Source organism: Kribbella sp. CA-247076 (assembly GCF_050942445.1).
Lineage (GTDB): Bacteria > Actinomycetota > Actinomycetes > Propionibacteriales > Kribbellaceae > Kribbella.
On sequence record NZ_CP192051.1, the window covers coordinates 335,045 to 390,168 of the forward strand.

The 55,124-nt window shown below is 70.2% G+C and carries 56 protein-coding genes, 1 tRNA gene and 1 riboswitch (2 of these 58 running past the window's edge); of the genes, 36 read left to right on the top strand and 21 right to left on the bottom strand.

Annotated elements, in window-relative coordinates; translation table 11 throughout:
• Nucleotides 1-528, bottom strand: the 5' portion of a protein-coding gene (locus tag ACQPYZ_RS01660; protein ID WP_433164504.1) for an aldo/keto reductase. 348 nt of this gene lie to the left of the window's left edge; the window shows 528 of its 876 coding nt (coding positions 1-528); its start codon is at nt 526-528; the stop codon falls past the left edge of the window.
• 162 nt (nt 529-690) lie between these two features.
• On the opposite strand from ACQPYZ_RS01660, the gene ACQPYZ_RS01665 reads away from it, so the two are divergent.
• Nucleotides 691-2,226: an alkaline phosphatase D family protein gene (locus ACQPYZ_RS01665; RefSeq protein ID WP_433164506.1), complete on the top strand. Its 1,536-nt coding sequence runs from the start codon at nt 691-693 to the stop codon at nt 2,224-2,226.
• Nucleotides 2,226-3,047, top strand: a complete 822-nt coding sequence (locus ACQPYZ_RS01670) for a polysaccharide lyase family protein (protein ID WP_433164507.1) — start codon at nt 2,226-2,228, stop codon at nt 3,045-3,047. The genes ACQPYZ_RS01665 and ACQPYZ_RS01670 overlap by 1 nt, the downstream gene beginning before the upstream one ends.
• Before the next feature lie 33 nt (nt 3,048-3,080).
• Here ACQPYZ_RS01670 and ACQPYZ_RS01675 read toward each other — a convergent pair whose 3' ends face one another.
• A complete protein-coding gene (locus ACQPYZ_RS01675) occupies nt 3,081-4,661 on the bottom strand; it encodes an alkaline phosphatase D family protein (RefSeq protein WP_433164509.1) in 1,581 nt (526 codons plus the stop codon).
• A gap of 129 nt (nt 4,662-4,790) precedes the next feature.
• Here ACQPYZ_RS01675 and ACQPYZ_RS01680 point away from each other — a divergent pair, with 129 nt between their 5' ends.
• Nucleotides 4,791-5,273 (top strand): N-acetyltransferase family protein, encoded by a 483-nt coding sequence (locus ACQPYZ_RS01680; RefSeq protein WP_433164511.1) that lies wholly within the window; start codon nt 4,791-4,793, stop codon nt 5,271-5,273.
• Here the strand turns inward: ACQPYZ_RS01680 and ACQPYZ_RS01685 are convergent.
• From ACQPYZ_RS01685 to ACQPYZ_RS01715, 7 genes are all read right to left on the bottom strand, one after another.
• The gene (locus tag ACQPYZ_RS01685) at nt 5,268-6,338 is read right to left on the bottom strand and encodes a hypothetical protein (protein ID WP_433164513.1); all 1,071 of its coding nucleotides are present in this window, start codon (nt 6,336-6,338) and stop codon (nt 5,268-5,270) included. The two genes, ACQPYZ_RS01680 and ACQPYZ_RS01685, sit on opposite strands and share 6 nt — an antisense overlap.
• 76 nt (nt 6,339-6,414) lie before the next feature.
• The gene (locus tag ACQPYZ_RS01690) at nt 6,415-7,848 is read right to left on the bottom strand and encodes a diguanylate cyclase domain-containing protein (RefSeq protein ID WP_433164515.1); all 1,434 of its coding nucleotides are present in this window, start codon (nt 7,846-7,848) and stop codon (nt 6,415-6,417) included.
• 71 nt (nt 7,849-7,919) lie between these two features.
• Nucleotides 7,920-8,666, bottom strand: a complete 747-nt coding sequence (locus ACQPYZ_RS01695; protein ID WP_433164517.1) for a sugar phosphate isomerase/epimerase family protein — start codon at nt 8,664-8,666, stop codon at nt 7,920-7,922.
• A gap of 20 nt (nt 8,667-8,686) precedes the next feature.
• On the bottom strand, nt 8,687-9,502 hold the full coding sequence (locus tag ACQPYZ_RS01700; RefSeq protein ID WP_433164519.1) for a sugar phosphate isomerase/epimerase family protein: 816 nt from the start codon (nt 9,500-9,502) through the stop codon (nt 8,687-8,689).
• Nucleotides 9,499-10,653: a dihydrodipicolinate synthase family protein gene (locus tag ACQPYZ_RS01705; protein WP_433164521.1), complete on the bottom strand. Its 1,155-nt coding sequence runs from the start codon at nt 10,651-10,653 to the stop codon at nt 9,499-9,501. The genes ACQPYZ_RS01700 and ACQPYZ_RS01705 overlap by 4 nt, the downstream gene beginning before the upstream one ends.
• Nucleotides 10,650-11,813 (bottom strand): Gfo/Idh/MocA family protein, encoded by a 1,164-nt coding sequence (locus ACQPYZ_RS01710; protein WP_433164523.1) that lies wholly within the window; start codon nt 11,811-11,813, stop codon nt 10,650-10,652. The genes ACQPYZ_RS01705 and ACQPYZ_RS01710 overlap by 4 nt, the downstream gene beginning before the upstream one ends.
• 11 nt (nt 11,814-11,824) lie before the next feature.
• A complete protein-coding gene (locus ACQPYZ_RS01715; protein ID WP_433164524.1) occupies nt 11,825-12,559 on the bottom strand; it encodes a cupin domain-containing protein in 735 nt (244 codons plus the stop codon).
• Nucleotides 12,560-12,846: 287 nt separating this feature from the next.
• Between ACQPYZ_RS01715 and ACQPYZ_RS01720 the strand changes: the two genes are divergently transcribed.
• Nucleotides 12,847-13,674 (top strand): hypothetical protein, encoded by an 828-nt coding sequence (locus ACQPYZ_RS01720; RefSeq protein WP_433164526.1) that lies wholly within the window; start codon nt 12,847-12,849, stop codon nt 13,672-13,674.
• Here ACQPYZ_RS01720 and ACQPYZ_RS01725 read toward each other — a convergent pair.
• The gene (locus tag ACQPYZ_RS01725) at nt 13,661-15,073 is read right to left on the bottom strand and encodes an FGGY family carbohydrate kinase (RefSeq protein ID WP_433164528.1); all 1,413 of its coding nucleotides are present in this window, start codon (nt 15,071-15,073) and stop codon (nt 13,661-13,663) included. The two genes, ACQPYZ_RS01720 and ACQPYZ_RS01725, sit on opposite strands and share 14 nt — an antisense overlap.
• A gap of 150 nt (nt 15,074-15,223) precedes the next feature.
• Here ACQPYZ_RS01725 and ACQPYZ_RS01730 point away from each other — a divergent pair, with 150 nt between their 5' ends.
• From ACQPYZ_RS01730 to ACQPYZ_RS01760, 7 genes are read left to right on the top strand one after another with little or no spacing between them, the layout of a single operon-like run.
• The gene (locus ACQPYZ_RS01730) at nt 15,224-16,096 is read left to right on the top strand and encodes a nucleoside hydrolase (RefSeq protein WP_433164530.1); all 873 of its coding nucleotides are present in this window, start codon (nt 15,224-15,226) and stop codon (nt 16,094-16,096) included.
• Nucleotides 16,093-17,397: an ABC transporter substrate-binding protein gene (locus tag ACQPYZ_RS01735; protein ID WP_433164532.1), complete on the top strand. Its 1,305-nt coding sequence runs from the start codon at nt 16,093-16,095 to the stop codon at nt 17,395-17,397. The genes ACQPYZ_RS01730 and ACQPYZ_RS01735 overlap by 4 nt, the downstream gene beginning before the upstream one ends.
• A 9-nt stretch (nt 17,398-17,406) precedes the next feature.
• A complete protein-coding gene (locus ACQPYZ_RS01740; protein WP_433164534.1) occupies nt 17,407-18,327 on the top strand; it encodes a carbohydrate ABC transporter permease in 921 nt (306 codons plus the stop codon).
• Nucleotides 18,324-19,220: a carbohydrate ABC transporter permease gene (locus tag ACQPYZ_RS01745; RefSeq protein WP_433164536.1), complete on the top strand. Its 897-nt coding sequence runs from the start codon at nt 18,324-18,326 to the stop codon at nt 19,218-19,220. Before ACQPYZ_RS01740 ends, ACQPYZ_RS01745 begins: the two co-directional genes overlap by 4 nt.
• A 9-nt stretch (nt 19,221-19,229) precedes the next feature.
• On the top strand, nt 19,230-20,225 hold the full coding sequence (locus tag ACQPYZ_RS01750; protein ID WP_433164537.1) for a sugar phosphate isomerase/epimerase family protein: 996 nt from the start codon (nt 19,230-19,232) through the stop codon (nt 20,223-20,225).
• Complete coding sequence (locus ACQPYZ_RS01755; RefSeq protein WP_433164538.1) at nt 20,222-21,133, top strand: transketolase; 912 nt, start codon at nt 20,222-20,224, stop codon at nt 21,131-21,133. Before ACQPYZ_RS01750 ends, ACQPYZ_RS01755 begins: the two co-directional genes overlap by 4 nt.
• On the top strand, nt 21,130-22,098 hold the full coding sequence (locus tag ACQPYZ_RS01760) for a transketolase family protein (RefSeq protein WP_433164540.1): 969 nt from the start codon (nt 21,130-21,132) through the stop codon (nt 22,096-22,098). Before ACQPYZ_RS01755 ends, ACQPYZ_RS01760 begins: the two co-directional genes overlap by 4 nt.
• On the opposite strand, the gene ribB is transcribed toward ACQPYZ_RS01760, so the two are convergent.
• Nucleotides 22,082-22,702, bottom strand: a complete 621-nt coding sequence (gene ribB / locus ACQPYZ_RS01765) for a 3,4-dihydroxy-2-butanone-4-phosphate synthase (protein WP_433164541.1) — start codon at nt 22,700-22,702, stop codon at nt 22,082-22,084. The genes ACQPYZ_RS01760 and ribB overlap by 17 nt on opposite strands.
• Before the next feature lie 91 nt (nt 22,703-22,793).
• Nucleotides 22,794-22,927, bottom strand: a riboswitch (FMN riboswitch).
• 52 nt (nt 22,928-22,979) lie between these two features.
• Between ribB and ACQPYZ_RS01770 the strand changes: the two genes are divergently transcribed.
• The 3 genes from ACQPYZ_RS01770 to ACQPYZ_RS01780 are packed head-to-tail and all read left to right on the top strand — an operon-like array spanning nt 22,980 to nt 26,839.
• The gene (locus ACQPYZ_RS01770; protein WP_433164542.1) at nt 22,980-24,461 is read left to right on the top strand and encodes a DUF4038 domain-containing protein; all 1,482 of its coding nucleotides are present in this window, start codon (nt 22,980-22,982) and stop codon (nt 24,459-24,461) included.
• A gap of 31 nt (nt 24,462-24,492) precedes the next feature.
• Nucleotides 24,493-25,464, top strand: a complete 972-nt coding sequence (locus ACQPYZ_RS01775; protein WP_433164544.1) for a sugar-binding transcriptional regulator — start codon at nt 24,493-24,495, stop codon at nt 25,462-25,464.
• Nucleotides 25,465-25,474: 10 nt separating this feature from the next.
• Nucleotides 25,475-26,839 (top strand): threonine/serine ThrE exporter family protein, encoded by a 1,365-nt coding sequence (locus ACQPYZ_RS01780; RefSeq protein ID WP_433164546.1) that lies wholly within the window; start codon nt 25,475-25,477, stop codon nt 26,837-26,839.
• On the opposite strand, the gene ACQPYZ_RS01785 is transcribed toward ACQPYZ_RS01780, so the two are convergent.
• Both ACQPYZ_RS01785 and ACQPYZ_RS01790 read right to left on the bottom strand, forming a co-directional pair.
• Nucleotides 26,836-27,948, bottom strand: coding sequence for a sialidase family protein (locus ACQPYZ_RS01785; RefSeq protein ID WP_433164548.1), 1,113 nt, complete (start codon nt 27,946-27,948; stop codon nt 26,836-26,838). The genes ACQPYZ_RS01780 and ACQPYZ_RS01785 overlap by 4 nt on opposite strands.
• The gene (locus ACQPYZ_RS01790; RefSeq protein WP_433164550.1) at nt 27,945-29,471 is read right to left on the bottom strand and encodes a DUF4185 domain-containing protein; all 1,527 of its coding nucleotides are present in this window, start codon (nt 29,469-29,471) and stop codon (nt 27,945-27,947) included. Before ACQPYZ_RS01790 ends, ACQPYZ_RS01785 begins: the two co-directional genes overlap by 4 nt.
• A 334-nt stretch (nt 29,472-29,805) precedes the next feature.
• On the opposite strand from ACQPYZ_RS01790, the gene ACQPYZ_RS01795 reads away from it, so the two are divergent.
• Genes ACQPYZ_RS01795 through ACQPYZ_RS01805 form a run of 3 tightly spaced genes read left to right on the top strand, consistent with a single transcriptional unit; the run spans nt 29,806 to nt 31,906 of the window.
• Nucleotides 29,806-30,204, top strand: a complete 399-nt coding sequence (locus ACQPYZ_RS01795; protein ID WP_433164552.1) for a cyclic nucleotide-binding domain-containing protein — start codon at nt 29,806-29,808, stop codon at nt 30,202-30,204.
• On the top strand, nt 30,194-31,174 hold the full coding sequence (locus ACQPYZ_RS01800; protein WP_433164553.1) for an adenylate/guanylate cyclase domain-containing protein: 981 nt from the start codon (nt 30,194-30,196) through the stop codon (nt 31,172-31,174). The genes ACQPYZ_RS01795 and ACQPYZ_RS01800 overlap by 11 nt, the downstream gene beginning before the upstream one ends.
• A 15-nt stretch (nt 31,175-31,189) precedes the next feature.
• The gene (locus tag ACQPYZ_RS01805) at nt 31,190-31,906 is read left to right on the top strand and encodes a GNAT family N-acetyltransferase (protein WP_433164555.1); all 717 of its coding nucleotides are present in this window, start codon (nt 31,190-31,192) and stop codon (nt 31,904-31,906) included.
• Nucleotides 31,907-31,964: 58 nt separating this feature from the next.
• On the opposite strand, the gene ACQPYZ_RS01810 is transcribed toward ACQPYZ_RS01805, so the two are convergent.
• Both ACQPYZ_RS01810 and ACQPYZ_RS01815 read right to left on the bottom strand, forming a co-directional pair.
• A complete protein-coding gene (locus tag ACQPYZ_RS01810) occupies nt 31,965-33,188 on the bottom strand; it encodes an HAAS signaling domain-containing protein (protein ID WP_433164557.1) in 1,224 nt (407 codons plus the stop codon).
• A complete protein-coding gene (locus tag ACQPYZ_RS01815; RefSeq protein ID WP_433164559.1) occupies nt 33,185-33,514 on the bottom strand; it encodes a PadR family transcriptional regulator in 330 nt (109 codons plus the stop codon). Before ACQPYZ_RS01815 ends, ACQPYZ_RS01810 begins: the two co-directional genes overlap by 4 nt.
• A gap of 211 nt (nt 33,515-33,725) precedes the next feature.
• Here ACQPYZ_RS01815 and ACQPYZ_RS01820 point away from each other — a divergent pair, with 211 nt between their 5' ends.
• Nucleotides 33,726-34,166, top strand: coding sequence for a VOC family protein (locus ACQPYZ_RS01820; protein ID WP_433164560.1), 441 nt, complete (start codon nt 33,726-33,728; stop codon nt 34,164-34,166).
• 60 nt (nt 34,167-34,226) lie between these two features.
• Nucleotides 34,227-35,144, top strand: a complete 918-nt coding sequence (locus tag ACQPYZ_RS01825) for a helix-turn-helix domain-containing protein (protein ID WP_433164562.1) — start codon at nt 34,227-34,229, stop codon at nt 35,142-35,144.
• A 1-nt stretch (nt 35,145) separates the two neighbouring features.
• On the opposite strand, the gene ACQPYZ_RS01830 is transcribed toward ACQPYZ_RS01825, so the two are convergent.
• Nucleotides 35,146-35,847: a sigma factor-like helix-turn-helix DNA-binding protein gene (locus ACQPYZ_RS01830; RefSeq protein ID WP_433164563.1), complete on the bottom strand. Its 702-nt coding sequence runs from the start codon at nt 35,845-35,847 to the stop codon at nt 35,146-35,148.
• 8 nt (nt 35,848-35,855) lie between these two features.
• Nucleotides 35,856-36,053 carry a sigma factor gene (locus ACQPYZ_RS01835; RefSeq protein WP_433164565.1) on the bottom strand — a complete coding sequence of 66 codons (198 nt, stop codon included), beginning with the start codon at nt 36,051-36,053 and terminating at the stop codon, nt 35,856-35,858.
• A 113-nt stretch (nt 36,054-36,166) separates the two neighbouring features.
• On the opposite strand from ACQPYZ_RS01835, the gene ACQPYZ_RS01840 reads away from it, so the two are divergent.
• Both ACQPYZ_RS01840 and ACQPYZ_RS01845 read left to right on the top strand, forming a co-directional pair.
• Entirely contained in the window at nt 36,167-36,874 is a 708-nt protein-coding gene (locus tag ACQPYZ_RS01840; RefSeq protein WP_433164567.1) for a DUF899 family protein, read from the top strand.
• 28 nt (nt 36,875-36,902) lie between these two features.
• Complete coding sequence (locus tag ACQPYZ_RS01845; RefSeq protein ID WP_433164569.1) at nt 36,903-37,832, top strand: helix-turn-helix domain-containing protein; 930 nt, start codon at nt 36,903-36,905, stop codon at nt 37,830-37,832.
• A 223-nt stretch (nt 37,833-38,055) separates the two neighbouring features.
• Here ACQPYZ_RS01845 and ACQPYZ_RS01850 read toward each other — a convergent pair whose 3' ends face one another.
• Complete coding sequence (locus tag ACQPYZ_RS01850) at nt 38,056-40,044, bottom strand: Xaa-Pro dipeptidyl-peptidase (protein ID WP_433164571.1); 1,989 nt, start codon at nt 40,042-40,044, stop codon at nt 38,056-38,058.
• Between the two features lie 145 nt (nt 40,045-40,189).
• Here ACQPYZ_RS01850 and ACQPYZ_RS01855 point away from each other — a divergent pair, with 145 nt between their 5' ends.
• Complete coding sequence (locus tag ACQPYZ_RS01855; protein WP_433164572.1) at nt 40,190-41,203, top strand: LacI family DNA-binding transcriptional regulator; 1,014 nt, start codon at nt 40,190-40,192, stop codon at nt 41,201-41,203.
• A gap of 3 nt (nt 41,204-41,206) precedes the next feature.
• Nucleotides 41,207-42,133, top strand: coding sequence for a 1,4-dihydroxy-2-naphthoyl-CoA synthase (locus tag ACQPYZ_RS01860; RefSeq protein WP_433164574.1), 927 nt, complete (start codon nt 41,207-41,209; stop codon nt 42,131-42,133).
• 46 nt (nt 42,134-42,179) lie between these two features.
• On the opposite strand, the gene upp is transcribed toward ACQPYZ_RS01860, so the two are convergent.
• Entirely contained in the window at nt 42,180-42,821 is a 642-nt protein-coding gene (gene upp / locus ACQPYZ_RS01865) for a uracil phosphoribosyltransferase (RefSeq protein ID WP_433164576.1), read from the bottom strand.
• 104 nt (nt 42,822-42,925) lie between these two features.
• On the opposite strand from upp, the gene ACQPYZ_RS01870 reads away from it, so the two are divergent.
• The 5 genes from ACQPYZ_RS01870 to ACQPYZ_RS01890 all read left to right on the top strand — a co-directional run bounded on the left by ACQPYZ_RS01870 (nt 42,926) and on the right by ACQPYZ_RS01890 (nt 45,995).
• Nucleotides 42,926-43,087, top strand: a complete 162-nt coding sequence (locus ACQPYZ_RS01870; protein ID WP_165949207.1) for a hypothetical protein — start codon at nt 42,926-42,928, stop codon at nt 43,085-43,087.
• A gap of 163 nt (nt 43,088-43,250) precedes the next feature.
• Nucleotides 43,251-43,724: a tRNA adenosine deaminase-associated protein gene (locus ACQPYZ_RS01875; RefSeq protein WP_433164578.1), complete on the top strand. Its 474-nt coding sequence runs from the start codon at nt 43,251-43,253 to the stop codon at nt 43,722-43,724.
• A 31-nt stretch (nt 43,725-43,755) separates the two neighbouring features.
• Entirely contained in the window at nt 43,756-44,184 is a 429-nt protein-coding gene (locus ACQPYZ_RS01880; protein ID WP_433169601.1) for a nucleoside deaminase, read from the top strand.
• Between the two features lie 13 nt (nt 44,185-44,197).
• Nucleotides 44,198-44,288: transfer RNA gene (locus tag ACQPYZ_RS01885), tRNA-Ser, on the top strand.
• A gap of 195 nt (nt 44,289-44,483) precedes the next feature.
• Nucleotides 44,484-45,995, top strand: a complete 1,512-nt coding sequence (locus ACQPYZ_RS01890) for a potassium/proton antiporter (RefSeq protein WP_433164580.1) — start codon at nt 44,484-44,486, stop codon at nt 45,993-45,995.
• Between the two features lie 3 nt (nt 45,996-45,998).
• Here the strand turns inward: ACQPYZ_RS01890 and ACQPYZ_RS01895 are convergent, their stop codons facing one another.
• Nucleotides 45,999-46,562, bottom strand: a complete 564-nt coding sequence (locus ACQPYZ_RS01895) for a LytR C-terminal domain-containing protein (RefSeq protein WP_433164582.1) — start codon at nt 46,560-46,562, stop codon at nt 45,999-46,001.
• 29 nt (nt 46,563-46,591) lie between these two features.
• Nucleotides 46,592-46,885, bottom strand: coding sequence for a type II toxin-antitoxin system VapB family antitoxin (locus tag ACQPYZ_RS01900; protein ID WP_132149481.1), 294 nt, complete (start codon nt 46,883-46,885; stop codon nt 46,592-46,594).
• Between the two features lie 157 nt (nt 46,886-47,042).
• Between ACQPYZ_RS01900 and ACQPYZ_RS01905 the strand changes: the two genes are divergently transcribed.
• The 8 genes from ACQPYZ_RS01905 to ACQPYZ_RS01940 all read left to right on the top strand — a co-directional run.
• Nucleotides 47,043-47,747, top strand: coding sequence for a L,D-transpeptidase family protein (locus ACQPYZ_RS01905; RefSeq protein WP_433164584.1), 705 nt, complete (start codon nt 47,043-47,045; stop codon nt 47,745-47,747).
• Between the two features lie 98 nt (nt 47,748-47,845).
• Entirely contained in the window at nt 47,846-48,340 is a 495-nt protein-coding gene (locus ACQPYZ_RS01910; protein WP_433164586.1) for a PH domain-containing protein, read from the top strand.
• Entirely contained in the window at nt 48,337-49,815 is a 1,479-nt protein-coding gene (locus ACQPYZ_RS01915; RefSeq protein ID WP_433164590.1) for a PH domain-containing protein, read from the top strand. Before ACQPYZ_RS01910 ends, ACQPYZ_RS01915 begins: the two co-directional genes overlap by 4 nt.
• A 52-nt stretch (nt 49,816-49,867) precedes the next feature.
• The gene (locus ACQPYZ_RS01920; protein WP_433164592.1) at nt 49,868-51,433 is read left to right on the top strand and encodes a helicase HerA-like domain-containing protein; all 1,566 of its coding nucleotides are present in this window, start codon (nt 49,868-49,870) and stop codon (nt 51,431-51,433) included.
• A gap of 406 nt (nt 51,434-51,839) precedes the next feature.
• Nucleotides 51,840-53,321 (top strand): diguanylate cyclase, encoded by a 1,482-nt coding sequence (locus tag ACQPYZ_RS01925; RefSeq protein WP_433164594.1) that lies wholly within the window; start codon nt 51,840-51,842, stop codon nt 53,319-53,321.
• A gap of 65 nt (nt 53,322-53,386) precedes the next feature.
• A complete protein-coding gene (locus ACQPYZ_RS01930) occupies nt 53,387-53,920 on the top strand; it encodes a SigE family RNA polymerase sigma factor (protein WP_433164596.1) in 534 nt (177 codons plus the stop codon).
• The gene (locus ACQPYZ_RS01935; protein ID WP_433164598.1) at nt 53,917-54,873 is read left to right on the top strand and encodes a hypothetical protein; all 957 of its coding nucleotides are present in this window, start codon (nt 53,917-53,919) and stop codon (nt 54,871-54,873) included. The genes ACQPYZ_RS01930 and ACQPYZ_RS01935 overlap by 4 nt, the downstream gene beginning before the upstream one ends.
• A gap of 72 nt (nt 54,874-54,945) precedes the next feature.
• A protein-coding gene (locus ACQPYZ_RS01940; protein ID WP_433164600.1) for a hypothetical protein crosses the window boundary here: on the top strand, nt 54,946-55,124 show its beginning. It continues 799 nt past the right edge of the window; the window shows 179 of its 978 coding nt (coding positions 1-179); the start codon lies at nt 54,946-54,948; its stop codon lies off the right edge, out of view.

Consider the following 55,124-nt stretch of genomic DNA (forward strand, 5'->3'; position numbering starts at 1 on the left):
GATCTCGTTGGCCTGCTGGATCTGCTGGACGTTCGCGTTCGAGATGCCTGCCATCCGGATCTTGCCGGCGTCGAGCAGGTCGCGGATCGCGCCGATCGACTCCTCGTACGGCGTCCGCGGGTCCGGCCGGTGGAACTGGTACAGCCCGATCGCCTCGACCCCGAGCCGCTTGAGCGAGGCGTCGGCCGCCTCCTTCAGGTGCTTCGGCGAGCCGTCGAGCGTCCAGCTGCCGTCACCCGGCCGCAGGTGTCCGCCCTTGGTCGCGACCAGGACGCCGGAGGTGTCACCGCCGTACGACGCCAGCGCCTTGGCGATCAGGGTCTCGTTGTGACCGACGTCGGTCGCGGTCAGGTGGTACGCGTCGGCGGTGTCGATCAGCGTGATGCCGGCCTCGAGGGCGGCGTGCACCGTCGCGATCGACCGGGCCTCGTCGGGCCGGCCCTCGATCGACATCGGCATCGCGCCGAGCCCGATCGCGCTGACCTCGACGTCGCCGATCCGGCGGGTCGTGTTCGTCTCAGTTGCCATGTCGTCAAGCCTTGCGCGGCGCGACTGACGATTCCAACAGGAATCTTCGCAGACACCCAGCACTCCAGTTGCTGAATCCTTGGCGACTTCCCGTCAACTACTGACGCCACGGACGAGACTTACGTAAGAATGTGACGCAATCCGCTCGATTGGAGTCCGCCCGTGCCGCCACCTCCGTCACGTCGTACCTTCCTGCAACTCACCGGCCTGAGTGCCGCGTCGGTCGCGCTCGGCGTCTCCGCGCCTGCGACCGCGGACGCCACGCCCGGGCGGCCGGTCCCGTCCGGAGTGTTCGCGCTCGGGGTCGCGTCCGGCGATCCGCGGCCGGACGGGTTCGTCCTCTGGACCCGGCTGGCGCCGACGCCGCTGGCCGCCGACGGTCACGGCGGGATGCGCGCCCACCACGTGCCGGTGCAGTACGAGGTCGCCGAGGACGAGCGGTTCCGGCGCGTCGTACGACGTGGGCTCGCGATCGCCACGCCGGAGTTGGCGCACGCGGTGCATCCGGAGGTGCGCGGGCTGCGACCGGAGCGCGAGTACTTCTACCGGTTCCGGGTCGGGACCGAGATCAGCCCGGTCGGCCGGACCAGGACGCTGCCGGTCCACGGCTCGCGGTTCAGCTTCGCGACCGCGTCCTGTCAGGCGTGGTACCACGGCTACTTCCCGGCGTACCGGGACATCGCGCGGCGAGCGCCGGATGCCGTCTTCTTCCTCGGCGACTACATCTACGAGTACGGTATCGTTGCTGGCGGCAACCTCTGGCGGCAGGGCGTGACCGTCGGTCCGGAACACGGGGTCGAGATCGAGACCCTGGAGCAGTACCGGCTGCGGTACAGCCTGTTCAAGACCGACCCGGACCTGCAGGCCGCGCATGCGGTCGCGCCCTGGCTGAACTCCTGGGACGACCACGAGGTGCAGAACAACTACGGCGCGGACAACTCGATCTACGGCATCCCGCCGGAGCTGTTCGTCCACCGGCGCGCGGTCGCCTACCGGGCGTTCTACGAGAACCTGCCGATCGGCCTCGGCAGTCTGCCGAAGGGGCCGGACACCCAGGTCTACCGCCGGTACGACGTCGGCACGCTCGCCCGGCTCAACCTGATCGACAACCGGCAGTACCGCGACCCGGTCCCCAAGGACGACGCCGACCAGCAGTCCGCGACGCGCACGATGCTGGGCGCGAAGCAGGAGCAGTGGGTGTACGACGGACTGCGGCGCTCCCGCGCGACCTGGAACGTGCTCGCGGGAGGCGTGGTCCTGACCGCGATCACCGACGACCGGATCGAGCAGTGGGACGGCTACCCGGCGAACCGGCGCCGGCTGCTGACGGCGATGCGGGACGCCGCGGGTCCGTCGATCATGCTGACCGGCGACATCCACCGGCACGTGGCCGCTGAGCTGAAGGCGGACTTCGCCGACCCGAGCTCGCCGACGGTCGGTGTCGAGCTGGTGTGCTCGTCGATCGGCTCCGACGGGGACGGCGCCGACACCGATCAGTACGCGAAGGACTGGCTCCAGCACCCGTACGTGAAGTTCTACAACGCCCGCCGCGGCTACGTGCACACCACGCTGACCCGCTCGGAGCTGACCGCGGAGTTCGTCACCTTCCCGTACGTCGAGACCGACGCGAACGCGGAGCCGCGGGTGGCCGCGTCGTTCCGTTCGCCGGTCGACTCTCCTCGCCTGGAGGCTCTGTGATGAACCGTCCGCCCGCCGTCACCCAGCTGACCGGCAGCGGCCAGCTCGGCAGCATCACCCTCGACTGGAAGCCGGTGTCGTGGGCAACGGTCGTCGACCACTACGCGGTCTACGTCCAGAACGCGGGTTCTTTCGACCTCGTCGGAAAGACCGTCTACCCACACTTCGTCCATCGCGGCCTCGGCTTCACCGGCGTCCGGAGGATGTACCGCATCGTCACCGTGGATGCCGCCGGCAACAGGTCGAGACCGTCGGCAACAGTTGCCGCGACCAACTCGACGTCGGTCACCGTGTCGGGCGTCCCGGTGGCGACTGTCGGCACCTTCGACGGGAAGGGCTCCGATCTCGCACTCTCCCCGAATGGTTACGCGAGCTACCCAACCAGGTTCCCCGCCGACGTCGACTACACCTTCGGTACGTCGACGCCGGCCACGGACTGGTCGTACCTGCTGCCCGGGCCGGCCGACCGGTGGGCCGGGTCGAGGAACCACCGGGCCACCTTCCGTTTCCAGCTGACCGCCGTACCGGAGCAGGACCTCGATCTGGCGTTGTGGCTGATCGACAGCCACGCGAGTCTCGCCGGGTCGGCCGTCATGACCGTCAACGGGAGCGAGGTCGAGCGACTGACGTTCGCGAACGGCGCCACCAAGGGGTCGACGATCGCCGACAGCACGTACCCGGGGTCGCCGCTCAAGCCGTCGTACCTGGAGCGACCGTTGCCGCGGGCACTCTTCCGGGCTGGGGAGAACGTGCTCGAGCTGTTCAAGGACAACGGGTCCTGGATCGCGTACGACGCCTTCGGTGTGTTCGCCCGGAAGTGACGGACCCCGGCGCACCGGGGTCCGTCACCGCGGTCAGGACGCGTGCACGTGCGGGTTGCGGTCCTCGACGACGTACGACGCCCGCGTGCTGATCGGGGCGCCGGGCGTGGTGACGTACGGGACGACCCGGTAGTCGGAACGCCACTGCCGCTGGTCCACGGTCACGCGGACGTAGCCGCGCTGGGAGTTGAAGAACTTCAGGTGCGGGTTGGCGGCCAGGAACTGCTGACCCTGCTCGGACATGTCGGCACCGTCGCCGCCACTCGTGATCGACGTACCGACGAACTCGGTGCCGACGGTGGCCGAGGCCGGGTTCTCGTAGTCGCGCTTCAGTTCGAGGGCGTAGTTCTGATGCCGGTCGCCGGTGATGACGACCAGGTTGCGGACGCCGCTGTCCTGGGCGGCGCCGAGCACCTGGTTGCGCTCGGCAACGTAGCCGTCCCACGGGTCCAGCCAGACCTGCGTCTCCGGACCGGGCAGCCAGTCCGTCTGGCCCATCGGGGCCTGGTTACCGAGGATCTGCCAGCGCGCGTTCGACCGCTTGAACCCGTCCAGCAGCCAGGCGCGCTGCTTGCCGCCGAGCATGGTGTTGTCCGGGTCGAACCGGTCGGTGCAGGTCGACGAGTTGCCGTCGCCACACGGCTGGTCGGAACGGTACTGGCGGGTGTCCAGCATGGTGATGTCGGCCAGCCGTCCGTACGGCAACCGGCGGTGCAGCCGCACCGACGGGCCGGAGGGCATTTGGTCGTGGCGCAGCGGCATGTTCTCGTACATCGCCTGGAACGCCATCGCGCGGCGCGCCCGGAACACCGCCGGGTCCTGGTCCGGCTCGGTGTCCTGCTGGGACAGGTCGCCGGCCCAGTTGTTCTCGACCTCGTGGTCGTCGATCGTCTGGATCCAGGGGAAGTTCCGGTGCGCTGCCTGCAGCGGCGCCTCCGACTTGTACAGCGAGTACTGCAGCCGGTAGCGGGCGAGGTCGAAGGTCTCGCCGTGGAACCGCGGGTCGGTCTCGACGCCGCGCTTGTTGGTCTTCACGCCGGACTCGTACAGGTAGTCGCCGAGATGGACGACCAGGTCCAGGTCCTCGGCAGCCAGGTGCTCGTACGCCGTGTAGTACCCGTCCTGCCAGGCGTTGCAGGACGCGAACGCGAACTTGAGCTCACGCGGCGAGGCGAACGGGTGCGGCGTGGTCCGGGTCCGGCCGGTCGGCGAGACCTCACGGCCGGTGCGGAAGCGGTAGTAGTACACGTGGTCCGGCAGCAGCCCGCGGACCTCGGGGTGGACCGAGTGGCCGAGCTCGGGCGACGCGACCACGCTCGACCGGCGGACGACGTACCGGAAGTTCGGGTCCCGGGCGATCTCGTACTCGACCCGGATCGGCCGGGCGGGCATGCCGCCCTTCCCGTCCACGGCGAACGGGTCGGTGGCGAGCCGGGTCCACAGCACGACGCTGTTCCACTGCGGGTCGCCGGAGCCGACGCCGAGGGTGAACGGGTCGCCGTGGCCGGCCGGGGCAGCGTACGTCGTCGATGCGTCCCAGGCCCCGGTGCCGAGCAGTACGGCGGCGGAGCCGGCACCACTCAGGCCGAGGAAGCGGCGGCGGGAGACGGACATGGAATTCCTCCTGTGACGGGCGGGGGTCAGGTGGGAAGCCCCGACAGTGTTCAGCGGCCGGGTGACGTGAAGTTGCTCGGTAAGTTAACAACAATGTTCGGTAGATCGACCAGCGTGCACGATGGTGCCATGCAGACCGACGAACGAGTACGACGCGCGCGGCCCGACGACGTCCCCGCGATCGTGGAGCTGGTCCACGGACTGGCGGAGTACGAGCGCGCCCCCGACGAGTGCAGGCTCACCGCCGAGCAACTGGAGACCGCCCTGTTCGGCCCGGAGCCGAAGGTGTTCTGCCACGTCGCCGAGCACGAGGGCGTCGTGGCCGGCTGCGCTATCTGGTTCCTCAGCTTCTCCACCTGGCGCGGCGTCCACGGCATCTACCTCGAAGACCTCTTCGTCCGCCCCGAAACCCGCGGCACCGGCCTCGGCAAGGCCCTCCTCACCGCCCTCGCCCAGGAATGCGTCCGCAACGACTACGAACGCCTCGAGTGGTCCGTCCTCAACTGGAACACCCCCGCCATCGACTTCTACAAGTCCCTCGGCGCCCACCCCCAAGAAGAATGGACCACCCACCGCCTCACCGACGACCCCCTCATCCGCCTCGGTTCATAGCTCCGGAAACGCCTGTCGCACCTCCCGGATCACCTCGGCCTGGCGACCGTCCCCGAACGCGCCGAAGGTGAGCACAATCGTGTCGATCGCCGCCCGCAGCGGATCCTGCTCATAGGCGGCGGTCAGCATCGTCGACAGCTTCTCGAGCGGATCGAGATCGTCGTCCCAGCCCCATGGCCTGGCCGCCAGCCCGATGCGGAGTTCACCCGGTGCGAGATCCTCCGCGGGAGCCTGCAACAGGCCCCACAGGTCGGCGCCACGATCCATGCCGTCGAGCGCGGACGCGACCCAGCTGCGCCGGCTCATCCCGGCCTCGACCAGCGCGCGTCGCGCCGACCACCGGGCGACCGCTCGCTGCGTGTCTGGGGAGGCGCTCTCGAGGGCGTCGGCCAGTGGGCGGTCGCGCTGGGCCAGCTCCCGCGCCGTCCACGACACCTCCCGCAGCCGCTCGGTCGGTGCCGCGCCGCCCCAGGCTGCCGCCTCCTCGGCGAGCCGTTGATCTTCGGCCTTTCGCGCCCGCTCGAGCTTCTGTTGCGCGAATTCTGCCGGCGTCGGCTGCTTGCGGGCGAAGTCGTGCCGGTACGCCGCCTGGGCGCTGGTCTGCTTCACGACCCGATCAGGCGCTGGTGGCGCCGGCCAGAACTGCAGCAGGTACCGGTCGACCAGAGGCTCGTCTTCCATCGGCGGTCCTGCTTGGTGGCCGGCGTCCATTCCCCACGCGCTGTAGCGGACGCGGTAGTCCGCGTCGACGAGCTCGAGTGGCCAACGCCCTCCGCCACCCCAGCCGACCAGCGCAACCTCACCGCGCGGCCGGTACGACGCCTCGACGACCTCCTCCGCGTCGTACTCGACCGACGGCATCCGGTCGTGCAGCTCCACTGTGAAACCGACGTCTCCGGTGTGCAGGCCGGTGATCAGGAACAGGTTCCCCGGCACCGCGGCGCCGCACAAACCGTTGCGTTGGCCGGCGAAGCACTCGCGCAGATCGGCGAACTCGTCCGTGCTCTCCACGTAGATCTGCGCGTAGGAGACCCACGCCGGTCCGGTCATCAGAACTTGCTTCACCGAGCGAGCCTCACATCAGGCGGCCGATCCGCTCAAGCCCGACGCGGTGCAACTTCCTGCAGTGTGCCGACCGAGCTCACTGGCGGCGTTGTTTGGATTGGTACATGGCTTGGTCGGCGGTGTGGAGGAGGGTGTCGAGGTCGGGGGTCTCGGGGGTGATGGGGGCGGTGCCGATGCTGGTGGTGACCTGGACGGGGAGGTTGGGGAGGGGTTGGCCGACGGCGGACTCGAGGCGGGTGATCAGGGCGGCCAGGTCGTCGTCGGCGATGTCCTCGGCGAGGATCGCGAACTCGTCGCCGCCGAGGCGGGCGACGGTGTCGCCGTGGCGGACCGCGTTCGCGAGCCGGCCGGCGATCTCCTGGAGGGCGCGGTCGCCGGCCTCGTGACCGTAGCCGTCGTTCACCAGCTTGAAGTGGTTCAGGTCGCAGAACAGCAGGGCGCCGCGCCGGCCGGTGGCCCGGGTGCGTTCGAGGGCGGCGGCGAACCGGTGCTGCAGCAGCCGCCGGTTCGGCAGGCCGGTGAGCGGGTCGTGGGCGGCGTGGTGGCGGAGCTCGCGTTCGGCGTCCTTGCGGGCGGTCACGTCGTCGATCTGGATCAGCAGGATGCGGCCCGGGCCGGCGCCGACGATGGCCGCCGTCCCGCCGAGCCAGATCTCGTTGCCGCTCGGCCGGGAGAAGATCCGCTCGAACCGGTACGAGCCATTGCCGGAGGCAACCTTCTCCAGCTGCTCGCGGGACCGGGACGGGTCCTCGTCGCGGAGGAAGTCGAGCAGCCGGGCGCCGACGAGCTGGTCGGCGCCGTACCCGGTGATCCGGCAGAAGGCGTCGTTCACCCGCAGGATCCGGCCGGCCTCCGGGCCGTCGAAGGCGACCGTGGCCATGCCGTTCCCGGCGCCCTCGAACACCATCCGGAAGGTGGTCTCGCTCGCCTCCAGCCGGGCCTTCTCGGCCAGCAACTGATCCGTCAGCCGGGCCTTGTCGATCGCCAGCCCGGCCTGGGTCGCGAAGATCTCCAGCAGCTCCCGGTGGATCGGCCCGGGCCGCCGCTGGTCCTCCGGCAGGTCCACCGACAGCATCCCGACCAGCTCGCCGTCCGGCGCGTACAGCGGCGCGAACAGCGCGTCCAGCGGGTGCCATGCGGCCGGGTCGTCGGACACCGGTACGTCGGGCACCCAGCCGACCACCTCGCCTTCCGGCAACCGCTCGTGCGGCACGAACCGCAGCCGGCCCCACTCGTCGGCGATCGCGAACTCGGCGTCGAAGATGTCCGCCGAGCTCACCGTCCCGAGCAGCGCCTCCCGGGCCTCCGGCGACCCGGCCACCGCGATCACCTCGAACTTCCCGTCCGGGTGACGCAGGTTCAGCACCGCGATCCCGAACCCGAGCCCGGTGACCACGCCCTCGACGACCGCCTGCAAGGTTTCGCCCAGGCTCCGCCCGGCACCCATCCGGGCGCTCACCTCGTACAGGCGGCGTACGGCCGTCAACCGAACGGTGGGTTCGTCTTGCACGCGTCGAGCTTAGGCCGCTCTCACCGCTCGTGAGCAGTCGTAACCACAGCTGATCCGGTTAAGCGTTTGGTTCAGAACCGGAGTTCGGACAAACCGCGGTAGCTGCGTTCGGCCGACTGCCAGGCGTCGGCCGGCTGGTCGTGCTCGACCAGCCACTGCTCCACCCCGCCGTCGGCGGCGTACGCGAACATCGCGGCGAAGTCGAGCGTGCCCGCGCCGACGTCCTCCCACGACCCGTCCGCGGCCATGTCCTTCACGTGCAGCGCCGGGAACCGGCCGGGGTGCCCGCGGAAGTAGTCGATCGGGTCCTTGCCGCCGTTCACCACCCAGTACAGGTCGAGCTCGAAGCCGAGCAGCTCCGGGTCCACGTCGAGCAGGAGGTCGAACAGCACGGTCCCGTCGACCTCGGCGAAATCATGCCCGTGGTTGTGGAACAGCAGCTTCAACCCGGCGTCACGTGCGGCCTTGCCGGCCTCGGTGAACGCGGCGGCCGCCGTACGGAAGCCCTCCACCGAGTGCTGCTCGGACGGGATCGACGGTACGACGACCCACTGCGCGCCCAGCGTCCGTGCGTCGGCCAGCGCGCCGGCCCAGTCGTCGGCCATCCGGTCGTACTTGACGTGCTCGAGCACGATCCCGAGCCCGGCCTCGTCCGCGAACGAGCGGATCTTGTCGGCCGAGTGCCCGAACCGCCCGCTCACGCCCACGGTCCGGTAGCCGATCTGGGCCAGCCGCTTCAACGTCCCCGGGTAGTCCTCGGCCAGTACGTCCCGCATGGTGTACAGGTGCATCCCGATCCCGCCGGCGGGAATAGTCATACAGACAGCTCCTCGAGTGGTTAGACGACGTGCTCCTGGTACCGCTGCAACGCCAGGTCGAAGACCTCCTGACCCGGCGCGTCCCACAACTGCTGGTTGAAGATCTCGACCTCGATCGGCCCGTCGTACCCGGCCGCGTCACACGCCTCGCGGAGGCGGCGCAGCTCGATCGAGCCGTCGCCCATCATCGCCCGCCCGAGCAACATGTCCGCCGGCAACGGCACGACCCAGTCGCTCACCTGGTAGGACAGGATCCGCTCGCCGGCCCGCTCGATCTGCCGGTACACGTCGGCGTCCCACCAGAGGTGGTAGGCGTCCACGATCACGCCGACCTGCGACGCCGGGAACTGCTCGGCCAGGTCGAGCGCGCCGCCCAGCGACGACACCACGCACCGGTCCGAGCAGAACATCGGGTGCAGCGCCTCGACCGCGAGCTTCACACCACGCTCGGCGGCGTACGGCGCCAGCTCGGCGAGCCCGTCGCGGACCATCGACCGCGCGCCGTCGAGATCCCGGGACCCGGGCGGCAGCCCGCCGCTCACGAGCACCAATACCGACGTACCGATCGTCGCGGCCTCGTCGAGCGCGCGGCGGTTGTCCTCGATCTTCGCCTTCCGCTCGGCGGCATCGGTCGAGGTGAAGAACCCGCTCCGGCACAACGACGACACCTTCAGGCCGGCGTCCGCGACCAGGCGCGCGGCCTGATCGACGCCGTACTCCTGGATCGGCTCACGCCACAGCCCGATCCACGACAGCTCAGCCTTCGCGGTGGCCGCGACCACGTCCTCGAGCGGCCAGTACTTCGTGGTCGCCTGGTTCAGGCTGAACCGGCTCACGCGTCCACCCCACCGACGGCCAGCAACTGGCGGAACCGCGACACCGCGAGCTCCGGATTCGTCAGTACGCCGGCCCGATCGGCGAGCCGGAACGTCTCCGCCAGATGCGGCAGCGACCGCCCGGTCTGCAGGCCACCCACCATCGAGAATCCGGGCTGGTGCCCGTTCAGCCACGCCAGGAAGGCGATCCCGGTCTTGTAGTAGTACGTCGGCGCCGAGAAGATCTGCCGGGACAGCGGCACGGTCGGGGCGAACACGCGGTCGTAGGTCGCCAGGTCACCGTCGTCCAGGGCCTTGAGCGCGGCCGCGGCGGCCGGCGCGATCGCCGCGAAGATCCCCAGCAGTGCGTCGCTGTGGCGGTCGGCGTCGCCCCTGATCAGCGAGGGGTAGTTGAAGTCGTCACCGGTGTAGAGCCGAACGCCCTCAGGCAGCCGGTTGCGCAGGGCAACTTCGCGGGACTCCTCCAGCAGCGAGACCTTGATCCCGTCCACCTTCGCCACGTTGTCGCCGATCAGTTCGACGACCACGTCGGCCGCGGTGTCCAGCGAGTCGCTGCCCCAGTAGCCCTCGAGAGCCGGGTCGAACATCGACCCGAGCCAGTGCAGGATCACCGGTCGCGACGACTGGTTCAGCAGGCGGTCGTACACCTTCCGGTAGTCGTCGGGCGATCCGGCCGCCGCACACAGTGCCCGGCTGGCCATCAGGATCGGCTGCGCGCCGACGTCCTCGGCGACTGCGAGCTGCTCCTCGTAGGCGCCGATCACCGCCTCCAGCGAGTGGTGGCCGGCGGCAAGCTGATCCGTGCCGACGCCGACGGCGATCCGCCCGTCCGGAGCCTCGGCGGCGGACCGCCGGATCAGCTCCTGCGTCGCCGCCCAGTCCAGGCCCATCCCACGCTGCGCGGTGTCCATCGCCTCGGCCACCGACAACCCCAGCGACCACAAGTGCCGCCGGAACTCCAGCGTGTGCTCCCAGTCGACCACGGCCGGCTGCCCCGGCGCGTTGTCACCCAGCGGATCCGCGACGACATGCGCGGCGGCGAACGCGAGCCGCGACCGGGCCGGCGCATAGGTGCCCTGCGCAACTGGTTCGCCGATCAGCCGATAGCCCTTGAGACCCTCGGTGCCGGGCAGGCGAAGCGACAGCGTCACAACTGCGCCTCGATGTCCAGCGGCGGCACCTCGAGCTTGCGCCCCTCCCGCCACGACTGCAGCCCGAGCTCCGCGAGCTGCACGCCCTTCGCACCCTCGACGAAGTCCCAGGTGAACGGCGCGTCATCCACGACGTGCCGCAGGAACATCTCCCACTGCACCTTGAAGCCGTTGTCGAATTCCTCGTTGTCCGGCACCTCGGCCCACTGCTCGCGGAAGTTCTCGGTGGCCGGCAGGTCCGGGTTCCAGACCGGTTTCGGCGTCACCGACCGGTGCTGCGCCCGGCAGCGCCGCAACCCCGCGACAGCGCTGCCCTCGGTGCCGTCCACCTGGAACTCGACCAGCTCGTCGCGGAACACCCGGGTCGCCCACGAGGAGTTCAGCTGCGCGACGATGCCGCCCTCGAGCTCGAAGACGCCGTACGCCGCGTCGTCGGCGGTCGCGGAGTACTCCTTGCCCTGCTCGTCGTACCGGGTCGGGATGTGAGTCGCGCCCTGGCAGTAGACCGACCTGACCGGGCCGAAGATCTGGTCGAGCACGTACCGCCAGTGGCAGAACATGTCGACGACGATCCCGCCGCCCTCCTCGGACTTGTAGTTCCAGGACGGCCGCTGCGCCTCCTGCCAGTCGCCCTCGAACACCCAGTAGCCGAACTCACCACGGACGCTGAGGATCCGGCCGAAGAACCCGCCGTCCACCAGCCGCTTCAGCTTCCGCAGGCCCGGCAGCGACAGCTTGTCCTGGACGACGCCGTTCTTCAGCCCGGAGTCGCGGACCAGCCGGGCCAGGTCGACCGCGGCCTCCAGGCCCTCGGCGATCGGCTTCTCGCAGTAGATCGCCTTGCCGGCCTCGACGGCGGCGCGGACGCCCTTCTCCCGGAGTTGGGTCAGCTGGGAGTCGAAGTAGATCTCGACGTCCGGCTCGGCCAGCGCCTCGGACAGGTCGGTGGTCCAGCGGGACAGCCCGTACTGCTCCGCGATCCGGCGCAGCTTGAGCTCGTTGCGGCCGACCAGGATCGGCTCGGGGATGATCATCGACCCGTCGGCGGCCTGCAGACCACCCTGCTCGCGGATCGCCACGATGGAGCGCTCGAGGTGCTGGCGCAGGCCCATCCGGCCGGTGACACCGTTCATCACGATGCCGATGCGTCGCTCGTTCACAGGCTTACCTCTCACGGATTGATCTCGTAGATGTCGAGGTGACCGCACATGCCGTGCCGGCCGAGCTCGGTGGGGGCGGGAAGTCGGTGGAGTTCGGCGGTCCGCAGGTGCGGCGCGGTGCCGGCCTCGAGCGCGTCGAGCGCGGCGCCGGTCTCGTCGGCCAGGCGGCGGGCGCCCTGCTCCCAGCGCTGTCGCCAGTCCGCGAGTTGCGGCTGGACGATGCGGACCGCGGCCGCGTAGAAGTCGTCGAGCGCCGACGGCCCTTCCGCCTCGTACGACTTCCGCAGTACGGCGAACCCCTGCAGCGCGAGATCGCGACGGGCCATCGCGGACCGGGTGCGCGCCTCGCCCTCACCGGCGATCGCGGTCGCCTTCAGGTAGGTCTCGCGGTCGATCAGCTGCTCGGACGGCATCGTCATGACGGCGTCGCCGGCCTCGGGGAGTCCGGAGTTCGACATCAGCGTGAGGATCTCCAGGCCGCCGCCGTTCACGAGCCGGTGGATCGTGCCGGGGTCGAACCAGACCACGGTGCCGGCGTGCAGCGGCGTCTCGGTGAAGCCCTTGGGGCTCAGCGTCTGGACCGCGCCGGAGCCGGCGATCACGTAGTACCCCTCGGAGCAGGCCAGGTGGACGTGCGGAGTGCCGCCGACCAGTCCGTCCGGGGCCTCGACGTCGTACACCGACAGCCGGGAGATGCCGATCCCGCCGGGGAGTGCCACCGCAGCACCCGGCTCGACCTCGCACATGCTGCCGCCTCCCTCGCCATCTGAGCCTCGGAAAGGGCTTTCCAGGCCTTGTGACCGCAACCTTAGGTGGGCTGTCACGGCGAGTCAACCTGCAACGGAAAGCGATGTCCGACCGCATCCGGTCAACCACGGGGGCAGTTCGACAGGAGGTGTCCGGCGATCGAGCCGGTTTCCCTCCGTGCGCAGGCGGGCGGGCGCCGGTAGTGGACGTATACGTCCTGTTGGTCTGCACCGAGGTGAGCCCCCGGCTCCGTAGCCTGCAGCCAGACTCTTGTGGAGGTGCACAGATGGCGACAGACAGGATCAGCAGGCGGAAGGCGCTCGCGCTCGGCGGAGGCGCGCTGGCCGCCGCCGGGGGACTCGGATCGGTGGCCGCGGCCCGGTCGGCGTCGGCGGCGACCGACTGGTTCCGGCTGCCGGTCGTCACGGCCAACATCGGCCGGACGAACCTCGGCGCCCGTGAGGCGGCGATCCGCGCCGTCCGCAACGGCGATCCGGGCCACCGCCCGGTGGTCGGCTGGCAGGAGATCCGCGAGGGCGAGGGTGACACCGGCGAGCCGGCGATGATCTCGCAGTACTTCGGCCCGCTGTACCGCAACGCGTTCCTGCACGACGAGGGCTCCTTCCGGGTGCCGATCTCGGTTCCGGAGCCGTGGAAGGTGGTCAACTCCAAGGCGACCTTCGTGCACGGCGGCATCTCGAACGTGACGCCGCCGCGGTGGATCAACGAGGTCGCGGTCGAGCACAGCGCGCACCCCGGGCTGAAGTTCGTGCTGATCAACTCGCACTACATCTTCGGCGCGTACAACGGTCCGCAGAAGCCGGACCGGCGCGACGAGTGGGACCTGCACAAGAAGACCCACCGCGAGCGGGCGATGGCCCACCACGACAAGGGCCATCTGGTGATCTGGACGGCGGACACCAACAACCCCGGCTACGAGAACGCCACCGGCCAGGGCTCCGAGCGCAAGGCGTTCCACCACGGCGTCGACCGGGTCAACTGGCTGCCCGGTGACGGGTCCGTCCAGCTCGACCTGGTCACGACCAAGACGATCCCGATGAACGTCGACACCCACGAGGCCCGGATGGCCGTCTTCCGGATCAGGCTGGCCTGACCCGCACGGAGGCGACCGCGTTCGCCCACTCGGCGCGGCGCTCGCTTCGGGTGCCGTCGCCGACGGCCGGTTCGTAGACCCGGGTCGAGCGTCGGCCGGCCCAGCCGGTGGGCTCGCCGAGTGTGGTCCAGGCGAGCTCGGCCGCGCCGAGGGCGGAGATCTCGGCGACGTCGGCCGCTTCGACCGGGCGGCCGAGCAGGTCGGCCTGGGTCTGCATCAACAGGCCGGAGACGGTCGCGCCGCCGTCCGCCCGCAAACGCCCTGGCGAGCCCGGAATCTTGTCGACGATGTCGCAGATCTGGTGCGCGACCGCGTCCACGCAGGCCCGGGCGATGTGCCCGCGCGTGGTCGAGCTGCTCATCCCCGTCAGCGCAGCCCGCGCATCCCGGTCCCAGTGCGGTGCGCCGAGACCCGCGAACGCGGGCACCAGCACCACCCCGCCGGCATCGGGCACGCTCGCGGCCAGTTCCATCAACGCCCCGACGTCCGGGAGCCCGAGTGTCGCGGCCGTCCACGCGAGCGCCGCGCCGGACGAGACGATGTTCCCCTCGAGCGCGTAGAGCGGCTTGTCCGTCAGCCACGCCAGCGTGCACCCGTCGGCCACGAAGGCGTCGACCGGTGTCATCACCGACGACCCCGTGCCGTACGTCGCCTTGACCATCCCCGCCTCGGTACATCCCTGGCCGTACATCGCTGCATGCGAATCAGCCAGTACGGCGACGATCGGCGTCCCGTCCGGCACCCCCGGAACCCCCGCCGTGGTCCCGAATCCGCCATCCGACGCCCGGACCTCGGGCAGCACCGACCGCGGTACGCCGAACGCCTCGAGCAGCGGCGTGGACCAGTCGAGGTCGAGTACGTCGTAGAGCAGCGTGCGGGACGCGTTGCCGGCCTCGGTCAGGTGCTCACGGCAACCAGTCAGCCGGTGAATCAACCATGAGTCGACGGTGCCCACGCGCGCGGCCGCGGCGTGCTCCAGCAGCCAGCGCAGTTTGGGTGCGGAGAACATCGCGTCGACGCGCAACCCGGTGCGGGATCGGACCAGCGCATCGAGCTCGCTGGGCAGGTCCGCGCACCAGGACGACGTCCGCACGTCCTGCCAGCCGATGACCGGGCCGACCGCGTCACCGTCCGGGTTCCATCCGACCACCGACTCGCGTTGGGTCGACAACGCGATCCCGGCGAGTGCGACCGGCTCGGCGGCGGCCAGGCATGACGAGACCGCCTGGAGAACGCTCTGCCAGAGGTCCTCGGCATCCTGCTCGGCCCACCCGGGCCGGGGTGTGGAGAGGCCGACGGGCGCCGATCCGGTCGCGAGCACGGCTCCACCCGCGTCGACCAGGACCGCCTTCGAGTTCGTCGTGCCCTGGTCGATCGCCAGCACGGCTGGGGTCCCCATCCGCGGCCTCCCGGAACCAACAACTTTCAACTGAGCTCTTGACGGGACTCTAGCGCCGTGGCGACACTCATGGCGACAGCTTATGCACTATTGAATATCTATTCATCAGACCGGGAGGTCGCCAACGTGGTGAAGCCGAGCAGACGCCGGGTGATCATCAACACGGACGCCAAGAACGAGGCGGACGACCAGTTCGCGATCGTGCACGGGCTGTTGTCGCCCACGTTCGATCTCCGCGGGCTGATCCCCGCGCATTTCGGCACCCGGCGGTCGGACCGGAGCATGGAGGAGTCGCGCGAGGAGATCGACCTGCTCCTGGACCTGATGGGCCTGACCGGTCAGGTGCCGGTGGCGAACGGCGCACCGACCGGGATCCCGGACGAGCAGACCCCGCTGGACTCGCCCGGGGCGCAGTTGATCGTCGCGGAGTCCAAGCTGGCCTCGAAGGACGATCCGCTGTTCGTCGCCTTCCTCGGTCCGCTGACCGACATGGCCTCGGCGATCCTGCTCGACCCGGAGATCGTGCACCGGGACGTGATCGTGATCTGGATCGGCGGGCGGGGCTACAACGGCTACACGTCGTACCCGGGGATCGAGTTCAACCTGTCCAACGACATCCACGCCGCCAACGTGGTGTTCGGCTCCGGTATCACCGTCTGGCAGGTGCCGAGCGACGTCTACACGAAGGTCTCGGTGAGCTACGCCGAGCTGGACGAGAAGATCGGCGACGCCGGGCCGCTCGGCAAGTACCTGATCGAGCAGTTGCACGAGTGGAACGCCACTCACCACGGCGAGCCGATCGAGTCCCGGTCGCTCGGCGACTCACCCGCGATCGCCCTGATGCTGTTCCCCCGCAGCGGGGACATGCGGGTCCGGCCGGCGCCGCGCTTCGGCGTCGACGGCTGGTACCTGCCCGGAACCGACAACCCGATCAGCGTCTGCGAACACGTCGACGTCCGGTTCCTGCTCGAGGACATGTTCGCGAAGATCCGCCGGTTCGCCCGGCAAAGGAGCACCTCATGACCCCCAACACCTTCACCCGCCGGGGTTTCCTCGGTCTCACCTCCGCGGCCGCGGCCGGCGTCGGCCTGTCCGCCTGCACCGGGGGCGGTACGTCGACCAGCGGGAGCGGCGACGCCACCGGCGCGGCCTCGAACAACCTGCGGCTGTTCACCTACGAGGGTGACGAGACGATCGGGCTGCTCAAGGCGCAGGTCAAGAAGTTCGACGCTCAGGCCGGTACGACGACGACTGTCGAGAGCCTGCCGGGTTCGGGTGCGGCCGTGTACCCGGACAAGCTGCGGACGCAGCTGCTCGGCGGCAAGGGCCCGGATGTCTGGCGGATCTGGGGCGGCCAGATCGGGGCGCCGTTCGCGAAGGCCAAGCAGGCCCTCGACCTTGGCAAGTACTACGACAAGTACGGCTGGAACAGCTCGGTCAACCAGCAGGCGATCGACGGGATGACGTTCGAAGGCTTCAAGGCCGGCCTGCCGTTCACCTCCCTCGGAATCGGTGCCTGGTACAACAAGTCTCTGTTCGCGAAGGCCGGGGTGAGCGCGCCGCCGACGACGTACGCCGAGCTCGAGGCGCTCAACGACAAGCTCGTCGCCGTCGGGGTGACCCCGCTCGCGACCGGCGGCAAGTACGGCTGGCACGTCATGCGGCTGTTCGAGTACTTGCTCGAGCACACCGCCGGCCCGGAGCTGCACGACAAACTGCTGGCCGGCGACGAGAGCTGGGACCGGCCCGAGGTGGTCGAGGCGTTCACGCTGTTCAAGAAGTGGCAGGACAAGAAGTGGCTGCCGCAGGGCGCGCTGGGGCTGGACCCGGCCGACGTCGAGCCGTGGTACGTCCAGGGCGAGGCGGCGTACACGATCGCCGGCACGTGGACCGAATCGAACGCGATCCTCGCGGCGAAGAAGAGTCCGGCAGGGTTCGGCACCTTCGAGCTGCCCACCGACCAGCAGCCGGCCCGGCACTCGGGCTTCGTCGAGGGGTACATGATCAACGCCAAGTCCGGAAACCCGGACAAGGCTGCCGAGCTGCTGGACTTCATGGTCAAGCCGGAGACGCAGAAGGCGCTGCAGATCACCGCCTCGACCGTCGAGGGCGCCGAGCCGGACGCCAAGGCGCTGCCGCTGTCGGCGGAGTGGGCACAGAAGTACGGCGACAACCCGTTCTACACGATCCAGGACCAGGCGTTCCCGAAGAAGGAGGCCGACCAGTACTTCAGCGTGCAGAGCAACCTGCTGCAGGGCAAGACCACCCCGGACGCGGCGGCCAAGACGATGCAGGAGATCGTCTCCGCCTGGGCGAAGGGCTGAGTCGCGACCATGGCGACGGTCGCACTGTCCCGGCGTCAGCGGGCCACGGCTCCCAAGGTCCAGCGCGGCGGCAAGTGGTCGCCGTGGATGTTCGCGCTGCCCGCGGTGGTGGTGTACGTCGGCTTCCTGGTGTACCCGGCGTTGTCGTCCCTGTGGTTCAGCCTGACCGACTGGGACGGCCTGAGCGCGACGTACAACTTCGTCGGGCTGGAGAACTACACCAAGCTGCCGAGTGACCCGGTCGTCGCCACCGCGGTCCGGAACAACGCCATCTGGACCGTCGTCACGATCGCGTTCCCGACCGCGATCGGGCTCGCGCTGGCGATCGCGCTCAACGGCAAGGTGCACGGCAAGCCGGTGCTCCGGTTGATCTTCTACACGCCCGCAGTGCTGCCGCTGGTGTCGATCGCCTCGATCTGGGGCTGGCTCTACAACCCGCAGTACGGCGCGATCAACTCGGTGCTGCGGCTGATCGGGCTGGACGGGCTGGCGCAGCCATGGCTCGGCCAGGACTCGACCGCGTTGTGGGCGGTGATGGTTCCGGCCATCTGGTTGCGGACCGGCTTCCCGATGCTGCTCTACCTGGCCGCGCTGCAGGGCATCCCGAAGGAGCTCTACGAGGCCGCGACCGTCGACGGCGCGACCCGCTGGCAGCAGTTCTGGAACGTGACCATGCCGAGCCTGCGGCCCGCGCACTACATCGTGCTGGCGTTGTCGCTGATCGACTCGTTCAAGGTCTTCGACATGATCTACGCGATGACGTACGGCGGTCCCGGTACGGCGACCCAGGTGATGGGCACGTGGATGTACGCGAACGTCTTCCAGTACTACCAAGCCGGCTACGGCACGGCGATCGCGGTTGTGATCACGCTGGTGGCGATCGCCGTCGGCATCCCGTACGTCCGCTCGCAGACAAGGGAGGCGTCATGACCTCGATCGCGCCCGTGCGGGTCGATGCTCCCGTCGTACCGACCGACACCGTGCCCCAGAGCCGACCACCGAGAGGGCGGAAGGGCGTCGTCATCACGCTGGTGCTGCTCGTGGTGGCGCTGTTCTGGATCTCGCCGCTGGCCCTGCTGGTGGTGACCGCGATCCGGCCGCTGTCGGACTTCGTCGGCAACGGGCCGCTGTCCTGGCCGGACACCTTCACCTGGTCGAACTTCAAGGACGCGTGGGGGATCGGCAACTTCGCCACCACCTACCGCAACAGCGCGCTGCTGGCACTGATGAAGGTGCCGCTCGGTGTGCTCGTGTCGGCGATGCTCGCGTTCGCGCTGGCGAAGCTGCGGATGAAGTTCCGCCGGACGGTGATGTTCTCGGTGTTCCTCGGGCTGACGATCCCGATCTACATCACCATCGTCCCGGTCTTCATCATGATGCGGTCGGCCGGTGCCACCGACAGCCTGCTCGGTCTGCTCGGGCCGTACCTGGCCTTCGGCATCCCGTTCGAGGTGCTGGTGCTGCAGTCGTTCTTCCGGCAGATCCCGGACGAGATCTTCGAGGCGGCCCGGGTCGACGGCGCCGGCGACTGGCGGATCTTCTTCACGATCGTGCTGCCGCTGTCCACGCCGGCCCTGGTGACGGTGGCGATCCTGGACGCGGTGGCGACGTGGAACGAGTTCCTGTTCGCGCTGATCCTGCTGAACTCGGACGCGAACAAGACGATCCCGGTCGGGCTGCTCAACTTCCAGGGGCAGTTCGCCAACAACAACACCGGTCTGGCGGCGGGCATCCTGATCGCCGTCGTACCGATCCTGATCGCGTACATCTTCCTGCAGCGCTGGATCGTCGGCGGGCTCACCGCCGGCTCCCTCAAGGGTTAGGACACCACGATGACTGATCTGCCGGTCTTCGGCGCGGGTATCTGGCACTTCGCGACGTACAAGGACCGCTACGCCACCGATGGGTACGGCGAACCCGTCGGACTGCTCGAACAGCTCGACCGGGCCGGCGCCGTCGGCGACCTGTCCGTCGTCGACCTGAACTGGCCGTTCGCCGGGTACGACGGCACGCTCGACGAGGTGAAGGCCGCGCTCGAGCGGAACGGCCTGAAGGCGATCGCGATCACGCCGGAGATCTACACCCGCGACTTCGTCAAGGGCTCGTTCACCAACCCCGACCCGGGCGTCCGCAAGCAGGCGCTGGAGCTGATGCACAACGCCACCGAGCTGGCCAAGGACCTGGGCTGCTCGTACGTGAAGCTCTGGCCCGGCCAGGACGGCTGGGACTACCCGTTCCAGGTGAACTACCACGACCTGTGGAACCTGGCGCTGGACGGGCTGACCGAGCTGGTCTCGGCGCACCCGGACATCAACTTCGTGATCGAGTACAAGCCGCGCGAGCCCCGGGTCAAGATCGTCTTCCCGAACGTCGCCCGGACCCTGCTCGGGATCGAGAAGATCGGCCTGCCGAACCTCGGCATCCTGCTCGACTTCGGCCACTCGCTGTACGGCCAGGAGACGCCGGCCGACGCGGCCCAGCTGGCGATCGACTACAACCGGCTGTTCGCGATCGACGTGAACGACAACCTGCGCGGCTGGGACGACGACATGGTCGTCGGCTCGGTCCACCTGGTCGAGACGTTCGAGTTCTTCCACACCCTGCGGAGGAACAATTGGGAGGGTGTCTGGCAGCTCGACCAGTTCCCGTTCCGCGAGGACAGTGTCGAGGCCGCCAAGCAGGCGATCCGGTTTCTCAAGGCGGTGCACCACGCGCTCGACGTACTGGACGACGAGGCGCTGGCCGCGGCGCAGGCGTCGCACGACGCGCTGGCCGCGCAGAAGCTGGTCCAGAAGGTGCTGCTGAGTTCGATGGCGGATCTGGCATGACGCTGACGGTCGAACACACCACGATGCCGGTCCTCGGCCGGCTGCCGGTCCACAGCAGCCGCGCCGAGCAGGTCGCGCACATCGCCGAGGCCGCCCGGCAGATCCGGCTGCAGGACCTCAAGCTGGTCCACCACGCCGGCGCCGGCCACATCGGCGGCGACTTCTCCGCGATCGACATCCTGGCCACCCTGTACGGCGCGGTGCTCGACATCGGCCCGGACACGGTGAACGACCCGGAGCGCGACCGGTTCATCCTGAGCAAGGGCCATGTGGCCGGCGCGCTCTACACCACGCTGGCGGCCTTCGGCTTCCTGCCGGTCGAGGAGCTGGCCACGTTCCTCCAACCGGAGTCCGCGCTGAACGGGCACCCGAACCGGAACAAGGTGGCCGGCGTCGAGGCCAACACCGGCCCGCTCGGGCACGGCCTGCCGGTCGCGGTCGGGCACGCCCTGTCGGCCAAGCTCGACGTCTCGTTGCGGCGTACGTACGTCCTGGTCGGGGACGGCGAACTGCAGGAGGGCAGCAACTGGGAGGCGATGATGGCGGCCTCGCAGTACCAGCTGGACCGGCTGACGGTGATCGTCGACCGGAACCGGCTGCAGCAGGGCGCCACCACGAAGGAGACCAACGACCTGGATCCGCTGCCGGACAAGGCGATGGCGTTCGGGTTCGCGGTGGTCGAGGTCAACGGACACGACCACGGCGAGCTGCTCGACGTGCTGTCCGCGGTCCCGTTCCGGCCGGGCAAGCCGACCTTCGTGATCGCGCACACCCACAAGGGCCACCCGATCTCGTTCATGAGCAACAACGTCGCCTGGCACCACCGGGTGCCGGACGCGGCCGAGTTCCAGCAGGCCGTCACCGAGCTGGAGGCTCTGGTTCCCCGCTACACCAAGGAGCAGGCATGACCGTCGCCGACACCGCCTCGATCGCCGACCAGCCGCGGTACGACTGCCGGGACGCGTACGTCGAGACGCTCGCCGAGCTCGCGCACGCGGACCACCGGATCGTCGGGGTGGTGAACGACTCGGTCGGTTCGAGCAAGCTGAACAGCTTCCGGAAGGCGTTCCCGGACCGGCTGATCAACGTCGGCATCGCCGAGCAGGACATGGTCGGAGTCGCGTCCGGCCTGGCCAACGGCGGCCGGATCCCGTTCGTCTCGGCCGCGTCCTGCTTCCTCACCGGCCGCGCGCTCGAGCAGATCAAGGCGGACGTCGCCTACTCGAACACGAACGTGAAGCTGTGCGGGATGAGCCCGGGCGTCGCGTACGGCGAGCTCGGCCCGACGCACCACTCGATCGAGGACATCGCCTGGTTGCGGGCGATCGCGAACCTGACCGTGATCGTGCCCGCCGACCCGGTCGAGACCGCGGCGGCGCTGCGCTGGGCGGCCGCCTCGGACGGGCCGGTCTTCATCCGGGTCAGCCGGATGAGCGTGCCGAAGGTGTACGCCGACGACTACGAGTTCCGGCTGGGCCGGGCGATCACGGTCCGGGCCGGTGACGACGTGACGCTGGTCAGCAACGGGACCGTGCTGTGGCGGGCGCTGGCCGCGGCCGAGCAGCTCGCCACCGAAGGGATCTCGGCCCGGGTGCTGTCGATGCCGACGGTGAAGCCGCTCGACGTCGACGCCGTGGTGGCGGCCGCGCGGGAGACGGCCGGCATCGTCACCGCCGAGGAGGCGGTGACCGGCGGTGGGCTGGGCGGCGCGGTCGCGGAGACCGTCGTCCAGCAACACCCGGCCCGGGTGTCGATCCTCGGCATCCCCGAGTTCGCGCCGACCGGTTCGGCCGGCTACCTGCTGGACCGCTACGGCCTCTCACCCGACGGCATCGCCGACGCGGCCCGGCAGTTGCTCAAGACACGTAACTGACCAGGTCGGCGATCGAGATCATCGCGAGCCCGTGCGTGTCCGCGAACGCCCGCAGTCCGGCCCCGGTCATCAGCGTGCCGTCGTCGTTCATCAGCTCGCCGATCACGCCGACCGGCGGCAGCCCGGCCAGCCGGACCAGCTCGACGGTGGCCTCGGTGTGACCGGGCCGCTGCCGGACGCCGCCCTCGACTGCGCGCAGCGGCAGGATGTGGCCGGGCCGGATCAGGTCCGTGGGCCGGGCCGCCGGGTCGGCCAGCACGCGGACGGTCCGGGCCCGGTCGGCGGCCGAGATGCCAGTGCCGACGCCCGTCCTCGCGTCCACGGAGACGGTGTACGCCGTCCGCAGGCTGTCCTGGTTGTCCGGGACCATCAGCGGAAGCGCGAGCCGGTCGAGGACCTCCGGTGCGGCCGGTGCGCAGACGTAGCCGCTGGTGTACCGGACCAGCAGGGCCATCAGTTCCGGGGTCGCCAGGCTCGCGGCGAAGGTCAGGTCGCCCTCGTTCTCACGGTCCTCGTCGTCGACGACCACGACGGGCCGTCCCCGGGCGATCTCGCCGATCGCGCGCTCGATGGTGTCCAAGCGGGTGGTCGTCGCGGTGCTCACGGTCGCTGTCCTCTCGGCCTGGCGCTCCGGGGCAACGACAAGCTCCGCGGGCACGTCCGGCACGCACGCCGGCAGCGCACCGCGAAGACTGCCACGTGCGTCTTCCCATCCGGACTTTCACCGTCGGTCCCGGAGTTCCACCGGGTCAACCGCTTCTTCCTGCGAAGTCACGGGTCGCGGACTGTCACCGCCGGCTCGGAATTTCACCGACCCCAGAGCACGTGTGATCTTGCTGTACGCGGGTCAGTTTATCCGTCCCAACCCTTCGTGGAGTGTCATGTCCATCTCAGTCTGGCGTGAGCTCGAGCTGACGCTGACCAGGAAGCAGCCGTACGCCGCCGAGATCTGGGCGGACTTCGAGCACGAGGACGGCCCGCGGTTGCGGCGGCCGGCGTTCTGGGACGGCGGCGAAACTTGGCGGGTCCGCTTCGCCGCCCCTGAGGCCGGGCGGTGGCAGTGGACCTGCGGCGACGACGCCGGCGAGTTCGACGTCACCGCGGCCGAGACCGACCACCCGTTCTACGCCCACGGCTTCTGGCGGATGTCGCCCGGCGGCCGCAGCCTCGTGCACGCCGACGGCACACCCGCGATCCTGGCGGCGGACACCGCGTGGGCGCTGCCGTGGCGGGCGACGCCCGAGCAGGTCCGGGAGTACGCCGCCGACCGGCAGGCCAAGGGGTTCAACGCCGTCCTGCTGATGACGGTCCAGCCGGACATGCGTGCGGTCGGGCCGCGCGACCGCACCCAGGACCAGGGCTTCGCGGTGGCCTTCGAGGATCTCCCGGACGGCCACCTGAACCGGCCGAATGTCGACTACTTCCAGTACCTCGACGGCCTGCTCCGGATCCTGGTCGAGCACGGTCTCGTCCCCGTCCTGCAGCCCGTCTTCCACGGCTTCGGTTGGAAGGGCCTCGACGTCGCGGGCCCCGTCGTACCGCCGGCGGAGTACGCGCGCTACTGCCGCTACCTCGTCGCCCGGTACGGCGCACAGCCCGCGATCTACCTGGTCGGCGGGGACGGATCCGGGCGCGAACCGCAGATCGCGGCCGGTGGGGCGGAGGTGCAGGCGTCGGACTGCTACGGCCAGCCCACCGGCATCCACTACCGGCCGCACATCCGCGCCGACGCTCACCAGGACGCGGACTGGCTGGACTTCCAGTGGTGCCAGACCGGCCACACCGGTGAGCACGTGCCCGATCGGGTCGCCGACATGTGGCGGAACCTCCCGGTCAGAGCGGTCGCGAACGGCGAGCCGACGTACGAGCACACCGGCCGGACCGGCGTAGCGGCCGGGTGGTGGCAGGGGCACGAGGCGTGGAGCAACCTGTGCGCGGGCGGGACGATGGGCGTTGTCTACGGCGCCGGCAGCCTGTGGCAGTGGAAGCTGCACCCCGACGAGCCCGGGGCACTCGGACTACTTCGCCGCGCCCGGCGCGGGCTGGCGGGAGGCGGCCGGCTTCGAAGGATCGGCGTACGTCGGGCTGGTCACGAAGATCCTGAACGGTCTGCCGACGACCGACATGGTGCCGGACTGGACCCGGGTGATCTCCGGACGGGCGCTCAGCGTGCCCGGGCAACTGCTGATCGTTTACCGCGAGTACGGCGGCACGGTGAGGGTGTTCGACGACGACGTACCCCTGCCGTACCGGATCGTGGACCCCCGCGACGGCTCCGTGGTCGCGACCGGCCAACGCGACTCGCCCCGGGATCCACTGCCCGATCCTGGCGGTGCACCTCGCGTGTACATCTGCCTGGCTGACCTATAGTCGTCGTCTGTCAGGAGGTCTGGAGTGAACAACCGCGCGGTGCGTCAGCCGGGGCTGGACGAGTTGCGGCTGCTCGCGAAGGTGGCCCGGATGTACCACGAGAAGGGCATCCGGCAACCGAAGATCGCGGCCGAGCTCAACCTCTCCCAGGCGCGGGTGTCGCGGATGCTCAAGCAGGCCGTCGACGTCGGCATCGTGCACACCGTGGTGACCATGCCGAGCGGCGTGCACAGCGACCTCGAGGACGAGTTGCAAGGCCGGTACGGACTGCGGGACGCGGTGGTCGTCGACACCCTCGGCGTGGACGACGACGTGCTGCCGGCGCTCGGGTCGGGCGCGGCGGCGTACATCGACATGACGCTCACCGGCGGGCATGTGATCGGGATCTCGTCCTGGAGCGAGACGCTGATCAGCGCGGTCGACCGGATGCCGCGCAAGAGCGTGCCGGTGGTCGACAAGGTGGTCCAGATCGTCGGCGGGCTGGGCGACGCGGCGGTGCAGATGCAGGCGACCCGGCTGACCGCGCGGTTCGCCGAGCTGACCGGCGGGATGCCGGTCTACCTGCCGGCGCCGGGCCTGGTCGGCACGTCCGCGGTCCGGCGGGCGATGATGAACGACGTGTCCGTCCGCGACGTCCTGGGCACCTGGGGACAGCTCACCGACGCCCTCGTCGGGATCGGCAGCCTCGAACCGTCGCCGCTGCTGCAGCGCAGCGGGAATGCGGTCGCCCAGGCGGACCAGGACGAGCTGCGCCGGCTCGGCGCGGTGGGCGACGTCTGTTTCCGGTTCTTCGACGAAGAGGGAAGGCACGTGCGCTCGACGTTCGACCAGCGAGTCATCGGGGTGACCGCCAAGGAACTGCTGGCGGTGCCGCGCCGGATCGGGGTCGCCGGCGGTGACCGGAAGTTCTCCGCGATCCGGGCCGCGCTGCTCGGTGGCTGGGTGAACATCCTGATCACCGACCTGGCGATGGCCGACCGCCTGCTCGACGCCTGATGGCGGCGTGATGGACGCGCGCCCGAAAGACCGCGACGAGCAGCGCGAGGTCTACCGGACGCTCGACCTGGCCCTGCGGATCGGCGAGGTCCTGCTGTCCAGCGGCGCCGGTACGGCGGACGCCACCGCGACCATCCTCGGGGTGACCGCGGCCGGCGGCCTGCGCGGCTGCGAGGTCGACATCACCTTCACCTCGATGGCGATCTCGTACCAGGCGGCGCCGGACGCCGCGCCGGAGACCCACCTCCGCCTGGTCCGCTACCGGTCCCAGGACTTCTCCCGGCTGACCGAGGTCGACCGGCTGGTACGGCGGCTCGCGCGCGGTGACGTGACCCGCGAGGAGGCGAGCCGCGAGCTGGCCCGGCTGACATCGGCCGGCCCGCCGTACCCGCGCTGGAGTGCCGTCCTGGCCTGGGGCGTGATGGCCGGTGGCGCGACCCTGCTGCTCGGCGGCGGCTGGCTGATCACGCTGGTCGCGGTCGTCACCGCGATGGTGATCGACCTGAGCAACCGGTGGTTCAGCCGGCAGCGCCTGCCCGCGTTCTACCAGCAGGTGGCCGGCGCGTTCGTGGCGACCGCGGTCGCGCTGATCCTGTACGCCGTGGACGCGCCGGTGAAACCGTCCCTGGTCGTTGCCGCGGGCATCATCATGTTGCTGGCCGGGATCGCGCTCACCGGTGCCGTCCAGGACGCGATCACCGGGTACTACGTGACCGCCGCGGCCCGCAGTCTGGAGGCGATGCTGCTCACCGGCGGGATCATCGCCGGGGTCAGCCTCGGGCTCACGCTGGGGATCAAGCTCGGCCTGAACGTCGGCATCGAGGCGCAGACGATCCAGTTGGCCAACCTGCCGATCATGGTCGGCGCCGGGGCGCTGATGGCGCTGGCGTTCGCGTACGCGTCGTACGCCCCGCTGCGGGCGCTGCTGCCGATCGCGGTGATCGGTGCGGCCGGGTCGCTGGTGTTCACGTTGATGACGCGGGCGTCGTTCGGGCCGGCCTGGTCGACAGCGGCCGCGGCCTTCGCGGTCGGTCTCGGCGGCTACTCGCTCGGCCGTCGTACCGGCGTACCGCCGCTGGTGGTGGTCGTCTCCGGCACCATCCCGCTGCTGCCGGGGCTGACCATCTACAAGGGCCTCTACGAGTTGATGGGCCTCGGCAACCTGATCGGCATCGTCAGCCTGGCGACCGCGGTGGCCATCGGGGTCGCGCTCGCGTCCGGGGTGATCCTCGGCGAGTACGTCGCTCAGCCGATCCGGCGCGAGGCCCGGCGACTCGAGGATCGCCTCGCCGGGCCCCGCCTGGTCGGCCCACGCCGGCCGGTCCGGCGGCGTACCGGCTCCCGCCGCAGTCGCCGCCGGACCGCCTTGCCCTAGTGCGCTCGGCTGGTCGCGTAGTACGTCTTGCAGATGCCGTTGTGGTAGTCGGACGCCAGCTCCAGCACGCGTTTGCTGTCCGGGGAGACGAGCAGCGGCGAGCTGTAGTTGGGGCAGTAGTTGTTGTAGGGGGCGGTCACGGCGACCGGAGCCGGGATCGTCCGCCAGTGGCCGTTGCCACGCTTCACGAACAGCGTCCGCCCGTTGCCGGCAGCAACTGATCCGTCGGCGTTCTGCAGGATCTGGCCGACCGCCAGCAGGTTGCCGTTCGGCGCGACCGCGATCGTCGGCGCGTGCGTGAAGTACTTGCCGTCCGCCGTCCGCGTGATCGTGCCCGGTGAGGTCCAGTTCCAGCCGTCGGGCGACTGCCGGGTGTAGGCGGCGCAGTCGTACTGACCACCTTGGCCGCAGATCTCGTACGACATCAGGTAGGTGCCGTTCGGCAGTCGGCGTACGACGGGCATGCCCGGGCGATGTGCGACCGTCGGGCTGGCGACCGTGGGCGTGGGGTCGGTCCAGGTGACCCCGTCCGAGCTGCGGACCTGCATCAGCTTCTGGCTGTGCGCCGGGTCGGTCTCGTCCGCGTAGTGACAGACGAGCCGGCCGTCCTTGGCGATCGAGAACTCCGGCTCCCACAGGCCGCGGTCGTTCGCCGCGGTCGCGCAGCTGGACAGGTACGACCAGGTGCGGCCGACGTCGTTGCTCTTCCAGATCCGCAGCGACATCGGCCGGTCGTCGGCGCCGACGGAGGCCGCCCAGAGGAGCGTGCCGGCCGGCAACGCTCCGACCGGCTGGGACAGCTCGTACAGCGTTGCGCAGCACAGGCCCTGGCCGTCGGCCGCCTCCGGATCCTCGACGGTGCCGACCTGGGTGAAGCTCTTCCCGGCGTCGGTGCTCTCGTAGATCGCGCCGATGCCGTCCGCGTTGCCGACGAAGGTGACCACGCTCGCCAGCACACGCCCGTTCGCCGGGCCGCTGTGCTCGAGCCGGATCACCCGCGGATACAGGCCGGTGTCGTCCCGGAGCAGTTGACCGGTCGCCGCGCTCGCGGTCGCCGGGGCGACCAGGAAGCCGGCGATCAGCGTGAGGACAACGATGAGCCGTCTCACTTGACCTCCTCCAGCACGACGTCGTCCAGTTGGAGCCAGACATCCTGGCCGTGGCCGAAGAAGCCGGCGTACAGCTGGATCAGCGACTCACGACCGGAGTTGAACTCGACGCTGACCTTCTCGTAGTCCTTGTGTGCGCCGCCGGTCTTCTGCGCGATCTCCTTCCCGCGCAGCGTGCGGACGCCGATCATCGTCTCGCGGTTGTTCTCCGCCGTCCGCATCCACGCGGACAGGCGGTACCGGTGATGCGGGCGGACGGCGACGCTCTGCTGCACCTGGTGCGTGCCGATCGAGTCGCGGACGAAGGCGTTCCTGGCGCCGCTGTGACCGAGGTTCGCCGCGTCGATGCCACCGCGACCGTTGAGTTGCCAGGGCGGAGCCGGCGTACTGCCCGTCTGCTCCTCGAAGCCGGGATCGGTGACCAGGTTGGTGACCTGACCGTCGTCGGTGAGCTTCGTGTGCATCAGGTACACGTTGTACGGGTCCCACTGCGACATGGTGAAGTAGAGGTCCTCACCGCTGGACCACGGGTGCATGTACGTGCCGTACAACCCGGGGAAGTCCTTGCCCTTGACGACGACCTGCTCACCGCTCCACGGCCCGGTCAACGACTCCGACGACCGCAGTACGACGGACGCGCGGGACTCGTCCAGGTACATCATCAGCCACTTGCCGACGTGCTCGTTCCACTGCACCGACACCTCGCTGACCGGGCCGATCGCGATCGGGACCGCGGCGCTCTCCCGCGGCGACCAGGTGCGGCCGTCCCAGTAGCGCCAGGCGCTCTTCGACAGCACCAGCTTCTCCGGGACCCGGGCGAGGTGCGCGTTACCGAACCGGCCGTTCGGCGTACCGATCATGTAGACGTAACCCTTGTCGCGGACCAGGGCCACCATCTGGAAGTTGTTGTCCCACTGCTTGGTGTTCTGCCAGCGGGCCTTCGGGTCCTTGGTCCAGGTCTCGCCGTTGTCGTCGGAGTACGCGAAACCCGAGTAGTTCGTGAACCAGCTGCCGGCCGGACCCCAGTAGTTGACCGACATGTACTGCACGTACTGCCGGTTGCCGACCGCGATGCCGCCGGTCGGGATCACGGTGTGCTCGACCCGGTCGACCTTCTGGCAGTCGAGGAACTGCTTGGCGTGGCCGGGACGGTCCTCGGCTGCCGAGTCCAGCGCCATGCCGTCGGCCAGGTTGCGGTCCTTGCTGCGGAACAGCAGGTTGCAGCGCCAGTCGATCGTGGCCGGGTCGCCGACCCCACCGCCCGGACCGGTCCAGCCGCTGCCGTAGCTGTCGCCGAACGCGGTCAGGATCTCGCCGGCGCCGTTGTCCCAGAGAATGCCGAGGTCGGTCGCCTTGAGTGCGAACCGGGCCTCGGTGTCGTTGATCGACCCCGGCCCGGTCAGCTTCGCGACCTGGGTGGCCGGTGACGGTACGGCGGCCGCCTGGGCCGCGGGTGGTTGGTCGGCGGGCACCAACGCGGCGCCGAGCAGGACCGGCAGGACGAGCAGCAATCGTTTCCGCATCTCGGTCTCCTAGGGCGGGGCAGAGCTCGTGAGAAATCGATTTCCGCCGACCGTAGTCCGTCGTTGTCACCGGGTCAACAGCTCGCCCCGCCCCGACCTTGTGCTCCGCCTGAGCATTCGTCCACCGTCGAAACGCTCACCCGGAGCCCAAGGTCGCCGGGGACGGGCGGCCCGCGGTCGAGGCGGTGACGGGCGGCTCGCGTCGAGGGGACGGGGGCTCGCGTGGACGCGGGGACGGGCGGCTCGCGGCGGGGTGGGGGCGGGCGTCCGTTAGAGTTACCGACTGGAAACATCGGCGATCGCCGGGGTGGCCCGGCGGGCTCGGAGGATCGACGTGGCTTTGGGTAGGACATCCCCGCGCGACCTGCCGCTGTTCGCGGATCTGTCCGGACGCGACATCAGGGACATCTTCCGGGCCGGCGAGGAGGTCTCCGTGCCGGCCGGGTGGTCGCTGATCCTGGAGCAGACCCCGCCGGACGCGGCGTACCTCATCCTCAGCGGTACGGCGGCCGTCCGGGTCAAGGGCGAGGAGATCGCCGAGCTCGGCCCGGGGGACATCGCCGGCGAGGTCGGGGTCCGGAAGAACACGTTGCGCACGGCAACGGTGACGGCGAAGTCGCGGCTGCAGCTGCTGCACTTCACCCGGGAGAAGTTCGACGACCTGACCAGCCGGCTGCCCGCCTTCCGGGACGCCATCGACGCTACCATCGCCGAGCGCCGCGGTGGATCCTGAGCCCACGCCGGCGGTCGACCTGGCCGGACGGCAGCGGGACTTCGAGCAGGCACTGCTCGGCGGCGAACGGAAGTTCACCCGGATCCAGGTGTCGGAGCGGGCCGGGATCTCGATCGCCCGGGCCGAGCGGATGTGGCACGCGCTCGGGTTCGCGACCGTGCCGGACGACGAGGTGGCCTTCACCGACGGCGACGTCGAGGCACTGCGGCTGGTGGCCGCGCTCGAGGACGATGGCTTCATCGACCCCGAGCTCGAGTCGTCACTGGCGCGCAAGCTCGGCCAGACCCAGTCCCGGCTGGCGTCCTGGCAGTCCGCGATGTTCCTGGAGTTCCTGGCCGGCTCGAAGCTGTCCGCGGACGAGGCGATCGAGGTTGCCGACATGCTGCTCCCGGCGATGGAGCGGCTGCAGACGTACGTCTGGCGCCGGCACCTGGCCGCGGCCGGCGGTCGCGCGGTGGCCGGTTCCGACGAGGTGGCCCGTGGCATCCGCGCCGTCGGGTTCGCCGACATCGTCAGCTTCACCCGGCTGGCCCGGCGGCTGACCGAGGCCGAGCTCGGCCAGCTGATCGAGCGGTTCGAGGGCCTGACCGCGGACGTGGTCGCGCTGAACGGCGGCCGGGTGATCAAGTCGATCGGCGACGAGGTCCTGTTCGTCACCGACACGGCGGCCGAGGGTGCGGCGGTCGCCCTCGCCCTGCAGGACGCGGTGGCCGCGGTCGACGACCTGCCCGACCTGCGCATCGGCCTCGCCTACGGCACGATCCTGATCCGGCTCGGAGACGTGTACGGCGAGGTCGTGAACCTCGCGTCCCGGCTGACGTCGGAGTGCAAACCCGGCCGCGTCCTGGTCGACCGCGAGCTCGCGGCCGCGCTCGACGGCCACGGTGACTACCGGCTGCGACGGCTCCGCCGGATGTCGGTCCGCGGGTACCACCACCTGGTCCCGTACGCGTTGCAGCGTGCGGAGTGATGGACACTGGGACGTGTGCGCGAGATTCTGACGACGGCCGAGTTGGCGACGGTGAGTGCGGGCGATCCGATCATCAGCTGGGCCGGGCAGGGTCTCCGCCCGGGGGTGCGCGCCTGGTACGACGGTGACGCGGTCGCCGTCGCGTCGCCCGAGCTCTCCAAGCGGGACCGGCTCGCGGTCGCCGGGCCGGCGGATGCGGTCGCGCGGCTGGCGGTCGAGGTGTACGCCGAGGTCGGCACGAGCTTCCGGCCGTTCGGCGACGAGCAGCTGATCCGCGACCTCGCCGATCGCGTGCCGGGGCTGTCGTTCTCGGCCGCGTTCGGATGGATGGACACGGCCTCGCTACCGGTCGTGACGACGACGGCCCGCTGGCTCGACGGTGATACCGGAGTCGAGGCGCTCCTCGCCGAGGCGGCGCCTTCGTCGTACGCGTGGCCCGGGCGTTCCGGCGTACGGCGATGGGCCGCGGTGACCGGGGACGGTGGCGAGTTGCTGAGCGTCGCCGCGGATGCCTGGAGCGCGCCGGAGCTCGGCTTCCTGGCCGGCGTCGCGACCCGACCTGTTGCCCGCGGCAAGGGGTTGTCGGCGCAGGTGTGCGGCTTCGTCACCTCCGAGCTGATGAAGCGGCACGGACGCGTCGGCCTGATGGTCGACCGCGACAACGCCACCGCGATCGCGCTCTACTCGCGCCTGGGATACAGCTACCGTCCGGTCGCCGCGGCTCACGTGTAGCTCGCGGCTGATTCGGTCAGCGCGTCGGCTGGTTCGGTCAGCGGGTGGGCTGGTTCGGTCAGCGGGTGGGCTGGACGGTCAGGGTGACGCCGGGGCGCGGGGTGGTGGTCGCCGAGGTGGGTGGGGTGGGCGTCGGGGTGCCGGGCGTGGGTGTCCGGCCGGCTGACGGAGTCGGGATCGGCGTGGCTGGGGCTGGAGGTGGGACGAAGGGGGCGGCGTCGGTGTCCTGACAGTTGCCCTCCTCGCCGTAGCTGCCGTTCTCGTCCGGCGTGATGACGCGGTGCGGGAAGATGTTGCTGGCCGTGTCGTGGTCGACCCGGCCGTAGGTCGCCTCGCAGTCCTCCGGCCGCAGCGCGATCGGGGTGCCCTCCTGGTCGTACAGCCGCACGGTGACCTGCTTGCCCTGGGCATCGAACGGGTAGATGTTCGACACCGGCGTACCGTTCAGGAAGAGACCGTCCGGGACGTAGTTGGTGGTGCCGGAGCCGCGGTAGTCGTTCAGGAAGCCGAAGGACGCCCCCATGTACGCCGCCGAGAGGAACGCCGGGACCGCGATCGCCGCGACGACGTTGAGCGGTACGACGTACCAGAGCCAGCGCCGGTCCTGCTGGGTCCGGCGGCCGATCCAGATCGACACCGCGGCACCGGCGAGCGCGCCGACGACCGCGACCGCGCCGGCGCCGAAGAGCGCGAAGAACCCGCCACCGCCGATCGCGCCGCGCGCGACCCACCACACCGGCTGGCCGATGGTCACCAGCTCGCTGCGGACGTTCGGCGGGATCTGCTCGACCAAGCCGCGGATCGCCTCCGCGGCACGCCGGCCGCGCGGCGTCTCCAGCACGATCCGCGGGTCGTTGTCGCCCAGGGCGCGGACCCCGAGGTACGCCGCGGCGAACAGCACGCCGAGGCCCAGGAGGCCGAAGAACAGCGTTTCGTCGCTCGACCAGGAGAAGATGCCGACGGCAACGAGGAACGGCCCGGCGGTGGCCGCGAGCAGACCCCGGCGGAGCGCCTTGCGGGCGGCGTCGCGATCGGCGACCGGCTGCGTCCGCGGTGGGTAGCCGGCCGCGGTCCGCAGCTCGGCGGCGTACTCCCGCGGGGTGCCGAGCCGCTCCTGCAGCGCCGCGGCGGTGGGCTCCGCCTCGAACTCGGCCGCCACCTCGGTGAGGTGACCGCTGACGTCGTCGAGCACGTCCTCCAGCTCACCCGGCGGCAGGTCGCTCAACTCGGCCCGGACCTGGGCCAGGTAGCTCGCGACCGCTCCGGTCAGGGTGCTGTTCACGCGGCCTCCTTCTCCAGCAGCAGCACCGACATCGTGTCGGCGAAGTGGTTCCAGGTCTTGGTGGACTCGGCGAGCAGGTCACGGCCCGTCTTGTTCAGCCCGTAGTACTTGCGGTGCGGCCCTTCCTCGCTCGGCTGCACGTACGACGTCAGCGCGCCGGCCTGGAACAGCCGCCGCAACGTCCCGTACACCGACGCGTCCGCCACGTCCTCGAGCCCGGCCTGCCGCAGCCGGCGCAGTACGTCGTACCCGTAGCCGTCACCGTCCCGCAGCACCGCGAGCACCGCGAGATCCAGCACACCCTTGAGCAACTGGCTCGTGTCCACAACCCCTCCTCGGTGCACCGGGAGGCCGGACCCCTCAGACCACCCTCCCGGTGCTCTGCCGACCACACTACTACACAAAGCGGAGTACTGCGCAACACAGTCACCCTGAGCGGAGAAAGTCGGCAGTTTCCGGGTGTCGAGACGGCGCGGCCGGGTTCGTCCTTGGTACATCAGGGCCGGAACCGGCCACTCGAACAGAAGGAGACGTGGGATGGCGCTACGGCGGATGGACAACGTCGAGATCATCGTCGACGACCTCGAGGGCATGATCGCGTTCCTCGAGGAGCTCGGGATGGAGCTGGAAGGGAAGGCGCTGCTCGAGGAAGCCTGGGCGGCCCGGGTGGTCGGGTTCGAGGAGCAGAGCATCGACGTCGCGATGATGAGGACGCCCGACGGCCACGGGCGGATCGAGCTGGCGAAGTACAACCGGCCGGCGGCCATCAGCGGCGTACCGGAAGACGCTCCGGCGAACACGCTCGGCCTCCGGCGCATCATGTTCGCTGTCGACGACCTCGACGACACCGTCACCCGCCTGCGCACCCACGGCGCCGAGCTGGTCGGCGAGGTCGCGCAGGTCGGCGACAACTACCGCCTCTGCTACCTCCGCGGTCCCGAGGGCGTCGTCATCGCCCTGGCCGAGGAACTCGCCTGACCGGCCGGGGTCAGCAATTTCGATCAAGTATCGGCCGGCCGGCGGGGGCAGAGTGGGGGTATGGCGGATGTGTTCGAGGAGTTCGTGGGGGCGGTGGCCTCGGGGCTCGACGGGCCGGTGAACGGGGTCGACCTGGCGGGACGGGTACATCTGTCGCGATTCCACCTCGACCGGGTGATCGGGGCGGCGGCCGGCGAGTCGCCGTACGCGTTCCGCCGGCGCGTGCTGCTCGAGCGTGCGGCGTACCGGCTGCTGGCCGGAGGGCTGACGGTGCTGGACGTCGCGGTCGAGGCGGGGTACGGGTCGCACGAGGCGTTCACGCGGGCGTTCGTCCGCGCGTACGGGATGTCGCCGCGGGAATGGCGGCGGGAGCCATCGCGGGTGTTCTTCCTGCCGGCTCCGAGCGGGGTTCATTTCCAGCCGCCGGCGGGTCTGCGCCTGCCGGCCAGGGAAGAGGTGAGAGGCATGGATGTCCTGGTCAGGATGGTCGAGCATCACGTCTGGCTGACCGGTGAGTTGATCGAACGCGGTGCCCGCCTGGACGCGGCGGCGCTCGACCGGCCGATCGAGCTCTCGGTGGAGGGGATCGACGACGACATCTCGATCCGGTACCTGCTGGATCGCCTGGTCTGGCAGGAGGAGATGTGGCTGGCATCGGTCGAGGAACGCCCGTTCCAGGTCCCTGAGTGCGGCCGTGAGGTGGTGACGCCGATCCCGGAGCTGCGCTCCCGGCACGCTGTCGCGGGCGCGCGGTTCGTTGCTCTGGTCAACCAACTGAACGAGGACGGCCGGTTCGACGAGTCGTTCGTCGACACCACCTGCCGGCCACCGCGCGTCTTCACGTACGGCGGCATGGTCGCCCACGTCCTCACCTTCGCCGCGCACCGCCGTTCGCTGCTGATCGGTGCGTTCTTCACCGCCGGCATCACCGACCTCGGCTTCGGCGACCCGATGCATTTCGTAGCCGAAGGCAAGTAGTTCAGAGGCTCTCCGGCAGGCCGAAGGCGGCGACGTGGTGGGCGCCGACGAAGGCGTAGCTCTCCACGATCCGGCCGTTCTCGATCGTGAGTACGTCGACGACCGTGGCGACGTACCGATCGGTGTCAGGGTCGCGCAGGTAGCAGATCAGCGCCGGCCGGCCGTTCGCGGCGGAGGGGAACGTGCGCCAGTCCATCGGCCGTCCCAGGAATTCGGCGGCCGCCTCGCGGCCGGTCACCGGCGGATCGGGCGGCATGGTGATGCGCACGTTCTCCGCCAGCAGCTCCCGGAAGCTCGCGGGATCGGTGGCGGCGGCGTACCGGCGCAGGACCTCCTCGTCCTCGCTGGTCAGCGCCGGCCTCCGCCAGTCGCGCGAGTCGGTCGGCGCGTAATGGCGGATGGTCTTGCGGGCGCGCTGGATCAGGCTGTTGACCGCGGGTACGGCGAGGTCGAGGCCGTCGGCGATCTCGGCCGGAGTCCAGCCGGAGATGTCTCGGAGGACGAACGCGGCCCGCTGACGCGGCGGCAGGTACATCAACGCCGCGATCAGCGCGAGCTCGACCGTCTCCCGGGCCAACAGGTCCGACGGCGGGTCGTCGCCGAGCAGGGCGTCGGGATACGGGCCGAGGTCGGTGGACCACTCCAGCGGGTCGCCGACGGGCACGGTCCGCCGGGCCGCGGCCTTGCGGTGGTCGAGGTACACGTTGGTTGCTATCCGGTACAGCCAGGTCCTGAGCGAGGCGCGGCCCTCGTACTGCGCCGGGAGCGCCAACCGCGGAGGAACGTCTCCTGGACGAGGTCGTCGGCGTCGGCGACGTTCCCGGTGAGCCGGTAGCAGTGCGTGTGCAACGGACGCCGATGCTCCTCGAACGCGTCCCGGAGCCACGACTCGTCCGCAGTACTCGCCATCCCTGTCCTCCTCTCCGGTCGCGCGGACGCCGGCTCGCGAGAAAGTGCGATGACGATCCGCCGGGTCGCTCGTCGGTATTCATAACACCGAACGAGCCCACAAGGAGACCGCGATGACCGCAGAACCGCCGATCGTCGACCGCGAGACCTGGTCCCGCGAACGCCGTACCCTCCTCGACCGGGAGAAGGCCCACACCCGGGAGGGTGACGCGATCGCCGCGGTACGGCGCCGGCTGCCGATGACCGAGGTCGACGCCGGCACCACCCTGGTCGGTCCGGACGGGCCGGTGTCCTTCCTGGACGTCTTCGACGGCCGCGATCAGCTGATTGTCTACAAACACATGTGGCACCTCGGCGCGGGGATCGAAGGCCAGTGCGAGGGCTGCACCGCGAGCATCTTCGACGTCCACGACGCCAGCTATCTGAACCACCGCGGCGTCTCCTTCGCGGTCTTCTGCGAGGGCCCGTGGGACGAGATCGCGCCGTACCGCGAGTTCATGGGCTACACCCTGCCGTGGTACTCGATGCTCGGCGTCGACGACGACGCCGTCGGCCACGGCGTTATCGACGAACCGGGCAACCTCGCCTGCTACCTCCGCCACGGCGACCGCACGTACCTCACCAACGAGACCGTCGGCCGCGGCGTGGAAACCATCATGCTCCAGGCCCACCTCCTCGACCTCACCGTCTACGGCCGCCAAGAAGCCTGGCAAAACTCCCCACCCGGCTGGCCCCAACACCCCACCGCCACCTGGTGGACCAAGAACAACCGCCCCGTCCCCCAATGGACCCGCCCTGAACCCGGACGGTGCTGCGGATGAGGTCTGGCAAACGGGGGACACTCTGTGCATGATCGCCGAGCTCGCCCAGCGGATGCGACGCCACGACGCATCCCCTCGGACGCTCGAGCTGTTGCGGGCGACTGTCGAGAAGCTGTGCTGCCAGTACAGCCGCCGGGACGCCGCCGACCTTCGGCGGGACGCTCACGGCTGGCTCGCGCTGGTCGTCGAATTGCTACGGCGTCCCACTGGTCTCAGGGCTCATCATGAGTTGTTGGTAGCCGGCGGCTGGCTTGCGTTGTTGGCTGGTTGCGTCGAGTACGACCTCGGGTTGCGCGCTGCCGCAGAAGGTTCGCGTACGACGGCCGCGCAGCTCGGCGTCGAGGCTGAGCATCACGAGATCATCGGTTGGTCTCATGAACTGACCGCGTGGTTCGCGCTGACCCAGGGACGTTTGCGCGACGCGGTCGCTGCGGCGCAGATCGGACAGGCGATCGCGCAGTCGTCGAGCGTTCACGCCCAACTCATCGCACAGGAGGCGAAGGCCAAGGCTCGACTCGGCTCGACCGGCCTTGGCGAGCTGCTGCAGACCGGTCGCGACAAGCTGGAGCGTCTTCCGTACCCCGACCGCCCGGACAACCACTTCAAGGTCGACCCCGCGAAGTGGGACTACCTCAGCATGGACATCCACCGCATAGCCGGCGACAACGACTTGGCCCGGACCTACGCGCAAACAGTCATCCGAGACAACCTAGCCTCCGACGGCACCGACCTCAGCCCGATGCGCACCTCCGAATGCCGCCTGACGCTCGCCTTCGTCGCCGCCCGAGAAGGCGACCTCGAACAAGCCGTCGGAACCGCCCTCGACGCCCTACGCGGCGCCCGCCGGAGCCGCCCCCACCTCTCGATGATCACCCACGAACTCGCGCAAGAACTGCACACCTCTTTCCCAGGCGAGCGCCTCGTCCACGACTTCGAGGAATCACTCCGGGCAATCTGACCGCACCGCTGTCAGGGCAGCTCGGCAAGCGGAATGTGCCGAGGTAGGTGGCTTCGCGGGTCCACGAACCCCGTGTCCGCGGTGTGTTGACGGGGGCGGGTGGGTGCCAGGACGGTGCGGTTGATGAAGCGCGGTAGCGCGCGACTTGGGGTGGGTGGGAGCGGCGGCGTAGCGGGCGACCTTGGAGCACGCGTAGCGGCGCGTGGGGCCACGTCAGTTGGGGTTAGTTGGTGGGGTCGTGGAGGTCGGGGCGTTGGGTGGGGGTGGTGATGTCTACGTCGATGGGGGTCACCTTGGTGGGGGCGGTGGGGGTTCTGCCGGAGGTGACGGGGAGGTTGAGTTTGCTGCCGGCGAGATCGATGTCGATGGTGGCGCCGGTGTCGTTGGGGGAGGTCCACTCGGTGTCGCTCAAGGTGACGGCGAGGCCGAGGACGCGGCCCTTGGGGATGACCTGGTCCTGGGCGCGGAGCGGGACGGTGACGGTGGACCACTTGCCGGGGGTGAGCGGTTTCGGCTTGCTCAACGAGGTGCTGTGGGCGGCGTCGATCCAGCCGCGGCTGACGATGCCGTGGTCGGTCTGCGCGGTGAGCTTCTCGACCGTGTAGTAGCAGGCGTCGTCGTACTCGACGCTCTCGCCTTCGCAGGTGGAGTCGTCGGTACGGCGGATGCCGGAGTACCGCTGGGCGGCGCCGTACTCGATCAGCCGGGCGGTCACCGGCGTGGTCGTCGCGTCGGCCTTGATCTTGAGTGTCACCGAAGGCGTTCCGCTGATCCGGATCGGCACCGGCAGCGGCGCGGACAGGAACATCTGCCGGCCGGCGATCACCTCGGACGGGGTGTCGACGATATCGTCCTCGGTGAGCTCCGGGTCGTCCGTGATCGTGACGGTTCCCTTGCCCAAGGCACCTAGTTTGCCGGCGGACAGCGGCACCGGGACGGAGCGGTTGACGGCCGGCCAGGTCTTGTAGTCGCGCCAGACGTCGGGGGCCGTCTCGATCGACGCCATCGGCTCCTTCATGACGCCGTTCTGCAGGCCCTGCAGCCAGTAGTCGAACCAGTCGTGCAGCTCGTCGACCCACGCGTCCCGACGGAACTCGAACGGATCCACGTGGTCCTCGAGACCAAGCCAGAGCTTGCGCGGCACCTTGTTCTTGGCGAGTGCGGCCCACCACTGCGAGAAGTGGTTGGTCTGGACGTTGTAGTCGCTCAGCCCGTGCGTGATGAAGACGGACGCCTTGAGCTTCGACGCGGTCTTCACGTAGTCCCGCTCGGCCCAGAAGGCGGTGTAGTCACCGGTCTCGTCGTCGTCGTTGTCGCCGAGGTCCGCGCGTACGGCGTCGCACGCGGGCGTGTCGTGGCCGACGTACCCGCCGAGCCAGGGCATGTAGTCGTCGGAGTACGGCACGCCGCCCGAGCGGGTGTAGTCGTACCAGGACGAGATCGCGGAGATCGGGACGATCGTCTTCAGGCCCTTGACACCGGTCGCGGCGACCCCGTTGGCCAGCGTGCCGTCGTACGACTTGCCGATCATGCCGACCGCGCCGCTGGACCAGGACGCGTCGACCCGGTGGCCGTCGGCGGTGTGCGCGGTGTTGCGGCCGTTCAGCCAGTCGATCACGGCGACGACGGAGTCGATCTCGTCCTTGCCGCCGACGTCACCGCAGCCGGTCGACCGGCCGGTGCCGACGATGTCGACGCCGACGACGGCGTACCCGCGCGGGACGAAGTAGTTGTCGTAGAACAACGGCATCTTCTGGATGACGCCGTTCTCGTCGTACGTCTTCTTCTCGCTCTCGTTGCCGCGGCCGCAGCACGAGTAGTACGGCGAGGCGTCCATGATCACCGGGATGCGCAGGCCGGTCAGATCGGTCTCGCGGGGCCGGACGATGTCGACCGCGACGACGTCGTTCGTACCGTCGGCGTCGGTGTCCAGGTCGGTGTCGACGTACACGGACTCGCGGAGCGCGTCGGCATAGTCGTAGATCGGCTGCGTGCTCTTCGTCGCGGGGTCGACGTACGGCGGGGTCGCGGGCCGCCCGGCCTGGGCGCCGGCGGCCTGCGGGGAGGCGGCCGGCCCGGACGCACCCGATGCGGAGACCGGCGGCCGGGGGTCGTCCGGCAACCCGACAGCCGAGGCGGTACCGGTGACGGTTCCCAGGCTGAGCACGGAGGACGAGACCAGGATCGTCACCCTGGCGCGGACGGTCGTCATGGCTGGGAAGGCTAGTCACTCGGGAGGCCTAAAGCCAGGTTCTGCCGAGAATGGCAGCCACTTCCCCCGCACGGAGCGTGATGATGGACTGGTTCCGATAAGGTGACCGCCACCACCCAGGGGGAGCGTACGGAAGGGTAGGCCAGTGAATCTGCGAGCGCCGGTGACATTGCTGGACGTGGCACAGCGCGCGGGTGTGTCGGTCGCGACCGCTTCCCGCGTGCTCAACGGTGGGGACCGGGTTCCCCGTCCCGAGCTGCAGGAACGGGTCAAAGCCGCCGCGGACGAGCTCGGGTACACGCCGAACGCGCAGGCGCAGGCGCTGGCCAAGTCGTCGACCAACGTGGTCGGCATCCTGGTGCACGACATCGAGGACCCGTACTTCGCGGCGATCGCCAACGGCGTCATGCGGGCCGCCGACGAGCGCAACCTGCTGGTGATGATGGCCAGCACGTTCCGTGACGCCGATCGTGAGATCGCCTACCTCTCTTCCCTGCGTGCGCAGCGCGCCCGGGCCGCGGTGATGATCGGGAGCCGCCGGACCGATCCCGAGAGCCTGGCCCGGACGGCGACCGAGGTCGAGACCTTCCTGAACTCCGGCGCCGGCCTGGCGCTGGTCAGCCAGTCCGGGATGCCGGCGCACACGATCGAGCCGGACAACCGTGCCGGTGCGGCCGAGCTGGCCCGTTCGCTGGCCGGGTTGGGTTGGCGGAGGTTCGCTGTACTGGGCGGTCCGGACACGCTGGCGACGGCGCGGGACCGCCGGGACGGTTTCGTCGAGGGGCTCGCGGAGGCCGGTCTGCAACCGGTCGCGGTGGAGTCCGGCGAGTTCACCCGCGACGGTGGGTACGCCGCCGCCGAGTCCCTCCTGGACCGCAAGTCCGACGTGGACTGCGTGTTCGCGGTGAACGACGTGATGGCGGTCGGCGCGATGTCCGCGCTGCGGGCTCGCGGGGTCGACGTACCGCGGGAGCTGGGGGTCGCCGGGTTCGACGACATCGCCACCCTGCGGGACGTGTGGCCGGGGCTGACGACGGTCCGGCTGCCGCTGGAGCAGATGGGCCGGCGGGCGCTCGAGCTCGCGATCAAGGGTGGCGAGGCGACCACCGAGACCTTCAAGGCCGAGGTCGTCCTGCGGGAAAGCACCGCCCACCGCTGAAATATGCTCGGCTGCGTGACCGATGCCGCGCACGTCTCCGAGATCTTCGACCCGTCGGCCTGGAAGCAGGTGGACGGGTTCGACCTGACCGACATCACCTACCACCGGGCGGTCGACGCCGGCGTGGTGCGGATCGCGTTCAACCGCCCCGAGGTACGCAACGCGTTCCGGCCGCACACCGTGGACGAGCTGTACCGCGTGCTCGACCACGCGCGGATGTCGACCGACGTCGGCTGCGTGCTGCTGACCGGCAACGGGCCGTCGCCGCGGGACGGCGGCTGGGCGTTCTGCTCGGGTGGTGACCAGCGGATCCGCGGCAAGGACGGTTACAAGTACGCCGAGGGGACGACGGCCGAGACCATCGACCCGGCGAAGGCCGGCCGGCTGCACATCCTCGAAGTACAGCGGCTGATCCGGTTCATGTCGAAGGTCGTCATCTGCGTCGTCCCGGGCTGGGCCGCCGGCGGTGGGCACAGCCTGCACGTGGTCGCCGACCTGACGCTGGCGTCCGCGGAGCACGCGCGGTTCAAGCAGACCGACGCGGACGTGGCGTCGTTCGACGGTGGCTTCGGGTCGGCGTACCTGGCCCGGCAGGTCGGGCAGAAGTTCGCCCGGGAGATCTTCTTCCTCGGCGACGAGTACTCCGCCGAGGACGCGTACCGGATGGGGATGGTCAACAAGGTCGTCCCGCACGCCGAGCTCGAGGCGACCGCGCTGGAGTGGGGCCGGAAGATCTGCGCGAAGTCGCCGACCGCCCAGCGGATGCTCAAGTACGCCTTCAACCTGATCGACGACGGCCTCGTCGGCCAGCAGTTGTTCGCCGGCGAGGCCACCCGCCTCGCCTACGCCACCGACGAGGCCGCCGAAGGCCGCGACTCCTTCCTGGAGAAGCGCCCCGCCGACTGGTCACCCTTCCCATACGCCTTCTAGGCGGGCCGGACGTAGTTGCCCGGGGCATCGGCTGCCCGAACTTGAGCTACTGGGCGACGCCGTAGAGGCGGTCGCCGGCGTCGCCGAGGCCGGGGACGATGTAGCCCTTGTCGTTCAGGTGGGAGTCCATGCCGGCGATCACCAGGTTGCAGGGGACGTGCAGGTTGGTGAGCTCGCGCTCGACGCGCTCCACGCCTTCGGGGGCGGCGAGCAGGCAGATCGCGGTGATGTGGTCGGCGCCGCGGTCCACCAGGAACTGGATCGCCGCGGCCAGCGTGCCGCCGGTCGCCAGCATCGGGTCGAGTACGTAGCACTGGCGTCCGGACAGGTCCTCCGGCAGCCGTTCGGCGTACGTCGACGCGGTCAGCGTCTCCTCGTTCCGGATCATGCCGAGGAAACCGACCTCCGCGGTCGGCAGCAGCCGGCTCATGCCCTCGAGCATGCCGAGCCCGGCCCGCAGGATCGGGACGACGAGCGGCTTCGGCGCGGTCAGCTTGACGCCCTGGGCCGCGGCGACCGGGGTCTGGACGGTGGCCGGCCCGGTCCGGACGTCCCGGGTCGCCTCGTAGGCGAGCAGCGTGACGAGCTCCTCGGTCAGCCGCCGGAAGGTGGGTGAGTCCGTGCGCTCGTCCCGCAGCGCGGTGAGCTTGTGGGCGACGAGCGGGTGGTCCACGACGAGGATCTGCATAAGCGCGAACGCTACCGTCGGCGATTCGCGGCGGGGAAGCGCGCCCGCTGCCAGACTGGGAACTGCGCCAGAGGTTGCCCTGCTCGCCCCACAGGAGTACGCCGATGACGGAGAAGTCGCCCGAACAGCTCGACCGCCTCCGTCGGCGCGCAGCCTTCCTGCGCGAGCTCGAGGAGGCCCGCGCCCTCCGCGACCGGATCGCGCCCCGCCGCGCCCGGGTCCGCCAGCTCCGCGAGGCCATGCGCCGGGCGACGTACCACCACTAAGTCGCACTTTGTGCTCGACCTGAGCACGTCCGGCGGCCCGGCGTACTCAGGTCGTGCAGAAGGTGGCGTTCAGCGGACCGATACCGCGTCGAAACCGGAAAAGCTCCCGTGCGGGGCGCTTCTCTGCGACGATGAACCGGTGTCCGATGCCACAGCAGGGCCGATGACGACCGATCTCGACTTCGCGGTTGCGGCGTACACCGAGGACGGGGTCTGGACGGTCACCCCGCTGGTCCTGCGCGGTGAGCCGGACCTGTCCGCCCTGGTGTCCGCGCTCCGGCGCTACCCGGGCGAGGCCGGGGTGCTCGGGATGATCTCGGTCGACGAAGACTTCTTCATCCTGGTCCGGATGATCGGCGGCCGGGTCCGGCTGCTGATCTCCGACGTCACCGCGGCGACCGAGTGGCCGCTGGCCCGGCAGGTCGTCGACGAGCTGGACATCCCGCTGGCCGATGACGACGACGAGCAGGTCCCGGCCGGCGACCTCGCCATCATCGCCGACCTGGGGATGAGCGCGATGGACCTGGGCGCGCTCTGCGACGACGTCGACCTCTACCCGGAGGAGATGCTCGAGGAGATCGCGGAGACGCTGGGCTTCGGCAACCAGTTCCATGAGGCGATCGAAGCTCTTGGTTAGCCCGGCGATCCGGCGCGAGTGGGCCCGGCTGATGACGCTCGCGCTCGCGGAGGGCGAGCTGGCGCTGCCCGACGTACCGATCGGGGCGATCGTGGTGGACGCGGACGGCGAGGTGATCGGCCGCGGCCACAACGAGCGCGAGACCACCGGGGACCCGACCGCGCACGCCGAGGTGGTGGCGATCCGGGAGGCGGCGCGGCACGTCGGCGAGTGGCGGCTGACCGGCTGCACCCTCGTGGTCACGCTCGAGCCGTGCACGATGTGCGCGGGCGCGATCGTGCTGTCCCGGCTGGACCGGCTGATCTTCGCGGCGTACGACGAGAAGGCGGGCGCCGTCGGGTCGCTGTGGGACGTGGTCCGGGACCGCCGGCTGAACCACCGGCCCGAGGTGGTCGGCGGGGTGCTGGCCGACGAGGCGGGCGCCCGGCTGCGCGATTTCTTCATCGGGCACAGACCTTGATAGTGTCCTCGGCGGTGGCGTGTCCGAGCGGCCGAAGGAGCGCGCCTCGAAAGCGCGTGACGGGCAACCCCCGTCCGAGGGTTCAAATCCCTCCGCCACCGCCATGCGTTGGGTGGTCCCGCACGGAGTGTGGGATCATTCAACGCATATCAAGTGCTGTGGGATTTGGGAGGAGCCTGCGACGGTTCCCTCCGCCACCGCCAACCGTCCACTGGGGCGGAGTAGGACCGGAGACCCTGATGCTGTGTGATGCGTCAGGGTTTTCGTCTCTCGGGACCTGATGCGGGAGAGGGCCCCACGTGGACGTTGCGGAGCTGGACCGGATTCTGCTGGCCGGGGCGGCGGTGCTGCTGGTCGCGATCGTCGCGATCCGGCTGACCGGGCGGCTCGGGCTTCCGTCGCTGCTCATCTACCTGCTGATGGGCCTGCTGCTCGGTGAGTCCGGCCCCGGCGGGATCCAGTTCGAGGACGCGCAACTGGCGCACGCGCTCGGGTTCGCCGCGCTGGTGGTGATTCTCACCGAGGGCGGTCTGACCACCCGGTGGAACGAAGTACGCCCGGTGATGCCGCTGGGCGTGGTCCTGGCGTCCCTCGGGGTCACGGTGAGCGTCGCCGTGGTGGCCTGCGTGGCGCACTACGGCCTCGGCCTGGACTGGCAGACCGCGGTCCTCCTCGGCGCCGTCACCTCGCCGACCGACGCGGCCGCCGTCTTCTCCGTACTGCGCCGGGTCCCGATCCGGCCGCGGTTGCGGGGAGCGCTGGAGGCCGAGTCCGGCCTGAACGACGCACCGACCGTGCTCCTCGTCACCCTGGTCAGCACCGGCGAGGTGGGCGAGAAGGGCGTCCTGTACTTCAGCGGCCTGGTCCTCTACGAGCTGGTCGTCGGCGCCCTGTTCGGGTTCCTGATCGGCTGGATCAGCGTCGGCCTGATCCGCCGGGTCGCGCTCGGCTCGGCCGGTCTGTACCCACTGGCCGTGCTGTCGCTGGCGATCATCTCGTACGCCGGCGGCGCCGTACTCCTCCATGTGTCCGGGTTCGCGGCCGTCTACGTGACGTCGCTGGTCCTCGGGCGGGCCGAGTTGCCGCACCGGCTGGCCACCCGGTCGTTCGTGGACGGGATCGCGTGGCTGGCGCAGATCGGGCTGTTCGTGATGCTCGGCCTGCTCGCGTCGCCCGGCCGGATCGGGTGGAACGACGTCGTGGTCGCCCTGGTGATCGGGATCGCGGTGACGGTGGTCGGCCGGTTCGCCGCGGTCGCGCTGTCGGCGGCGCCGTTCCGGCTGCCCTGGAACGAGCAGGCCTTCATCTCCTGGGCGGGGCTCCGCGGTGCGGTGCCGATCGTCCTGGCGACCATTCCGCTGGCGAACGGGGTGCCGCACGCGGACCGAGTGTTCGACGTGGTGTTCGTGCTGGTGCTGTTGTTCACGCTGCTCCAGGGTCCGTCGCTGCCCTGGCTGGCGCGGCGGCTCAAGGTGCTGGACGAGAACGCGTCGTACGAGGTGGACATCGACGTGGCGCCGCTGGAGTCGCTCGGGGCGGACATGCTGCAGGTGCACGTGCCCAGTGAGTCCCGGCTGGCGGGTGTGGAGATCGGCGAGCTGCGGCTGCCCGCCGGAGTCTCGGTGTCGCTGGTCATCCGCGGCGATCGGGCGTTCGTGCCGGACCTGCGGACGGTACTGCGGGCGGGCGACGCGCTGCTCGTGGTCGCGCCGACCCCGGTGCGCGATCAGGCCGTCCGCCGGTTGCGGGCGGTCTCCCGGGCCGGCCGGCTGGCCGGCTGGTTCGGCGAACGCGGCCGCGAGCAGCGCTGAGGGTCAGTTCGGGTTCTGGCCGGAGGGGATCGGCTGGGGGGTGTGGATGACCGGCAGGCAGACGGTAGAGTCCGACGGGACGGTGACCGAGGCCAGGCCCTTCGGCTTGAGCGTGGTGTAGCCGCGGCCGACGACCAGGTCGACGGTGTGGTCGGTCCGGCCGTCACCCTCGATCAGCGCCTTCTGTCGGAGCTGGCCGGCCACGAGCAGCAGCTCGGGCGAGTTGTCGGCCGCGCCGCGGACCGAGACGACGTCGATCTTGTCGCCCTTCGGCTCGTTCGCGATCTTGGCCACGTGGAAGCCGCGCTTCTTCAGCACCTCGGCGACCGCGGCCGCCGTCCCCGCCTTGGCACCGCCGTTGTAGACGTTCACCACCACCTGCTTGGGCACCAGGCGGTTGTTCGGCAGCTTCTGCTCGACACAGGTCGGCTCGGCGCTGCTGTTGATCAGCGAGTTCCAGCCCCACCAGGCGCCGCCGACGAGGAGGCCGAGCAGGATGACCATCGTGATCGGCGTACGCCAGTGGATCCGCGAGTGCGGCCTCGGCTGCGGATGAATCGCGGTCATCGGCTCTACCCCCCCGTGAGCGGCCATGGTCAGTCCACGACCAGAACCCTGGCGTGGAGTACGGAACGCTGTTGCAGCGCGGCCCGGAGCGCCCGGTGCAACCCGTCCTCGAGGAACATCTCGCCCTTCCACTCGACCACGTGGGCGAACAGGTCGCCGTAGAAGGTGGAGTCCTCGTCGAGCAGCGCGTTCAGGTCGAGAGTGCCCTTGGTCGTGACGAGCTCGTCCAGCCGCACCTGCCGTGGCGGCAGCGACGACCAGTCCTTCGGCTTGAGCCCGTGGTCCGGGTAGGGGCGTTCCTCCCCGACGCGCTTGAAGATCACCTCGCAAAGTCTAGCGGGGTGACAGGTCTTGTGAGAGGTCATGAATGTCACCGGAACACTACGGAGTGGGGATACAACCTTTTGGGCAGGATCGACGTCAGAGGGGACAGGGACAGGTGGGCGCGCCCGCGCGGCCACGACTGAGGGGGTTAACCGCATGCGAATTCTTTCCAAACTCGGCGTCGCGGCCGGCACGATCACGCTGGTCGCCGCCGGTACGGCGCTGCCGGCCGACGCGATCACGGTCACCCAGGCGAAAGCCGCCCAGACCAGGCTGAACCGGCTGGGCTGCGGCGCCGGACCGGTCGACGGCAGGATCGGCACGATGACCAAGGCCGCCACGGTCCGCTTCCAGTCCGCCAACCGGCTCACGCAGAACGGTTCTCCGACGGGTACGACGTACACCCGGCTGATGGCCCGGACGGCGAAGCGGTGTGACGTCCGGGCGGTGCCGTCCCGGTCCGGGAGCGGCCGCCGGATCGTCATCAGCCAGTCGCAGAACTGGGTCTGGCTGATCGATGCCCGCGGCAAGGTCGTGCGCCAGGGCGGGATCATCGACAACCCGCGCTACCTGCGGGCCGGGACGTACACCAGCGGCGCGAAGTGCGGCCGGGCGGCCCGGATCCGGAAGAACACCGACGGCGGGCGGCTCTACCTGAACAACTTCGTCCGGTTCGCGCCGTGCGGGATCGGGTTCCACCAGGTCCCGACGTACAAGTCGAACGGACGGCAGATCCACGCCGACTACCTGCTCGGCACGAACTACAAGTCCTCGCACGGTTGCATCCGGGTGTCGGCGTCGATGTCGGCGAGCATCTGGTCGTTCGCGGCGAAGTCGGTCCGCGTCGTCGTGATGCGCTGATCGGGGGACCTCCACGGTCCGTCGTCCGGCGGACGCCGTACGGCGCCCGGCAGCCCTAGGCTCGGCAGCACGAACCTGTCGTCGACCTCTGGGGAATCATGTCGGGCTCCGTGCGGCTGCGGCCGCCTACGAACGCACTGGACCGCCGCGTCGTCGCCGTCTGGCGGGTGAACGCGGCCCTCGTCTTCGGGCCACCGGTGCTGGTCCTGGTCCTGTTGGGCCTGCTGATCCCGCCGGCCCGGCTCTGGCTGCTCGCACCGGCCGTCGTGATCGCTGTGCTCGGCCTGCCGTACCTGACCTTCCTGCCGTCGTACTGGTACGACGTGCACCGGTGGGAGGTCACCGACGAGGCGGTCTACGTCCGCGCCGGGTACTTCTGGCAGGAGTGGCGGATCGCGCCGATGTCACGGATCCAGACCGTCGACACCCTCCGCGGGCCGGTGGAACAGCCCTTCGGGTTGTCGACTGTGGTCGTCACGACCGCGTCCGCCAAGGGAGCGCTGAAGATCCGCGGTCTCGACCACGAGGTCGCTGCGGACCTGGCCGAGCAGCTCACCCGGACCACCCAGGCGACCCCGGGCGACGCGACATGAGCGACGTCTGGCAGCGCCTCGACGTCCGGGCGGTCGGCGTCGCCGCCCTCCTCGGCGCCGGCCTGGCCATCAGCGCCGGCGTGCCGACAGCCGTCGGAATCGCCTCCGGTACGTCGCTCGCGGTTGCGCTGGCGTGGGTCGTTCCGGCCGGCGTGCTCTTGGTAGCAGCGGCGGCCGTGCTCGAGTACGTGCGCTGGCGGCGTACGCAGTACCGAATTGGGGCCGAGCGGGCCGAACTGCACACCGGACTGCTCGTGCTGCAGCGGCGCTCGCTGGCGCGGGCACGCATCCGCAGCGTCGACCTGACCGCCAACCCTCTGCTGCGGGTGTTCGGACTCGTCGCGGTCAAGATCGGCACCGGTGAGCACACGGACGCCGGTGAGGGCACGCTGACGCTCAGCCCGGTCACTCGTGCGGAGGGCGAGCGGCTGCGGTTGGAGCTCCTGCGTGGAGTCCAGGGTGAGTCCGACGGGTCGCTCGCGGTTCTGGACCCGGTGTGGATCCGGTACGCGCCGCTCTCGTTCCTGGCGCCCGCGCTCGGCCTGGCCGCAGGCGGTGCGGTGATGCAGGTGGCCGAGTGGTTCACGCTGCAGGAGGAAGTGGTCGACTGGGTACGGGACCTGTTCGCCGGGTTCCCGCTGCTGGCGGCGATCCTTGTACTGCTCGCGATCCTCGGTGTGGTCGGGGTGATCGGCTCGCTCGGGCTGTTCGTCGAGATGTGGTGGAACTACCGGCTGGACCGCGAGCCCGGCACCCTGCGGGTCCGGCGCGGTTTGCTCACCACCCGGTCGATCTCGATCGAGGAACGCCGGCTGCGCGGGGTCGACGTGGTCGAACCGCTCGGTGTCCGGCTGGCCGGCGCCGCCCGGGTGGACGCGGTCGCCACCGGGCTGGTGAAGCAGAAGGAGAACGAGAAGACCGACCACAAGACGTTGTTGCCTGCGGCGCCGAAATCGGTGGCCGACCGGGTCGCGGCCGACGTACTGCGGGAAGAGGTCTCGCCGACCGCGGCGGCTCGACTGACCCCGCATCCGCGAGCGGCGCTGGGCCGACGGCTGCGGATCTCGCTGGCTACCGCGCTGGTGCCGGTCCTGGTTCTGGCCGGGCTGGGGTGGTGGCTGACCGACGTACTGCTGCAGTTGGCGGGGATCCTGGCCGTGATCGTGCTGCCGGTGGCGGTCCTGCTGGCGCGTGACTCGTACCGGGCGCTGGGCCACGGAATCACCGGGAAGTACCTGGTCACCCGGTCGGGATCGGTACGCCGGTCGACGGCGGCGCTGCAGCGGGACGGGGTGATCGGCTGGCGGATCCGGCAGACCGTGTTCCAGCGGCGGGCCGGGCTGGCGACCTTCGGCGCGGTCACCGCGGCCGGGGGCGGGGTGTACTCGGCACGGGACGCCGACGCCGACGAAGGCCTGGACTTCGCGCTCGACGCCGTACCGGGGCTGCTGGAGCCCTTCCTCGACCGCCGCTAGCATGCGCAGCGGGGCGCACTGGCGTCCGTCAACCGGGGAAAGGCGCACTGACATGGCCGAGACAGCCGACGTCGTGGAAACCGTCAAGCAGGGGTACGCGTTCGAAGGGGCGGCCATCGAGCTCGGCGCGCTGCTGGCCGGTGACGAGCCGAAGCCGGAGGCGGCGGTCCGGATCCCGCTGTCGATGGTCAACCGGCACGGCCTGGTCGCGGGCGCCACCGGGACCGGGAAGACGAAGACGCTGCAGTTGATGGCCGAGCAACTGTCGGCCGCCGGGGTCTCGGTGTTCGCGGCGGACATCAAGGGCGACCTGTCCGGGATCTCGCAGCCGGGACAGGAGAGCGAGAAGCTGCTGGCGCGGACCAAGACGATCGGTCAGGAGTGGATCGCGACCGGTTTCCCCACCGAGTTCTACGCGCTCGGCGGCCAGGGCACGGGCGTGCCCGTCCGGGCCACGATCACGTCGTTCGGGCCGGTGCTGCTGTCCAAGGTCCTCGGGCTGAACGACGTCCAGGAGTCCTCGCTCGGGCTGATCTTCCACTACGCCGACAAGCAGGGCCTGACGCTGCTCGACCTGAAGGACCTGCGCGCGGTCATCACGCACCTGACCAGCGACGAGGGCAAGGCGGACCTCAAGGAGCTCGGCGGGCTGTCGGCCGCGACCGCCGGGGTGATCCTGCGGTCGCTGATCGGGTTCGCCGACCAGGGCGCCGAGGCGTTCTTCGGCGAGCCCGAGTTCGACACCGCGGACCTGATGCAGCAGCGCGACGGCAAGGGCGTGATCTCGCTGCTCGAGCTGCCGAACCTGCAGGACCGGCCGGCGCTGTTCTCCACCTTCCTGATGTGGCTGCTGGCCGACCTGTTCCACGACCTGCCCGAGGTCGGGGACGTGGACAAGCCCAAGCTGGTGTTCTTCTTCGACGAGGCGCACCTGCTGTTCGACGACGCGTCGAAGGCGTTCCTGGACTCGATCGCGCAGACCGTCCGGCTGATCCGGTCGAAGGGGGTCGGCGTCTTCTTCGTCACCCAGACGCCGAAGGACGTGCCGGACGAGGTGCTCGCCCAGCTCGGCTCCCGCGTGCAGCACCAGCTGCGGGCGCACACGCCGAACGACGCCAAGGCGCTGAAGGCGACGGTGTCGACGTTCCCGAGCTCGTCGTACGACCTGGAGGAGGTGCTCACGCAGCTCGGCATCGGCGAGGCGGTCGTCACGGTGATGAACGAGAAGGGCGCGCCGACGCCGGTCGCGTGGACCCGGTTGCGGGCGCCGCAGTCGCTGATGGCGCCGGCGACGGCCGAGCAGTTGGCCGCGTCGGTGCAGGCCTCGCCGAACAACGCGAAGTACACCGAGGTGATCGACCGGGAGTCGGCGTACGAGAAGCTCGCCGCGAAGGTGCAGGCCGGCGCCGAGCAGGCCGAGGCGGAGCGCCAGGCCGAGGAGCAGCGGCGGGCCGAGGAGCCGGCCAAGCCGGCGCCCGAGCCGAGGCCGCGGGCGCAGAAGCAGGAGAAGTCGATGGTCGAGCAGGTGATCGGCTCGTCCGCCTTCAAACAGTTCGCCCGCTCCGCCGGCCGCGAGATCGTCCGCGGCCTCTTCGGCGCCGCCCGCAAACGCCGCTGACCCCGCGCGTCCCCCGCGCCCGCCCGCAAGCGCCGCTGACCCCCGCCCCCGCGCCCGCCGCAAGCGCCGCTGACCCCGGGCCCTCGCAGCGCCGCTGACCCGCCCGCCCGAGCGCCGCTGCCCCTGCGCCCTCTCGCGCCACCAGCTGCTCGGCCACCCCGATCACCCGGGCGGGGTGGGCCGGATTCGCCTGTGGTGGTTGAAGATTCAGGGTTTGATTGTTGATCAAACGACTGAAATCCGGATCGGTGCCCATCGTTTCCACATCGTCATCCACAGCGCGCCGTCGCCGATTGGGACGAGACGCTCACTCGTCGTACGGTGTGAGGTAATGGTTGCGCAGAGTAGGCGAGCGGTACGTTTTTGGGCGCTGTGGACCCTGACGGTCCCGGCGTTCGCTGTTGTCGTGCTGGTCGACCTGGCCGCGATCGGGTATGCCGTACAGGCGTTCACGGACTTGCCGAGCTGGCACGGGCTCGACGTGGTCCTCGCGCTGACCGCCTCCGCGCTGATCGCGGTCGAAGGCGCCCGCCGGGTGGAGAGCCGGCGGCGCCGCGGCGGCGCGCTGCACAAGGACCTCGCGCCTGCCTGGATGATCGCGGCCGCCGTCGTGCTGCATCCCGCGCTGGCCATCCTGGTCGCCCTGCTGCTCCGGATCTGGTGGCGGATCCGGGCCGGCAAGTGCATCCCCTACCGGTGGGCCTTCTCCACCGCCGTCCACGTGCTCGCGGTCGGCGCCGCGCACACCGTCTTCACCGCCGTGAACGACGTGACCGGCAACGGCGGCCTCGGCCTGGTCGTCGCGATGGTCGCGGCGTCGCTGGCGTACGTCGTGACCGACACCGTGCTGTGTGGTCTGGCGATCTCGCTGATCCTGCCCGGCAGCAGCTGGCGCGAGGCGTTCGGTGGGACCGACGACCTGTGCACCGACGCGACCGCGGCCACGTTCGGCTGCCTGCTCGCGGCCGCTTGCCTGATCAGTCCGTGGTTCGCGTTCGTGGCGATCCCGATCACGCTGACGGCACAGCGCGCTCTGCTGCTCACGCAGCTCGAGTCCGAGGTGCAGACCGATCCGAAGACGAGCCTGACCCGGGTCGACTGGTGGCGGCGGCGGACCGAGGAGATGCTGCGGACCGCGCGGAACCAGAGTGAGCCGATGGCCGTGCTGCTGATCGACATCGACCACTTCAAGCAGGTCAACGACCGGCACGGTCACCTGGTCGGCGACGAGGCGCTGCGGGCGGTCGCGACCATCCTGCGCAGCGCGATCCGGGCGAAGGACGTGATCGGCCGGTTCGGCGGCGAGGAGTTCGTGATCGCGCTGCCGGACACCGGGCTCGACGACGCGACGGTGACCGCGGACCGGCTCCGCAACGCGGTCGCGGCCAGCCCGCTGGCGGCGATGTGCGCCGGCGTCCTGGACGACCCGGACCTCGACCCGGACACGTTCCACCTGACCGTGTCGATCGGCGTCGCCGTCTACCCGACCGACGGCATCGCCGTCGACGAGCTGCTGCTGCGCGCCGATCGGGCGATGTACGCCGCCAAGGCCGCCGGCCGCAACCGCGTCCGCCTGGCCGCCGACGTCGTACACCCGCCGCAGCCGATCCCGCACCCGGCCGTCCCGTTCGACCGTGCCACCGTCCGCGTGCCGGGCGCCACCGTGCCGGGCGGCGCCGTGCCGGGGGCCGCCGTCCGCGTTCCGGGTGCCGCCGTCCCGGGTGCCGCCGTCCGCGTGCCGGGGGCCGCCGCCGTCCCGGGTCCCGCCGTTGCAGGCGCCGGTGGGGCCACCGGCCTTGCGGGCATCGGCGTTCCGGCGGACCGCGAGGACGTGTCCGCCGACCGTCCGGTCACCAGCGGGGCGGCGGCGCCGACCGAACGGACCTGATCGCCGGCAGAACCTTTCGGCCACCCACGGCGTCCTGTGTGTGACGGCTGCAGGACGGAGAGGGTATGGCGGGTCCGGGAAGTCGTGACGACGACTTCACCGCGTTTGTGCTGGCCAGGTCCGCGCGATTGGTGCACTTCGCGCGGATGCTCTGCGGCGACGCCGAGCTCGCGGAGGATCTGGTCCAGACGGCGTTGGAGAAGGCCTACCTGCGCTGGGACCGGATCGAGCTCGCCGACCCGTTCGGCTACGTCCGGCAGGCGGTGGTGAACCAGCACCTGTCCTGGGTACGCCGTCGTCCGTGGCGCGAGCGGCCGAGCGGTGACGCCGCCGAGCTGGACCAGCACCTCGGCGCGGTCGTCGCCGACCCGGCCGGTGCGGTGGCCCGCCGGGTCGCGATCGGTGCAGCCCTGGCGGCGCTGACCCGGCGCGAGCGCGCGGTCGTCGTCCTGCGGTACGTCGAGGACCTCACCGAGAAGCAGACGGCAGCCGTGCTCGGGATCGCGGTCGGCACGGTGAAGAGCGCGAACGCCCGGGCCCTGGAGAAGCTGCGCACGGCTCCCGAGCTCAGCGGCCGGTACGTAGGAGAACGAGCATGAACGACGAGCGGGGAACTCCCGAGGACGACCTCCGGGCCGCGCTGGCACCGGACGACACCATCGCACCACTCGACCCGGCCCGGGTGATCGCGGGCGCGCGCCGCCGCCGGAAGGTCCGCGGTCTCGCGTCGGCGGCGGTCGCGTCGGTCGCCGTCATCGGCATCGCCGCCGGCGGTCTCCTCGCCACCGACCGGGACCTCGGCAACGCACCCCAACCGGCCGGCCCCGGCGTGACCTCACCGGCCGGCCCTGGCGTGCCCCTCTCTTCCCCGTCGCCCGAGCCGCCGCGTACGTCGGAGCCGTCGATGAGACCCAGTATGGCGCCGAGCCCGACCGGCTCGCCGCAGTCCGCGGTCACCGCAGGCGAGTCGGCCGTCCCCCAGGGAGAACCGTCCGGCCCGCTAGGAGAACCGTCCGGCTCGCAGGGAAGCGGGACAACGCCGAACTTGTCCGATTGTCTGCAATCCGCGGCCACGGCCGGCGACCCGACTCCCGGGCCGGCGGCCAAGCTGCGCGGATCGTTGGCCGGCCGGCTGATCGTCGTGGCCGACAGCAACTACTGGACGGCCTGTGACAACACCTTCCGGCCGAGCCCATCGGCTCGCAGGCCGGCCAAGCTGCGGAAGCCGGGTCTGCAGGACGACGACGCGTTCGCGGTCGCGGGCAACGCCGTCCAGACGCCGGCCGGTCTGCGCGACTTCTTCTGGGCCGCCGGCATGCTGCCCGACGGCGTCGCGACCGTACGGTACGGCTTCGCCGACGGTGCCGTCGTGGACGCCGAGGTGAGCAACGGGTTCTGGATGATGCGGCACGTCTCGACCGCGCCGGCCGGCGCACCCACGCCGGCGAACCGGATCCGGGTCCAGTTGCTCTCGCCGAGTGACGCCGTACTGAAGGAGTTCCGGCTGGACTGGGGGACGCAGACCTGCGCCCAGATCAGCCACGGCTGCTGAGCAGAACCTTTCCGGCCGTCACCGGCGTCCTTCAGCCCGACCGAACCGAACGAAAGGGTGTGGAGGGCAACGATGATCGAACAGGACCGGAAACGGCGGATCGCCAGGACAGTGGTGATCGGGCTCGCGGTGGCGGCGGTGGCCGGCGTCGCGATCGCCGGTACGGCGGCCGCCCGGAGCGGGCAGTCGGCGGCGGACACCGCGGCCGCCGGTGGACCGGACACTCCGTCCGCGATGCCGAGCCCGTCGAT

What these genes read in the sequence shown, in the direction of transcription:
- ACQPYZ_RS01670 (WP_433164507.1), top strand. Translation starts at nt 2,226, where the DNA reads ATGAACCGTCCGCCCGCCGTCACCCAGCTGACCGGCAGCGGCCAGCTC.
- ACQPYZ_RS01675 (WP_433164509.1), bottom strand. Translation starts at nt 4,661, where the DNA reads ATGTCCGTCTCCCGCCGCCGCTTCCTCGGCCTGAGTGGTGCCGGCTCC.
- ACQPYZ_RS01680 (WP_433164511.1), top strand. Translation starts at nt 4,791, where the DNA reads ATGCAGACCGACGAACGAGTACGACGCGCGCGGCCCGACGACGTCCCC.
- ACQPYZ_RS01695 (WP_433164517.1), bottom strand. Translation starts at nt 8,666, where the DNA reads ATGACTATTCCCGCCGGCGGGATCGGGATGCACCTGTACACCATGCGG.
- ACQPYZ_RS01715 (WP_433164524.1), bottom strand. Translation starts at nt 12,559, where the DNA reads ATGTGCGAGGTCGAGCCGGGTGCTGCGGTGGCACTCCCCGGCGGGATC.
- ACQPYZ_RS01720 (WP_433164526.1), top strand. Translation starts at nt 12,847, where the DNA reads ATGGCGACAGACAGGATCAGCAGGCGGAAGGCGCTCGCGCTCGGCGGA.
- ACQPYZ_RS01725 (WP_433164528.1), bottom strand. Translation starts at nt 15,073, where the DNA reads ATGGGGACCCCAGCCGTGCTGGCGATCGACCAGGGCACGACGAACTCG.
- ACQPYZ_RS01735 (WP_433164532.1), top strand. Translation starts at nt 16,093, where the DNA reads ATGACCCCCAACACCTTCACCCGCCGGGGTTTCCTCGGTCTCACCTCC.
- ACQPYZ_RS01740 (WP_433164534.1), top strand. Translation starts at nt 17,407, where the DNA reads ATGGCGACGGTCGCACTGTCCCGGCGTCAGCGGGCCACGGCTCCCAAG.
- ACQPYZ_RS01745 (WP_433164536.1), top strand. Translation starts at nt 18,324, where the DNA reads ATGACCTCGATCGCGCCCGTGCGGGTCGATGCTCCCGTCGTACCGACC.
- ACQPYZ_RS01750 (WP_433164537.1), top strand. Translation starts at nt 19,230, where the DNA reads ATGACTGATCTGCCGGTCTTCGGCGCGGGTATCTGGCACTTCGCGACG.
- ACQPYZ_RS01755 (WP_433164538.1), top strand. Translation starts at nt 20,222, where the DNA reads ATGACGCTGACGGTCGAACACACCACGATGCCGGTCCTCGGCCGGCTG.
- ACQPYZ_RS01760 (WP_433164540.1), top strand. Translation starts at nt 21,130, where the DNA reads ATGACCGTCGCCGACACCGCCTCGATCGCCGACCAGCCGCGGTACGAC.
- ACQPYZ_RS01770 (WP_433164542.1), top strand. Translation starts at nt 22,980, where the DNA reads ATGTCCATCTCAGTCTGGCGTGAGCTCGAGCTGACGCTGACCAGGAAG.
- ACQPYZ_RS01780 (WP_433164546.1), top strand. Translation starts at nt 25,475, where the DNA reads ATGGACGCGCGCCCGAAAGACCGCGACGAGCAGCGCGAGGTCTACCGG.
- ACQPYZ_RS01790 (WP_433164550.1), bottom strand. Translation starts at nt 29,471, where the DNA reads ATGCGGAAACGATTGCTGCTCGTCCTGCCGGTCCTGCTCGGCGCCGCG.
- ACQPYZ_RS01820 (WP_433164560.1), top strand. Translation starts at nt 33,726, where the DNA reads ATGGCGCTACGGCGGATGGACAACGTCGAGATCATCGTCGACGACCTC.
- ACQPYZ_RS01825 (WP_433164562.1), top strand. Translation starts at nt 34,227, where the DNA reads ATGGCGGATGTGTTCGAGGAGTTCGTGGGGGCGGTGGCCTCGGGGCTC.
- ACQPYZ_RS01835 (WP_433164565.1), bottom strand. Translation starts at nt 36,053, where the DNA reads ATGGCGAGTACTGCGGACGAGTCGTGGCTCCGGGACGCGTTCGAGGAG.
- ACQPYZ_RS01840 (WP_433164567.1), top strand. Translation starts at nt 36,167, where the DNA reads ATGACCGCAGAACCGCCGATCGTCGACCGCGAGACCTGGTCCCGCGAA.
- ACQPYZ_RS01845 (WP_433164569.1), top strand. Translation starts at nt 36,903, where the DNA reads ATGATCGCCGAGCTCGCCCAGCGGATGCGACGCCACGACGCATCCCCT.
- ACQPYZ_RS01850 (WP_433164571.1), bottom strand. Translation starts at nt 40,044, where the DNA reads ATGACGACCGTCCGCGCCAGGGTGACGATCCTGGTCTCGTCCTCCGTG.
- ACQPYZ_RS01860 (WP_433164574.1), top strand. Translation starts at nt 41,207, where the DNA reads ATGCTCGGCTGCGTGACCGATGCCGCGCACGTCTCCGAGATCTTCGAC.
- upp (WP_433164576.1), bottom strand. Translation starts at nt 42,821, where the DNA reads ATGCAGATCCTCGTCGTGGACCACCCGCTCGTCGCCCACAAGCTCACC.
- ACQPYZ_RS01870 (WP_165949207.1), top strand. Translation starts at nt 42,926, where the DNA reads ATGACGGAGAAGTCGCCCGAACAGCTCGACCGCCTCCGTCGGCGCGCA.
- ACQPYZ_RS01875 (WP_433164578.1), top strand. Translation starts at nt 43,251, where the DNA reads ATGACGACCGATCTCGACTTCGCGGTTGCGGCGTACACCGAGGACGGG.
- ACQPYZ_RS01880 (WP_433169601.1), top strand. Translation starts at nt 43,756, where the DNA reads ATGACGCTCGCGCTCGCGGAGGGCGAGCTGGCGCTGCCCGACGTACCG.
- ACQPYZ_RS01895 (WP_433164582.1), bottom strand. Translation starts at nt 46,562, where the DNA reads ATGACCGCGATTCATCCGCAGCCGAGGCCGCACTCGCGGATCCACTGG.
- ACQPYZ_RS01905 (WP_433164584.1), top strand. Translation starts at nt 47,043, where the DNA reads ATGCGAATTCTTTCCAAACTCGGCGTCGCGGCCGGCACGATCACGCTG.
- ACQPYZ_RS01910 (WP_433164586.1), top strand. Translation starts at nt 47,846, where the DNA reads ATGTCGGGCTCCGTGCGGCTGCGGCCGCCTACGAACGCACTGGACCGC.
- ACQPYZ_RS01915 (WP_433164590.1), top strand. Translation starts at nt 48,337, where the DNA reads ATGAGCGACGTCTGGCAGCGCCTCGACGTCCGGGCGGTCGGCGTCGCC.
- ACQPYZ_RS01920 (WP_433164592.1), top strand. Translation starts at nt 49,868, where the DNA reads ATGGCCGAGACAGCCGACGTCGTGGAAACCGTCAAGCAGGGGTACGCG.
- ACQPYZ_RS01930 (WP_433164596.1), top strand. Translation starts at nt 53,387, where the DNA reads ATGGCGGGTCCGGGAAGTCGTGACGACGACTTCACCGCGTTTGTGCTG.
- ACQPYZ_RS01935 (WP_433164598.1), top strand. Translation starts at nt 53,917, where the DNA reads ATGAACGACGAGCGGGGAACTCCCGAGGACGACCTCCGGGCCGCGCTG.